Source organism: Salinicola sp. DM10 (assembly GCF_017306975.2).
Taxonomy (GTDB): domain Bacteria; phylum Pseudomonadota; class Gammaproteobacteria; order Pseudomonadales; family Halomonadaceae; genus Salinicola.
The window spans coordinates 56,476-100,479 of record NZ_JAFLEN020000007.1; the positions used below are offsets into that span (position 1 = coordinate 56,476).

General features: G+C 63.3%; 50 protein-coding genes and 4 tRNA genes (1 of these 54 only partly in view). 3 read left to right on the forward strand and 51 right to left on the reverse strand.

Annotated elements, in window-relative coordinates; genetic code table 11:
• On the forward strand, positions 1-399 hold the 3' portion of the coding sequence (fabB, locus tag J0A90_RS17625) for a beta-ketoacyl-ACP synthase I (protein WP_035470410.1). Its footprint begins 819 nt before the window's first position; the window shows 399 of its 1,218 coding nt (coding positions 820-1,218); the start codon falls outside the window, past its left edge; the stop codon is at positions 397-399.
• A gap of 227 nt (positions 400-626) precedes the next feature.
• On the opposite strand, the gene J0A90_RS17630 is transcribed toward fabB, so the two are convergent.
• Together J0A90_RS17630 and J0A90_RS17635 are read right to left on the reverse strand one after the other, a co-directional pair.
• On the reverse strand, positions 627-1,385 hold the full coding sequence (locus J0A90_RS17630; RefSeq protein WP_207037167.1) for a 1-acyl-sn-glycerol-3-phosphate acyltransferase: 759 nt from the start codon (positions 1,383-1,385) through the stop codon (positions 627-629).
• A complete protein-coding gene (locus J0A90_RS17635) occupies positions 1,382-2,260 on the reverse strand; it encodes a sugar nucleotide-binding protein (RefSeq protein ID WP_233076903.1) in 879 nt (292 codons plus the stop codon). Before J0A90_RS17635 ends, J0A90_RS17630 begins: the two co-directional genes overlap by 4 nt.
• A gap of 205 nt (positions 2,261-2,465) precedes the next feature.
• Here J0A90_RS17635 and J0A90_RS17640 point away from each other — a divergent pair, with 205 nt between their 5' ends.
• Positions 2,466-3,338 (forward strand): SMP-30/gluconolactonase/LRE family protein, encoded by an 873-nt coding sequence (locus J0A90_RS17640; RefSeq protein ID WP_207037165.1) that lies wholly within the window; start codon positions 2,466-2,468, stop codon positions 3,336-3,338.
• A 19-nt stretch (positions 3,339-3,357) separates the two neighbouring features.
• Here J0A90_RS17640 and J0A90_RS17645 read toward each other — a convergent pair whose 3' ends face one another.
• The 3 genes from J0A90_RS17645 to J0A90_RS17655 form a co-directional block, all read right to left on the reverse strand.
• Positions 3,358-5,409 carry an OPT family oligopeptide transporter gene (locus J0A90_RS17645; RefSeq protein ID WP_207037164.1) on the reverse strand — a complete coding sequence of 684 codons (2,052 nt, stop codon included), beginning with the start codon at positions 5,407-5,409 and terminating at the stop codon, positions 3,358-3,360.
• Positions 5,410-5,709: 300 nt separating this feature from the next.
• Positions 5,710-6,321 carry a single-stranded DNA-binding protein gene (locus J0A90_RS17650; RefSeq protein ID WP_207037163.1) on the reverse strand — a complete coding sequence of 204 codons (612 nt, stop codon included), beginning with the start codon at positions 6,319-6,321 and terminating at the stop codon, positions 5,710-5,712.
• A gap of 36 nt (positions 6,322-6,357) precedes the next feature.
• Positions 6,358-7,740 carry an MFS transporter gene (locus J0A90_RS17655; protein WP_207037162.1) on the reverse strand — a complete coding sequence of 461 codons (1,383 nt, stop codon included), beginning with the start codon at positions 7,738-7,740 and terminating at the stop codon, positions 6,358-6,360.
• 206 nt (positions 7,741-7,946) lie between these two features.
• Between J0A90_RS17655 and uvrA the strand changes: the two genes are divergently transcribed.
• Positions 7,947-10,808, forward strand: a complete 2,862-nt coding sequence (gene uvrA / locus J0A90_RS17660; protein ID WP_207037161.1) for an excinuclease ABC subunit UvrA — start codon at positions 7,947-7,949, stop codon at positions 10,806-10,808.
• Between the two features lie 278 nt (positions 10,809-11,086).
• Here uvrA and rplQ read toward each other — a convergent pair whose 3' ends face one another.
• From rplQ to J0A90_RS17890, 46 genes are all read right to left on the reverse strand, one after another.
• Positions 11,087-11,473 (reverse strand): 50S ribosomal protein L17, encoded by a 387-nt coding sequence (rplQ, locus tag J0A90_RS17665; RefSeq protein ID WP_207037160.1) that lies wholly within the window; start codon positions 11,471-11,473, stop codon positions 11,087-11,089.
• A 63-nt stretch (positions 11,474-11,536) separates the two neighbouring features.
• Entirely contained in the window at positions 11,537-12,535 is a 999-nt protein-coding gene (rpoA, locus tag J0A90_RS17670) for a DNA-directed RNA polymerase subunit alpha (RefSeq protein WP_035470400.1), read from the reverse strand.
• Between the two features lie 79 nt (positions 12,536-12,614).
• The gene (gene rpsD, locus J0A90_RS17675) at positions 12,615-13,235 is read right to left on the reverse strand and encodes a 30S ribosomal protein S4 (RefSeq protein ID WP_035470399.1); all 621 of its coding nucleotides are present in this window, start codon (positions 13,233-13,235) and stop codon (positions 12,615-12,617) included.
• A 12-nt stretch (positions 13,236-13,247) separates the two neighbouring features.
• Positions 13,248-13,634, reverse strand: a complete 387-nt coding sequence (gene rpsK / locus J0A90_RS17680; RefSeq protein ID WP_009723883.1) for a 30S ribosomal protein S11 — start codon at positions 13,632-13,634, stop codon at positions 13,248-13,250.
• A 36-nt stretch (positions 13,635-13,670) separates the two neighbouring features.
• Positions 13,671-14,027 carry a 30S ribosomal protein S13 gene (gene rpsM, locus J0A90_RS17685; RefSeq protein ID WP_035470398.1) on the reverse strand — a complete coding sequence of 119 codons (357 nt, stop codon included), beginning with the start codon at positions 14,025-14,027 and terminating at the stop codon, positions 13,671-13,673.
• Between the two features lie 123 nt (positions 14,028-14,150).
• Positions 14,151-14,264 (reverse strand): 50S ribosomal protein L36, encoded by a 114-nt coding sequence (gene rpmJ / locus J0A90_RS17690; RefSeq protein WP_031384759.1) that lies wholly within the window; start codon positions 14,262-14,264, stop codon positions 14,151-14,153.
• Positions 14,265-14,294: 30 nt separating this feature from the next.
• Entirely contained in the window at positions 14,295-15,629 is a 1,335-nt protein-coding gene (secY, locus tag J0A90_RS17695; RefSeq protein ID WP_035470397.1) for a preprotein translocase subunit SecY, read from the reverse strand.
• Positions 15,630-16,064: a 50S ribosomal protein L15 gene (rplO, locus tag J0A90_RS17700; RefSeq protein ID WP_035470396.1), complete on the reverse strand. Its 435-nt coding sequence runs from the start codon at positions 16,062-16,064 to the stop codon at positions 15,630-15,632. It lies immediately after the preceding gene.
• Between the two features lie 3 nt (positions 16,065-16,067).
• On the reverse strand, positions 16,068-16,250 hold the full coding sequence (rpmD, locus tag J0A90_RS17705) for a 50S ribosomal protein L30 (protein ID WP_035470395.1): 183 nt from the start codon (positions 16,248-16,250) through the stop codon (positions 16,068-16,070).
• A gap of 6 nt (positions 16,251-16,256) precedes the next feature.
• Positions 16,257-16,757 carry a 30S ribosomal protein S5 gene (gene rpsE, locus J0A90_RS17710; protein WP_035470394.1) on the reverse strand — a complete coding sequence of 167 codons (501 nt, stop codon included), beginning with the start codon at positions 16,755-16,757 and terminating at the stop codon, positions 16,257-16,259.
• An 11-nt stretch (positions 16,758-16,768) separates the two neighbouring features.
• The gene (gene rplR, locus J0A90_RS17715) at positions 16,769-17,119 is read right to left on the reverse strand and encodes a 50S ribosomal protein L18 (RefSeq protein ID WP_035470393.1); all 351 of its coding nucleotides are present in this window, start codon (positions 17,117-17,119) and stop codon (positions 16,769-16,771) included.
• A gap of 9 nt (positions 17,120-17,128) precedes the next feature.
• Positions 17,129-17,659: a 50S ribosomal protein L6 gene (rplF, locus tag J0A90_RS17720; RefSeq protein WP_035470392.1), complete on the reverse strand. Its 531-nt coding sequence runs from the start codon at positions 17,657-17,659 to the stop codon at positions 17,129-17,131.
• Positions 17,660-17,668: 9 nt separating this feature from the next.
• Positions 17,669-18,061 (reverse strand): 30S ribosomal protein S8, encoded by a 393-nt coding sequence (gene rpsH, locus J0A90_RS17725; protein ID WP_035470391.1) that lies wholly within the window; start codon positions 18,059-18,061, stop codon positions 17,669-17,671.
• A gap of 32 nt (positions 18,062-18,093) precedes the next feature.
• The gene (rpsN, locus tag J0A90_RS17730) at positions 18,094-18,399 is read right to left on the reverse strand and encodes a 30S ribosomal protein S14 (protein WP_035470390.1); all 306 of its coding nucleotides are present in this window, start codon (positions 18,397-18,399) and stop codon (positions 18,094-18,096) included.
• Between the two features lie 10 nt (positions 18,400-18,409).
• Complete coding sequence (gene rplE / locus J0A90_RS17735) at positions 18,410-18,949, reverse strand: 50S ribosomal protein L5 (protein WP_035470389.1); 540 nt, start codon at positions 18,947-18,949, stop codon at positions 18,410-18,412.
• 18 nt (positions 18,950-18,967) lie between these two features.
• A complete protein-coding gene (gene rplX, locus J0A90_RS17740) occupies positions 18,968-19,285 on the reverse strand; it encodes a 50S ribosomal protein L24 (protein ID WP_035470388.1) in 318 nt (105 codons plus the stop codon).
• A 14-nt stretch (positions 19,286-19,299) separates the two neighbouring features.
• Positions 19,300-19,671, reverse strand: a complete 372-nt coding sequence (rplN, locus tag J0A90_RS17745) for a 50S ribosomal protein L14 (protein ID WP_035470387.1) — start codon at positions 19,669-19,671, stop codon at positions 19,300-19,302.
• A 53-nt stretch (positions 19,672-19,724) separates the two neighbouring features.
• Positions 19,725-19,985, reverse strand: a complete 261-nt coding sequence (rpsQ, locus tag J0A90_RS17750) for a 30S ribosomal protein S17 (protein WP_035470386.1) — start codon at positions 19,983-19,985, stop codon at positions 19,725-19,727.
• Complete coding sequence (gene rpmC / locus J0A90_RS17755; protein WP_035470384.1) at positions 19,985-20,179, reverse strand: 50S ribosomal protein L29; 195 nt, start codon at positions 20,177-20,179, stop codon at positions 19,985-19,987. Before rpmC ends, rpsQ begins: the two co-directional genes overlap by 1 nt.
• On the reverse strand, positions 20,179-20,592 hold the full coding sequence (gene rplP / locus J0A90_RS17760) for a 50S ribosomal protein L16 (RefSeq protein WP_035470382.1): 414 nt from the start codon (positions 20,590-20,592) through the stop codon (positions 20,179-20,181). The genes rpmC and rplP overlap by 1 nt, the downstream gene beginning before the upstream one ends.
• A 14-nt stretch (positions 20,593-20,606) precedes the next feature.
• Complete coding sequence (gene rpsC, locus J0A90_RS17765) at positions 20,607-21,308, reverse strand: 30S ribosomal protein S3 (protein WP_035470380.1); 702 nt, start codon at positions 21,306-21,308, stop codon at positions 20,607-20,609.
• Between the two features lie 11 nt (positions 21,309-21,319).
• Positions 21,320-21,652, reverse strand: a complete 333-nt coding sequence (rplV, locus tag J0A90_RS17770) for a 50S ribosomal protein L22 (protein WP_035470378.1) — start codon at positions 21,650-21,652, stop codon at positions 21,320-21,322.
• 17 nt (positions 21,653-21,669) lie between these two features.
• The gene (gene rpsS, locus J0A90_RS17775; RefSeq protein ID WP_035470375.1) at positions 21,670-21,945 is read right to left on the reverse strand and encodes a 30S ribosomal protein S19; all 276 of its coding nucleotides are present in this window, start codon (positions 21,943-21,945) and stop codon (positions 21,670-21,672) included.
• Positions 21,946-21,967: 22 nt separating this feature from the next.
• Entirely contained in the window at positions 21,968-22,795 is an 828-nt protein-coding gene (gene rplB / locus J0A90_RS17780) for a 50S ribosomal protein L2 (protein ID WP_035470373.1), read from the reverse strand.
• 16 nt (positions 22,796-22,811) lie between these two features.
• On the reverse strand, positions 22,812-23,108 hold the full coding sequence (gene rplW, locus J0A90_RS17785) for a 50S ribosomal protein L23 (protein ID WP_035470371.1): 297 nt from the start codon (positions 23,106-23,108) through the stop codon (positions 22,812-22,814).
• The gene (gene rplD / locus J0A90_RS17790) at positions 23,105-23,710 is read right to left on the reverse strand and encodes a 50S ribosomal protein L4 (RefSeq protein WP_035470369.1); all 606 of its coding nucleotides are present in this window, start codon (positions 23,708-23,710) and stop codon (positions 23,105-23,107) included. Before rplD ends, rplW begins: the two co-directional genes overlap by 4 nt.
• 14 nt (positions 23,711-23,724) lie before the next feature.
• Positions 23,725-24,363, reverse strand: coding sequence for a 50S ribosomal protein L3 (gene rplC, locus J0A90_RS17795; RefSeq protein WP_207037159.1), 639 nt, complete (start codon positions 24,361-24,363; stop codon positions 23,725-23,727).
• A gap of 135 nt (positions 24,364-24,498) precedes the next feature.
• Positions 24,499-24,810: a 30S ribosomal protein S10 gene (rpsJ, locus tag J0A90_RS17800; protein ID WP_035470365.1), complete on the reverse strand. Its 312-nt coding sequence runs from the start codon at positions 24,808-24,810 to the stop codon at positions 24,499-24,501.
• A 163-nt stretch (positions 24,811-24,973) separates the two neighbouring features.
• Positions 24,974-26,167 carry an elongation factor Tu gene (gene tuf / locus J0A90_RS17805; protein ID WP_035470363.1) on the reverse strand — a complete coding sequence of 398 codons (1,194 nt, stop codon included), beginning with the start codon at positions 26,165-26,167 and terminating at the stop codon, positions 24,974-24,976.
• A 29-nt stretch (positions 26,168-26,196) separates the two neighbouring features.
• Positions 26,197-28,320, reverse strand: a complete 2,124-nt coding sequence (gene fusA / locus J0A90_RS17810) for an elongation factor G (RefSeq protein WP_207037158.1) — start codon at positions 28,318-28,320, stop codon at positions 26,197-26,199.
• A gap of 18 nt (positions 28,321-28,338) precedes the next feature.
• Positions 28,339-28,809: a 30S ribosomal protein S7 gene (gene rpsG / locus J0A90_RS17815; protein ID WP_035470359.1), complete on the reverse strand. Its 471-nt coding sequence runs from the start codon at positions 28,807-28,809 to the stop codon at positions 28,339-28,341.
• A gap of 119 nt (positions 28,810-28,928) precedes the next feature.
• On the reverse strand, positions 28,929-29,303 hold the full coding sequence (gene rpsL / locus J0A90_RS17820) for a 30S ribosomal protein S12 (RefSeq protein ID WP_035470357.1): 375 nt from the start codon (positions 29,301-29,303) through the stop codon (positions 28,929-28,931).
• Positions 29,304-29,451: 148 nt separating this feature from the next.
• Entirely contained in the window at positions 29,452-33,678 is a 4,227-nt protein-coding gene (rpoC, locus tag J0A90_RS17825; protein ID WP_035470355.1) for a DNA-directed RNA polymerase subunit beta', read from the reverse strand.
• 90 nt (positions 33,679-33,768) lie between these two features.
• On the reverse strand, positions 33,769-37,845 hold the full coding sequence (gene rpoB, locus J0A90_RS17830; RefSeq protein ID WP_207037157.1) for a DNA-directed RNA polymerase subunit beta: 4,077 nt from the start codon (positions 37,843-37,845) through the stop codon (positions 33,769-33,771).
• Between the two features lie 262 nt (positions 37,846-38,107).
• Positions 38,108-38,479 carry a 50S ribosomal protein L7/L12 gene (rplL, locus tag J0A90_RS17835; protein WP_035470351.1) on the reverse strand — a complete coding sequence of 124 codons (372 nt, stop codon included), beginning with the start codon at positions 38,477-38,479 and terminating at the stop codon, positions 38,108-38,110.
• A 99-nt stretch (positions 38,480-38,578) separates the two neighbouring features.
• The gene (gene rplJ / locus J0A90_RS17840) at positions 38,579-39,082 is read right to left on the reverse strand and encodes a 50S ribosomal protein L10 (protein WP_035470349.1); all 504 of its coding nucleotides are present in this window, start codon (positions 39,080-39,082) and stop codon (positions 38,579-38,581) included.
• Between the two features lie 267 nt (positions 39,083-39,349).
• On the reverse strand, positions 39,350-40,042 hold the full coding sequence (gene rplA / locus J0A90_RS17845; RefSeq protein ID WP_035470347.1) for a 50S ribosomal protein L1: 693 nt from the start codon (positions 40,040-40,042) through the stop codon (positions 39,350-39,352).
• Between the two features lie 2 nt (positions 40,043-40,044).
• On the reverse strand, positions 40,045-40,476 hold the full coding sequence (gene rplK / locus J0A90_RS17850) for a 50S ribosomal protein L11 (RefSeq protein WP_035470345.1): 432 nt from the start codon (positions 40,474-40,476) through the stop codon (positions 40,045-40,047).
• A gap of 123 nt (positions 40,477-40,599) precedes the next feature.
• Positions 40,600-41,133 (reverse strand): transcription termination/antitermination protein NusG, encoded by a 534-nt coding sequence (gene nusG, locus J0A90_RS17855; protein ID WP_035470343.1) that lies wholly within the window; start codon positions 41,131-41,133, stop codon positions 40,600-40,602.
• Between the two features lie 8 nt (positions 41,134-41,141).
• Positions 41,142-41,510 carry a preprotein translocase subunit SecE gene (gene secE / locus J0A90_RS17860; RefSeq protein ID WP_035470342.1) on the reverse strand — a complete coding sequence of 123 codons (369 nt, stop codon included), beginning with the start codon at positions 41,508-41,510 and terminating at the stop codon, positions 41,142-41,144.
• A gap of 72 nt (positions 41,511-41,582) precedes the next feature.
• A tRNA-Trp gene (locus J0A90_RS17865) sits at positions 41,583-41,658 on the reverse strand.
• Between the two features lie 149 nt (positions 41,659-41,807).
• A tRNA-Thr gene (locus tag J0A90_RS17870) sits at positions 41,808-41,882 on the reverse strand.
• Positions 41,883-41,905: 23 nt separating this feature from the next.
• Positions 41,906-41,979, reverse strand: a tRNA-Gly gene (locus J0A90_RS17875).
• 84 nt (positions 41,980-42,063) lie between these two features.
• Positions 42,064-42,147 (reverse strand) — tRNA-Tyr (locus J0A90_RS17880).
• A 152-nt stretch (positions 42,148-42,299) separates the two neighbouring features.
• Positions 42,300-43,280: a biotin--[acetyl-CoA-carboxylase] ligase gene (locus tag J0A90_RS17885; protein ID WP_207037156.1), complete on the reverse strand. Its 981-nt coding sequence runs from the start codon at positions 43,278-43,280 to the stop codon at positions 42,300-42,302.
• Positions 43,281-43,524: 244 nt separating this feature from the next.
• On the reverse strand, positions 43,525-43,890 hold the full coding sequence (locus J0A90_RS17890) for a hypothetical protein (protein ID WP_233076904.1): 366 nt from the start codon (positions 43,888-43,890) through the stop codon (positions 43,525-43,527).
• Positions 43,891-44,004: the final 114 nt, after the last annotated feature.

A 44,004-nucleotide genomic window follows, 5' to 3' on the forward strand; every position in this document is an offset into this window, starting at 1 on the left:
GGCGCGGCGCGCTGCATGCGCCAGGCGCTCGCCGGCCTCGACGGCAGCGTCGACTACATCAACACCCACGGCACCTCGACGCCGGTGGGCGATGTCGCCGAGCTCAAGGCGATCCGTGACGTGTTCGGCGACACCACGCCGGCGATGAGTTCGACCAAGTCGCTCACCGGCCACTCGCTGGGTGCCACCGGGGTCCAGGAAGCGATCTACTCGCTGCTGATGATGGAAAACCGCTTCCTGTGCGCCTCGGCCAACATCGACAATCTCGATGAGCAGGCCAGCGGTTTCGATATCGTGCGCCAGCGCCGCGACGACGTCGACATCAAGCGCGTGCTCTCCAACAGCTTCGGCTTCGGCGGCACCAATGCTTGCCTGGTGTTCGACCGCTACGACGGCTGAACCCAAGGCCGCTGTGAGCTCGAACGCAAAAAGGCGCCCCGCGGGGCGCCTTTTTCGTGGCCGGTACTCTCATGACAGGCCTCTCTCATGACAGGCCTCTCTCATGACAGGCCTCTCTCATGACAGGCCTCTCTCATGACAGGCCTCTCTCGTAACCGGTCCTCTCCCGTAGCCGCGGCGCTGCCCTGCCCCATCTGCCGTCAGGCTGGCTGGCGTGGGAGACGCGCTCAGGAGGGCAGCTTGGTGGGCGCCTCCTGCACCCCCTGCGGTGGCCGCGGCACCTCGGAGATCTCGCCCAGCCGCGCTTCGATCCACTGCTCCACATCCGCCAGCACGGCATCCGGTGTGCGCCCTTCGGTGGCGATCGGCTCGCCCACCACCACCCGCAGCTCGCCGGGCTGCTTGACCCAGTGACGCCCCCAGCGCTCGCCGGCATTGTGCGCCACCGGCAGCACCGGCACGCCGGCGCGACAGGCGATCACCGCACCGCTCTTGTTGAAGCGCCGCCGCTGCCCCGGTGCCACCCGCGTGCCTTCGGGGAAGATCAGCACCGAAAGCCCCTCGTCCAGCCGCTGCTTGCCGTGGGAGAGCACCTGACGCATGGCGGTGGACGGTTTGGAACGATCCAGCGGGATCGGCTTGAGCAATCGTACCCCCCAGCCGAACAGCGGAATGCTCAGCAGCTCCTTCTTGAGCACCGTACAGATCGGCGTCTTGAGTAGCTGCAGATAAACCGTCTCCCACTCGCTCTGGTGGTTGGCCAGCACCACACAGGGCCCCTCGGGCACGCGTTCGCGCCCTTCGATGCGATAGCGCACGCCACAGGTCAGCGACAGCCAGCGCATGATGAAGCGATTGTGGCAGTTGAACAGGCGAAAGCGGCCACGCAGCGGCAGCATCAGCCCCAGCGGCAGCATCAATAGCCCCGAGACCAGAATCGCCAGAAAATAGCCGGCGTAGAAGAGCAGACTGCGTATCACGTTCATGTCTCGGCCACCGCTTCTTGGCTTCCGTAGTGCTGCTGACACCAGCTATCCAGCATCAGCCCGAGTTCTACCCGCCACGCCTTCTGGTGGATGCCGAACACGTCGAGCAAGCGGCGGCAGTCGAGCACCCGCCGCAGCGGCGTATCGTGGTGCTGATTGAGCGCCTTGAGCTCGCCCAGCGCGGCGGTCTGGCCGACGCCTTCCAGGCGGGTCGCCAGCTGCATCTTGACCACCGAGACGAAGGTATAGCGGCTGATCGGCTCGACCCCGCAGAGGTGATAGGTGCCCCAGGCGCCGGCGCCGCTGTCGAGCTGCAGCAGGATGCCGCACAGCGCCCGCGCCACCGCGCTGACCGAGGTCGGGCAGACGATCAGGTCCTGGGCCGAGCGGATCGTCTCGCCGCCCTGGAGTGCCGCGATCAGCGGGCCGAGCCAGCTATCCTCGCCGTCGAGCCCGAACAGCGGCCCCAGGCGCAGTACCAGGTGGCGCGGATGACGGCGCAGCCGCTCACCGGCGGTGACCAGCCGGCGCAGGGTCTCGTCGCGTGGCGCGGGCATCGCGGTCTCGTCGATCGGGGTGTCGGCGCCATCCTCGAACAGCGTATCCGAGACGCACCAGATCAACGCGATCTGCTGCTGTCGGCACAGATCGATCAGCGCCTCGAGATGATCGCAGTGGGCGTAGACCTCGGCCGGTTCGGCCTGCCCCGGGTCCGACAGCGGCGGCACGATCACCGCCGCCGGCGCCAGCGCGGCGAGCGTGGCCGCATCCGGTAGCCGCTCGAGCGGGGCGAAGGTGATGTCGCTGCGGCTCTCGGCGAGACGCGTCAGCGCCACGCCGAGACAGTGACGGGGGTGGGCGATCAGGCACTTCACGCGGTTACCTCGATGACTAGTGACGCGATGACCGACGAATCGATGGCTGGTGACGCGATGACGTGCGGCCCGATAGTGCCCATCTGGATAGCTTCCACGCTGTTCTCTCCTTGATCTGTGTCGGCTCGCCGCGCGGAAATCCGCGGCGCTCCCAGGGCCGACTCGGGCTATGCTGGAGACCACCGCCCCTCGACAGGAGAACCCCATGTCCCGAGACGCCACCGCGCTGTGGGAAGTCAACGCCCAACTGGGTGAAGGTCCCGTCTGGTCGCCGGCCCACGGCGCGCTGCTGTTCGTCGATATTCTCGGAGCCCGCCTTCACGCCTGGCGCCCGGCGGACGGCACCCGGCGCAGCTGGACGCTGGACGAGGCGTGCTGCTGGCTGCTGCCGCGCGATACCGGCGGCTTCGTCGCCGGGCTGCGCTCCGGCGTGGTCGAGCTCGACTTCGATCTCGAGCAGGGGCCGCGCCCGGGCAAGCGGCTGACGCCGATCGAGTGGCTGCCGGATGGGGATCGCCTCAACGACGCCAAGAGCGACGGCCACGGCAGGCTCTGGTTCGGCTCGATGGACGCGGCCGAAGTCCACGCCGGCGGCTATCTCTATCGCCTCGATGGCCGCGGCGTGGTCGAGATGGACCGCGACTACCACATCACCAACGGCCCGGCGATCTCACCCGACGGGGCCACACTCTATCATAACGACAGCGCCCGCCAGACCGTCTTCGCCTTCGATCTGAGCGACTCGGGCGAGCTCTCGCGCAAGCGTGAGCACATTCGTCTCGCCCCCGGCAGCGGCTACCCCGACGGCATGACCTGCGACCGCGAGGGCGGCCTGTGGCTGGCGCTCTGGGATGGCCGGCGCGTGGCCCGCTATCACCCCGACGGCAGCCTCGACCGCGAGGTCGCGCTGCCGGTATCGCGGCCCACCTCCTGCGCCTTCGGCGGCGAGGCGTTCGAGCGCTTGTTCGTCACCTCGGCGGCGGTGGGCTGTGCCGACGAGCCGCTCGCCGGAGCGCTGTTCGAGATCCCGGTCGAGATCGGCGGTAGCGCGCCGACGCCGCTCTCACTGCCGATATGACCCGCCCCGGGCGCCACCCTCAGGCGCCCAGCGGACGCAGCACGCGGCGATAGAAGCCGAGGCAGACCACGACGAAGACCGCCAAACCCAGCCACTGGGCGGTGCCGTCGAACCCGGCACCGACCAGTGCCAGCGGTGCCGGCGAGCCGCTCAGCCCGATCACCCCGGCCAGCAGGACACCGACCAGACTCTCGCCGACGATCAGCCCCGAGGCGAGCAGCACCGCGCGCCGGCGTGGGCGCTCGGCATAGACCGCCAGCTCGACGCTCTTGGCCCGGGCGCGGGCACGCAGGCGCCGTTCGATCAGCCAGCCGATCACGGCACCGATCACCAGCGGCATGATGATGCTCGGCGGCAGGTAGATGCCGATCCCCACCGCCAGCACCGGTAGCCGTGCGCTGCCGCCGCGCCGGCGCAGCAGCTCGTCGATGCCGATCAGCGCCGCCCCCAGGGCCAGGCCGATGCCGAGCATGCCCCACTCGAGATCGTGATCGAAGACACCGCGCACGATCGCGGTCATCAAGGAGGCCTGCGGCGCCCCCAGCGCCTGGGACGGGTCCATGCCCGGCCGCGGCATGGCGCCGGCGAAGCCGTAGGCGTGGTAGAGCAGCGAGAGCACCGGCGGGATCACCAGCGCACCGACCACGCAGCCGATGATCAGCGCCACCTGCTGGCGCCACGGCGTGGCCCCGACCAGATAGCCGGTCTTGAGATCCTGCAGATTGTCATTGGCGATCGCCGCCACCGCCAGGATCACCGAGGTGACGAACAGCGCCAGCGCCGTCGGCAGGCGCTGGGCGACCGCCGGGTCGAGGCTGGCGAGGGCATCGCTGACGGCGTCGAAGCCCAGCAGCATCAGCGAGACGAGGATCACCGCGACGATGCCGATGCCCGAGATCGGGCTGCTCGACGACCCCACCAAGCCCGCCATGTAGCCGCAGGCGGCGGCGATCAGAAAACCGAACACGCCGGCGAACAGCACGCAGCCCAGCGTCAGCGTCCATAGCGGTGCCGCCCCCAGCGTCGGCGCCGCCTGGTGCAGAAAGTGCGCGAACACCAGCGTCAACAGCACCAGCAGCACGGCGGTCAGCCCCAGCAGCAGGCCGGCGGGCAGGTCGCGCTCGGTGCGCGGCGGACGCGCCTCGCTGCCACCATGCATCGCCCCGAAGGAGGCACGGATGCCCTGGAGCATCGGCTTGAACAGCGTCGCCAGGGTCCACAGCGCGGCGATGCCGATGGTACCGGCGCCGATGAAGCGCACCTTCTCCGACCATAGCGCCATCCCCGCCGCCGCCAGACCCTGCCCCGCCGCCGGCGTGATCGCGGTGAGCCAGGGGACGGCGACGCCCCAGGCGATCAGCGTGCCGATCAGCATCGCAATGCCGCCGACGATCCCCACCAGATAGCCGGCCCCGACCAGCGCCAGCGAGAAGCCGGTGGCGAGCTGGACGGCACTGCGCCCCACCGCGAACCACACGCTGATGCTCTCCGCCAGCAGCCGCAGCCCGCCGCTGGCAAAGGCAAACGCCGCCGCCACACCGGCGCCGAGGGCGATCTCGCCGGCCCCCGTCTTCTCGTGCCGAGTGCTCTCCGACGCCGCTGCGTCACGCTGGGTCGCCTGGCTGCCGACCTCGAGGATTTCGGCCGCGGCGATGCCTTCGGGATAGGGCAGATCGCTCTGCACCACCATCACCCGGCGCAGCGGAATGGTGTAGAGCACTCCCAGAATGCCGCCGATGGCGCAGATCGCCGAGGTCTGCCAGAACGGAAAGCCTTGCCAGTAGCCGATCATCAACAGCCCCGGCAGCACGAAGATGATCGCCGAGAGGGTGCCCGCCGCCGAGGCCTGGGTCTGCACCATGTTGTTCTCGAGCTTGTTGGCGCCGGGCAGGCGGCAGAGCACCGCCATCGAGATCACCGCCGCGGGAATCGCCGAGGCGAAGGTGAGGCCCACCTTGAGCCCTAGATAGACGTTGGAGGCGGTGAACAGCAGGGTGATGGCAGCACCCAGCAGGACGCCACGCAGCGTCAGTTCGGGCAGCCTGACGGCGTCGGGTATCCGGTGTGACATGACAAGAGACTCTCGAGCTGGAAGACCGGGCCCGTCGGGCCCAGCCTGGCGGCGACACGGGCATCGGCACCGGGATGATCATTAGAAGGCTATCGAACCGGCCATTCTAATCCGCCGTCCACGGGGCGTCGAGCCGCGCGAACGGGAAGGTGAGGGTGGCCGCCAGGGACGGCGGCCATCACAAAAACCGCCGGGAGCGGTTTTGCACGTCGCGCAGCGACGGCCCGAAGGGTGGCCGCCAGGGACGGCGGCCATAAAAAACCCCGCCGAGGCGGGGTCATTGCGTGCCGCGCGGGCGAATCAGAACGGGATTTCGTCGTCGAAATCGTCGAAGCTGCCCGGATTCGGCGCGCCGTAGTTGGCATTCTGCTGGTTGGGCTGCGGCGCCGGCTGGTTCTGCGGCGGACGCTGGGGCTGGTTACCGTAGCCGCCCTGCTGAGCCGGTGCCGGCTGCTGCTGGCCATAGCCGCCGCCCTGCTGGGCCGGCGCGGGCTGCTGCTGACCATAACCACCCTGGGGCGGCTGCGGCGCACCGCCATACTGGTTCTGGTTGTAGTCACCACCACCTTGGCCGCTGCGCGAGTCGAGCATCTGCATATCGTTGCCGACGATCTCGGTGGAGTAGCGGTCCTGGCCATCCTGCCCCTGCCACTTACGGGTCTGCAGGCGTCCTTCGATATAGATCCGCGAGCCCTTCTTGACGTACTGCTGGGCGATCTCCGCCAGCTTGTTGAACAGCACCACACTGTGCCACTCGGTACGCTCCTGACGCTGGCCGCTCTGACGGTCGGTCCAGGTATCGGTGGTCGCGATGCGCAGGTTGCACACCGGATTGCCCGACGGCAGGAAGCGGACTTCCGGATCCTGTCCCAGGTTGCCGATCAGGATGACTTTGTTCACACCTCGGGCCATCGTTGTCTCCTTGCCTTACCTGCGTTTACGACGCCCTCAGGCGTCGGTTCGTTGCCATTGATTGCCGGTGATACGGGCCAGCGCCTCGGCGTCCAGGCGCTGGCGATCGACCTTGAGATAAGCGACACGCTCTTCGGGCACGACCATCACGTCCTCGACCCCGGCGACCGAGGCGAAACGCTCGAGCAGTGTATCGAGCATGCCCATGGATTGCGCGTCCAGCGCTACGATTTCGCTCGACAGGTGGCGCGGCGCGGGCATCCTCCATACCACCACCAGCCAGATCGCGCCCACCACGGCGGCGCCGAGGAACACGCTGTGGATCCCCAACCCCTGGGATAGCGCGCCGCCCAGGGTGCCGCCCAGGAAGGCGCCAAGGAACTGACTGGTGGAGTAGACCCCCATGGCGGTGCCCTTGGCCCCGGCCGGCGCCAGCTTGCTGATCATCGAGGGCAGAGTTGCCTCGAGCAGATTGAAGACCACGAAGAAGCCCCACAGTAGCGCCAGCAGCGCGACGCGATCGCCCCCCAGCTCGCTGAAGCCGAGCAGGATCAGGGTCATCGCCGCCACCGCGCCGACGAACACCGGCTTCATCTTGCGATACTTCTCGGCCACGATCACCAGCGGCACCATGGCCACGAAGGCCAGCGCCATCACCGGCAGATAGACCCAGCCGTGGTGTGCCGGGGCGAAGCCCAGGGCTTCGAGCTGGAACGGCAGCGCGACGAAACAGGCGGTCAGGATCAGATGCAGAGCGAAGATCGAGAAATCGAGCCGCAGCAGATCGCCCTGCATCAGGGTGGCACGCAGCTGGCGGCGGTCGAGCCCGACATCGCGGTGGGTCATGCGGCGTGGTGCCTTGGGCACCAGCTTCCACAGGATCAGCAGGCCGCAGGCGGAGAGCGCCGCGGTGAACCAGAACACGCCAGCCAGCCCGCCAACATCGGCGACCAGCGGCCCCACTACCATGGCCACGCCGAAGGCGACACCGATCGACAGACCGATGGTGGCCATCGCCGCGGTGCGAATCTCCTCGCGGGTCTGGTCGGCGAGCAGCGCCATGATGGCGCCGGCGACCGCGCCGCTGCCCTGCAGGCAACGCCCGATGATGACGCCATAGATCGAGGTAGCACTGGCCGCTACCACGCTGCCGAGGATGAACAATAGCAGGCCGCCGGCGATCACCGCCTTGCGCCCGAGCCGGTCGGAGAGCAGGCCGAAGGGAATCTGCAGGATCGCCTGGGTCAGGCCGTAGCCGCCCAGGGCCAGGCCAACGAGAAAGGGGGTGGCGCCATCGAGATGGTCGGCGTAGAGCGCCAGGATCGGCAGGACCATGAACAGCCCCAGCATGCGCGAGGCATAGAGGCTGGCCAGTCCCACGATCGAGCGCCGTTCGGTAACGAGAAAACGAGATGTCATGGCAGTCACGGCTGGTGAACTCGGCAGAAGCGAGGATGAATGAGGGAACCCCTCATTTTACGCCTCGCCCGGGTCGAGTGAAAGCGCCGGGCGGCGCCAGGCGCGGCGTCAGCGCAGACTCACCATTTCCGGGTCGACCGCAGTGACCGGTCGCGCCCGACAGGCTGCTATACTGGTCGTTTCCCGCTTCGCTGCACGAGGTAGTCATGGACAGCATTCTGGTCAGGGGTGCGCGTACCCATAACCTGAAGGATATCGATGTCGAACTGCCACGTGACAAACTGATCGTGGTCACCGGCCTGTCCGGGTCGGGCAAGTCTTCTCTGGCCTTCGACACCCTCTATGCCGAGGGCCAGCGCCGCTATGTGGAGTCGCTCTCCACCTATGCGCGGCAATTCCTGTCGATGATGGAGAAACCCGACGTCGACCATATCGAGGGGCTGTCGCCGGCGATCTCGATCGAGCAGAAGTCGACCTCGCACAACCCGCGCTCCACCGTCGGCACCATTACCGAGATCTACGACTACCTGCGCCTGCTGTTCGCCCGCGCCGGCACCCCGCGCTGCCCTGACCACGGGGAGGAGCTGGAGGCGCAGACGGTCTCGCAGATGGTCGACCAGGTGCTGGCGCTGCCCGAGGGCAGCCGCCTGATGTTGCTGGCGCCGGTGATCAAGGGGCGCAAGGGCGAGCATCAGCAGCTGCTCGGCGAGCTGCGCGCCCAGGGCTTCGTGCGCGCGGTGGTCGACGGCGAGACCGTCGAACTCGACGATCTGCCGACCCTGGACAAGAAGCGCAAGCACGATATCAGCGTGGTGGTCGATCGCATCAAGGTGCGCGCGGATCTGCAGCAGCGCCTGGCGGAGTCTTTCGAAACCGCGCTCAACCTGGCCGACGGTACCGCGATCATCCACTTCATGGATGGCGAGCAGGCGGACCTGGCGTTCTCCTCGCGTTTCGCCTGCCCCATCTGCGGCTACTCGCTGGCCGAGCTCGAGCCGCGGCTGTTCTCGTTCAACAACCCGGCCGGCGCCTGCCCCACCTGCGATGGCCTCGGCGTGCGTCAGTACTTCGATCCGGACAAGCTGATCAGCCATCCGGAGCTGTCGCTGGCCGAAGGAGCGATCAAGGGCTGGGATCGGCGCAGCATCTACTACTTCAGCCAGCTGCAGGCGGTCGCCGAGCACTACCGCTTCACCCTCGACACCCCGTGGGAGGCGCTGGCCCGCCACGAGCGCGAGATCGTGCTTCACGGCAGCGGCAAGGACGACATCGCCTTCAGCTACGTCAACGACCGCGGGCGCAAGGTGACCCGTGAACACCCGTTCGAGGGCGTGCTACCCAATCTGGAGCGGCGCTACCGCGAGACCGAGTCGTCGATGGTCCGCGATGACCTCGCCAAGTACTTGGCGGTACGCCCCTGCCCCAGCTGCGACGGCAGCCGCCTCAAGCGCGAGGCGCGTCACGTCTTCGTCGACGATCACAATCTGCCGCAGATCACCCAGCTACCGGTGGGCGAGGCCTGGAACTACTTCCGCGAGCTGACGCTGCCCGGACGCAAGGGCGAGATCGCGACCAAGATCGTCCACGAGATCCACGCCCGCCTGGAGTTTCTGGTCAATGTCGGCCTCGACTACCTGACCCTGGAGCGCAGCGCCGACACTCTCTCCGGGGGCGAGGCCCAGCGTATCCGCCTGGCGAGCCAGATCGGCGCCGGCCTGGTGGGGGTAATGTACATCCTCGACGAGCCTTCGATCGGCCTGCACCAGCGCGACAACGACCGCCTGCTGCGCACCCTCACCCGGCTGCGCGACCTGGGCAATACGGTGATCGTGGTCGAGCACGACGAGGATGCCATCCGCGCCGCCGACCACGTGCTCGATATCGGCCCAGGCGCCGGCGTACATGGCGGCACCATCGTCGCCCAGGGCACGCCCAAGCAGATCGAGGCCGCTTCGCACTCGCTGACCGGGCAGTATCTCTCGGGCAAGCGCCGGATCGAGGTGCCGCCGCATCGGATTCCGGGCAATCCAGAGAAGCAGCTGCGGCTCACCGGGGCCAGTGGCAACAACCTGCACAATGTCGACCTGACGCTGCCGCTGGGCCTGTTCGTCTGCGTCACCGGAGTCTCCGGCTCGGGCAAGTCGACGCTGATCAACTCGACCCTGATGCCGATCGCGGCGCGCGAGCTCAATCGCGCCACCACGCTATCGCCGGCGCCCTACCGCAGCATCGAGGGGCTCGACCAGCTCGACAAGATCATCGACATCGATCAGAGCCCCATCGGGCGCACGCCGCGCTCCAACCCGGCCACCTATACCGGGATCTTCACCCCCATCCGCGAGCTCTTCTCGGGCACGCAGGAGGCTCGCGCCCGGGGCTACAAGCCGGGACGCTTCAGCTTCAACGTCAAGGGCGGGCGCTGCGAGGCGTGCCAGGGCGAGGGCATGATCAAGGTGGAGATGCACTTTCTGCCGGACATCTACGTGCCCTGCGACGTGTGCAAGGGCAAGCGCTACAACCGCGAGACGCTGGAGATCCAGTACAAGGGCAAGAACATCCACGAAGTGCTGGAGATGACGATCGAGGAGGCGCTGGAGTTCTTCAGCCCGGTACCGGCGATCGCCCGCCGGCTACAGACGCTGATGGACGTGGGGCTCTCCTACGTGCGCCTGGGGCAGAGCGCCACCACCCTCTCCGGGGGCGAGGCGCAGCGGGTCAAGCTGGCTCGCGAGCTGGCCAAGCGCGACACCGGCCAGACGCTCTATATCCTCGACGAGCCCACCACCGGGCTGCACTTCGAGGATATCCGCCAGCTGCTCGGCGTGCTCCACCGCCTGCGCGACCACGGCAACACCGTGGTGGTGATCGAGCACAACCTCGATGTGATCAAGACCGCCGACTGGCTGATCGACCTCGGCCCCGAGGGCGGCTCCGGCGGCGGACGGATCATCGCCGAGGGCACCCCGGAGCAGGTCGCGGCCCAGGCCCACTCCCATACCGGACGCTTCCTGGCGCCGCTGCTGCCCTCACCCAAGGCGGCGAGCAAGGGCAAGGCCAAGCGCGCCTGAGCCCACCGGAGGCGCCTGCGGGCGCCTCCGCCCCCTTCCCGACTATCACTTCCACGGCTGCCCCATGTCACTACGGCTGCGCGTCGGACGACCGGATACCGGAGCGTGAGATCCGCTGCCCTCGGTACCACGCCTGCAGCGCAAGATATCCGGGCAAGCCTACCGCGTCCGACCTCCGAACAAAAAGCGAGGGCAAAAAGAGAGCCCAAAAAGAAAGCCGGCTGCCCGATCACTCGGACAGCCGGCTTTGGTGCCGTTCGGCGGAAACGCGGGGCGACTTACTCGTCGCCAGCAGCTTCCTGAACGGCCGGACGATCGACCAGCTCGATGTAGGCCATCGGCGCGTTGTCGCCAGCGCGGAAACCGCACTTGAGCACACGGACGTAACCGCCCGGGCGATTGGCGTAACGCGGGCCAAGCTCGTTGAAGAGCTTGCCGACGGCTTCCTTGGAGCGAGTGCGGCTGAACGCCAGACGGCGATTCGCCACGCTGTCCTGCTTGGCCAGGGTGATCAGCGGCTCGATATGACGACGCAGCTCCTTGGCCTTGGGCAGGGTAGTCTTGATCACTTCATGCTCGACCAGCGAGATGCACATGTTCTTGAACATGGCGTGCCGATGCGAGCTGGTCCGATTCAGATGACGACCACTCTTACGATGACGCATGATTGCTATTCCTTACCAAACTGGTGATTCGAGTCGGCACTCCGGCACCGCCGAGGGCGCGCCTCAGGCGGAGGCCTTGTCGTCCTTCAGACTCGCCGGCGGCCAGTTTTCCAGCCGCATGCCGAGGGAAAGACCGCGCGAAGCCAACACGTCCTTGATTTCGTTCAAGGACTTCTTGCCAAGGTTCGGCGTCTTGAGCAGCTCGACTTCCGTGCGCTGAATCAAATCGCCAATGTAGTAAATATTCTCGGCCTTCAAGCAGTTGGCGCTACGAACCGTGAGTTCGAGATCGTCCACGGGGCGCAGCAGGATCGGATCGATCTGATCCTCTTCCTCTTCGACTTCCTGCTCTCGGTCAGCTTCGAGATCGACGAAGGCGGCCAGCTGTTCCTGAAGGATGGTCGCACTACGACGAATCGCTTCTTCGGGGTCCAAGGTGCCGTCAGTTTCGAGATCGATGACCAGCTTATCGAGGTCGGTGCGCTGTTCGACACGCGCCGCTTCGACCGCGTAGGACACGCGACGAACCGGGCTGAAGGTCGCATCCAGCTGCAGACGACCGATGGCACGGGATTCGTCCTCGTCGGAGAGCCGCACGTCGGCGGGCTCGTAACCGCGGCCCCGCACGACTTTCAGCTGCATCTTGAGCTCGCTGCCGTCGTTGAGGTGCGCGATCACATGATCCGGGTTGACGATCTCGACGTCGTGATCGACGGCGATATCGCCTGCGGTCATGATGCCCGGGCCCTGCTTGTTCAGGGTGAGGAGCGCCTCGTCGCGGCCGTGCATCTTGATGGCCACGTCCTTGAGATTCAGAAGAATCTCGATGACGTCTTCCTGAACACCTTCGATGGCGCTGTATTCATGCAGCACGCCGTCGATTTCCGCTTCGACCACGGCACAGCCGGGCATCGAAGAGAGCAGGATGCGACGCAGCGCATTCCCCAGGGTATGGCCGAAACCACGCTCGAAGGGTTCCAGCACGATCTTGGCGTGATTCGCACTGACTTCTTCGACCTTGATGTCGCGGGGACGGAGAAACTCTGTCACTGAACGCTGCATATGAACACCTTCTCAGGCTGCCTAACGAATATCGGTACTCCAGCCGGTTCGGACCGCCGTGGCGGTCCGAACTCAGGCCTCACTTGGAGTACAGCTCGACGATCAGGTTTTCGTTGATGTCGGCAGACAGGTCGCCGCGTTCCGGGACAGCCTTGAAAGTGCCTTCCATCTTCTTCGCGTCGACGTCGATCCAGTTCACGTCGCCACGGTTGGCGGCGATGGACAGCGCCTGCTGGATACGGGCCTGGTTCTTGGCCTTCTCACGCACAGACACGACGTCGCCAGGACGCACCTGATAGGAAGCCACGTTGACGGTACGGCCGTTGACCGAGATCGCCTTGTGGCTCACCAGCTGACGCGATTCACTGCGCGTGGAGCCGAAGCCCATGCGGTAAACCACGTTGTCCAGCCGGGATTCCAGCAGCTGCAACAACACTTCACCAGTCGCCCCTTTCTGGCGCGCGGCTTCTTTGTAGTAGTTGCGGAACTGGTTTTCGAGCACGCCGTAGATACGACGCACTTTCTGCTTCTCACGAAGCTGCAAGCCGTAGTCGGAAAGACGCTGACGGCGCTGGCCGTGCACACCCGGGATCTGCTCGGATTTGCACTTCTTCTCGAAGGGGGTGACACCGCTCTTGAGGAAGAGGTCGGTACCCTCACGACGAGACAGTTTGCACTTGGGTCCTAGATAACGAGCCATGAGTCGTTCTCCTTAAACGCGGCGTTTCTTCGGCGGACGGCACCCGTTATGCGGGATGGGCGTCGCGTCAGTAATGCTCTGCACACGGAAGCCGGCGGCATTGAGTGCACGCACGGCAGACTCACGGCCCGGGCCGGGGCCCTTGACCAGCACGTCGACGTTTTTCACACCATACTCGGCTGCAGCGGTCGCTGCACGTTCACTCGCTACTTGAGCTGCGAACGGGGTGCTCTTGCGAGAACCACGAAAACCCGAACCACCGGCAGTCGCCCAAGAAAGCGCGTTGCCCTGGCGGTCTGTGATCGTCACGATCGTATTGTTAAAAGAGGCGTGGATGTGCGCGACGGCGTCCACGACCTGCTTTTTAACCTTTTTACGGTTACTACGCGGGTTAGCCATGTTGATGTTTCCTGATAGTTAACGTCGAAACGTTAATTATTTACGAATCGGTTTACGCGGTCCCTTACGGGTACGCGCATTGGTCTTGGTACGCTGACCACGCAGCGGAAGACCACGACGATGGCGCAGACCACGATAGCAACCCAGATCCATGAGACGCTTGATGTTCAGCGTCACGTCACGGCGAAGGTCGCCTTCTACGGTGTACTTACCGACTTCGGTACGCAGGATGTCGAGCTCTTCGCCAGACAGTTCCTGAATCTTGGTCGTCGGTGCAATACCGGCCGCGGCACAGATCGCCTGTGCGCGAGTGCGGCCAATCCCGAAGATGTAGGTCAGCGAGATCGCCGCATGCTTGTTGTCCGGGATATTGACGCCTGCAATACGGGCCATCAGCTTACTCCGAATGTTGAGCGGCTTGCTCGTTTAGTCGTCCACAAAGGGCGCAATAGCATACCCCTTTGCCTCTCTCGAGGCAAGGGGCATGCCATGGCCCGCTTTCGTGCAGCTAGGGAATCAACCCTGGCGCTGCTTGTGACGCGGTTCCGTGCAGATGACACGGACCGCGCCGTTGCGCCGAATGATCTTGCAGTTACGGCACATTTTCTTTACAGAAGCTCGAACTTTCATCGTTCTCTCCAAATGCTCTCTCGCGGAGGCTCAGCGCATCACGCCGCCGCTACCGTAGCCCTTCAGGTTCGATTTCTTCATCACCGACTCGTACTGGTGCGACATCAGGTGCGATTGAACCTGGGCCATGAAGTCCATGATCACCACGACCACGATCAGCAACGACGTGCCGCCGAAGTAGAACGGCACCTGCCAGGCCACCACCAGGAACTGCGGCATCAGCGAGACCAGAGTGATGTAGAGCGCCCCGAACAGGGTCAGCCGAGTCATCACCTTGTCGACGTAGCGCGCAGTCTGCTCACCCGGACGGATCCCCGGCAGGAAGGCGCCCGACTTCTTGAGGTTGTCGGCGACATCCTTGGGGTTGAACACCAACGCCGTATAGAAGAAGCAGAAGAACAGCACTGCCGCCGCAAACAGGATGATGTACAGAGGCGCGCCCGGGGAGAGCTGCTGCGATGCCACCTGCAGCCACTCGAAACCGTCGCTCTGACCCAGCCACTGACCGATGGAGCCCGGGAACAGCAGGATACTGGACGCGAAGATCGGCGGAATCACACCCGCCATGTTGACCTTCAGCGGCAGATAGCTGCTCTGACCGGCATACATCTTGTTGCCGACCTGACGCCGCGGATAGTTCACCGTGATGCGGCGCTGGCCGCGTTCGATGAACACCACGAACGCTACGGTCGCAATGGCCAGCAGCGACAGCGCGAGCAGCGGCAGCACGTTCCAGGCGCCATCATTGCGCGCCAGCTCGAACGACTGACCGATCGCACTGGGCAGCCCAGCCACGATCCCGGCGAAGATGATCAGCGAGATACCGTTGCCGATCCCCTTTTCGGTGATCTGCTCGCCCAGCCACATCAGGAACACGGCCCCAGCCACGAAGGTGACGACGGCGGTGAAGTAGAAACTGATGCCGCCGGTGTAGGCGACGCCCTGACTGACCAGACCAACTGACATGCCGCTCGCCTGGATCAACGCCAGTAACACCGTGCCGTAGCGGGTGTACTGGTTGATCTTCCGGCGCCCGGCCTCGCCTTCCTTCTTCAGCGCTTCGAGCTGAGGCGATACCGCGGTCAGAAGCTGCATGATGATCGACGCGGAGATGTACGGCATGATCCCCAGCGCGAAGATACTCATGCGCTGCAGCGCACCACCCGAGAACATGTTGAACATGCCGAGGATGGTGCCCTGGTTCTCCCGAAACAGGGCAGCCAGCTGGTCAGGATCGATGCCGGGTACGGGAATGTGGGCACCGATGCGGTACACCACGATCGCGATGAAGACGAAACGCAGGCGCGCCCACAGCTCGCTGAGGCCACTACCCATGTTCGCCGGCACGTTTCCTGACTTAGCCATTTAGTCCTCTACCTTGCCACCGGCCGCTTCGATCGCAGCGCGTGCACCTTTGGTGACCTTGAGGCCACGCACGGTAATCGCCTTGTTCAGCTCGCCGGAGAGGATGACCTTGGCGTACTCGGTTGCGTTCTTGAGCACGTTGGCCTTCTTCAGGCTGGCGAGATCGGCGACATCGCCTTCGACCTTGGCCAGTTCGCCGAGGCGAACTTCTTCGGACACCAACGACTTGGCCGAGGTGAAGCCAAACTTCGGCAGACGGCGCTGCAGCGGCATCTGGCCGCCTTCGAAACCGGGCTTGACCGAGCCGCCGGAACGCGACTTCAGACCTTTGTGGCCACGGCCACCGGTCTTGCCCAGACCGGAGCCGATGCCGCGCCCGACGCGCTTCTCAGCGTGCTTGGAACCCGGAGCCGGGCTTAAGCTGTTGAGTTTCATGGATTACTCTCCCTCGATTCGAACAAGGTAACGAACCTTGTTGATCATGCCGCGAACGGCGGGGGTGTCTTCCAGCTCGACCGAGTGCCCGATGCGACGCAGGCCGAGGCCCGTCATGGTCGCTTTGTGCTTCTTCAGGACACCGATAGTGCTGCGGGTCTGAGTGATTTTGATCGTCTCTGCCATGGTCGCTTACCCCGCCAGTTCTTCGACAGACAGGCCACGCTTGGCGGCGATGTCTTCCGGAGACTGCATGGATGCGAGCCCCTTGATGGTGGCACGCACGACGTTCACCGGATTGGTGGAGCCGTAGCACTTGGCCAGGACGTCATGGACACCGGCCAGCTCGAGGACGGAGCGCATGGCGCCGCCGGCGATGATGCCGGTACCTTCGGAAGCCGGCTGCATGAAGACCTTGGACGCACCGTGACGGGCGCGAACCGGGTACTGCAGCGTGCTGCCGCTGAGGCTGACCTTGACCATGTTGCGACGTGCCTGGTCCATGGCTTTCTGGATCGCGACCGGCACTTCACGCGCCTTGCCACGACCGAAACCGACCCGGCCGTTGCCATCGCCAACGACGGTCAGCGCGGTGAAGCCGAAGATACGACCACCTTTGACCACCTTGGCGACGCGGTTGACCTGCACCAACTTCTCTTGCAGATCACCGCCCTTCTGTTCGTTATTCGCCATCGTAAAACCCTTTAGAATTGCAGACCGCCTTCGCGTGCGGCATCCGCCAACGCCTTGACACGCCCGTGGTATTTGAAACCAGCGCGGTCGAAGGCAACCTGAGAGATGCCGGCATCCTTGGCGCGCTCAGCGATGAGTGCACCCACTTTGGCAGCCGCATCGGCGTTACCGGTCGTACCTTCGCGCAGGCTCTTGTCGAGCGTGGACGCGCTGGCCAGCACTTTGCCGCCGTCCGGCGAGATAATCTGCGCATAGATGTGACGCGGGGTGCGGTTGACGCACAGACGGTTCACACCCAGATCGCGGATCTTGGCGCGCGCGCGGCGGGCACGACGGAGACGAGATTCTTTCTTCGCGTTCATAACCCTGCCTTACTTCTTCTTGGCTTCTTTGCGGCGGACTTGTTCGTCGCTGTACCGAACCCCTTTGCCCTTGTAGGGCTCCGGCGGACGGAAGGCGCGAATTTCCGCAGCCACCTGGCCGAGCTTCTGCTTGTCCGCGCTTTTCAGCACGATGACGGTGTTCTTCGGCGTTTCGGCCGTGACACCTTCAGGCAGCGTGTAGTCGATCGGGTGGGAGAAACCGAGTGTCAGATTCAGCGTCTTGCCACTTGCCTGGGCACGATAGCCGACGCCATTGATTTCCAGCGACCGAGTGAAACCCTCGGAGGCGCCGGTGACCATGTTCTGGACCAGGGCACGAGTCGTGCCGACCATGGCCCAGCTCTTGGCCTGCTCACTGGGAGCAAAGGTCAGTTGACCGTCTTCCTGAGCGATTTTCACGTCGGGATGGACAGTCAGTTCTAGCGTGCCCTGGCCGCCCTTGACGGACAGCTGGTCGCCGTCGAACTTGACCTCGACGCCGCTGGGCAGTTTAACCGGATACTTGGCTACGCGAGACATTTCTCACTCCTAGAATACGGTGCAGATGACTTCACCACCGACACCCGCCTGGCGTGCGGCGCGATCGGTCATGACACCCTGAGAGGTGGTGACGATCGCGATGCCCAGACCGTCTGCGACCTTGGGCATGGCGCTCTTGCCCTTGTAGATCCGCAGCGACGGTTTGGATACACGCTGGAGGTGCTCGATGACCGGCTTGCCCTCGAAGTACTTGAGGGTGACGGTCAGCTCGGGCTTGGCGCCCTCGGAGACCGCGAAGTCGGTAATGTAGCCTTCCTGCTTGAGTACGCGGGCCACTTCCGTCTTGAGCTTGGAAGACGGCATGGTGACCGTCTCCTTGGTGGCCATCTGCGCATTGCGGATACGGGTACACATATCCGCCAGAGTATCTTGCATGCTCATTTACATTGCGCTCCTGAATTCCTCGACGTGGCTTACCAGCTGGACTTCTTCAGTCCAGGGACATCGCCACGCATGGCCGCTTCGCGCAGCTTGTTACGGGCCAGACCGAACTTGTTGTAGTAACCGTGCGGACGACCGGTAATGCGGCAGCGGTTGCGGGCACGGACCTTGCTGGAGTCGCGCGGCAGCTGCTGCAGCTTCAGCTGAGCGTCGAAGCGCTCTTCGTCAGAAGCGTTGACGTCGTAGATCACGCTCTTGAGCGCGGCACGCTTGGCGGCGTATTTGTCGACCAGCTTCGCGCGCTTGAGCTCACGCTCAATCATGCTTTTCTTTGCCATGAATCCACCCTTATTGCTTGAACGGGAAGTTCAGCGCGCTGAGCAGCGCACGACCTTCTTCGTCGGTGTTGGCGCTGGTCGTGATGGTTACGTCCAGACCACGGATCCGGTCGATCTTATCATATTCGATCTCCGGGAAGATGATCTGCTCACGGACGCCCATCGAGTAGTTGCCGCGGCCGTCGAAGGACTTCGGGTTGAGACCACGGAAGTCACGCACGCGGGGGATCGCGATGTTGACCAGGCGATCCAGGAAGTCCCACATCCGCTCGCGGCGCAGGGTCACCTTGACGCCGATCGGCCAGCCTTCGCGGACCTTGAAGCCAGCGATGGACTTGCGCGCTTTGGTCACCATCGGCTTCTGACCGGAGAGCTTCTCCAGGTCGCCGATGGCGTTTTCGATCAGCTTTTTATCGCTGGTCGCTTCGCCGATGCCCATGTTCAGGGTCACTTTGGTGATCCGGGGCACCTGCATCACGTTGGCATAGCTGAACTGCTCCTGCAGTTTAGCCATGACCTCGCTTTGATAACGTTCTTTCAAGTTCGCCATTTTGCTACCCGACTCGCGTTAGGCGTCGATCTGCTTCTGCGTCGACTTGTAGATACGTACCTTGGTACCGTCTTCCTGCACCTGGAAGCCGACGCGATCCGCCTTGCCGGTCTCCGCGTTGAAGATGGCCACGTTGGACGCATGGATCGGAGCCTCACGCTCGACGATACCCCCCGGGTTGCCAGCCATCGGATTGGGCTTGGTGTGGCGCTTGATCATGTTGACGCCCGAGACGACATAACGGTCGTTCTCGAGGACGCGCTTGATCGTGCCACGCTTGCCCTTGTCCTTGCCGGCGATGACGATGACTTCGTCGTCACGTTTGATCTTGTGCATATCCGCCTCGCTCCTTACAGCACTTCGGGCGCCAAGGAAATGATCTTCATGAACTTCTCGTTACGAAGTTCACGAGTAACCGGCCCGAAGATACGGGTACCGATCGGCTGTTCGTTGGTGTTGTTCAACAGAACCGCCGCATTTCCATCGAAGCGAATCAGCGAGCCGTCGTTACGACGAACACCGCTGCGCGTACGCACCACGACGGCCTTGAGGACCTGGCCTTTCTTGACCTTGCCCCGCGGAATCGCTTCCTTGACCGTCACTTTGATGACATCACCCACGCGAGCGTAACGGCGGTGTGAACCGCCAAGCACCTTGATGCACTGCACCCGGCGCGCGCCGCTGTTGTCGGCGACATCCAGCATTGTCTGAGTCTGAATCATTGGTTTTCTCCAAACCTAATCTGACTGCACTGGTTCAGAAGGCGCTGTCGGGCTCAGCCCTTGGCCTGCTCGACCACCTCGACCAACGTCCAGGCTTTCTTCTTGGACAGCGGACGGCATTCCTGAATGGAAACCGTATCGCCAGTCCGTGCCTGATTCGCCTCGTCATGGGCGTGCAGCTTGGTGGAGCGCTTCATGTACTTGCCGTAGATCGGATGACGCTCGCGGCGCTCGATCAATACGACAATCGATTTTTCCATCTTGTCGCTCACGACCTTACCGGTGAGCGTACGGGCTTTATTCGCTTCAGCCATTATTGGTCACCTGCCTTCTGGTTGAGCACAGTCTTGACGCGAGCGATGTCGCGACGAACCTGCTTGAGCAGGTGCGTCTGGCTCAGCTGGCCGGTGGCCTTCTGCATGCGCAGGTTGAACTGCTCCTTGAGCAGTTCGAAGAGCTGCTCCTGCAGCGCATCGACTGATTTTTCACGCATTTCGTTGGCTTTCATCACATCACCGTCCGTTTCACAAAGGTGGTGGAGATGGGCATCTTCTGGGCCGCCAGGGAGAACGCTTCACGCGCCAGCTCCTCGGAGACGCCTTCGATTTCGTAGAGCACCTTGCCCGGCTGGATCTGGGCCACCCAGTACTCGACGGAACCCTTACCTTTACCCATACGAACCTCGAGAGGCTTGTTGGTAATCGGCTTGTCCGGGAATACGCGGATCCAGATCTTGCCACCACGCTTGACGTGACGGGTGATGGCACGACGACCAGCTTCGATCTGACGTGCGGTGATACGACCGCGATCGGTGGCCTTGAGACCGAAGTCTCCGAAGCTCACCTTGCTGCCGCGATGCGCCAGGCCACGGTTACGACCTTTCTGCACCTTGCGGAACTTTGTACGCTTGGGTTGCAACATCGATCAGTCTCCCCTTACCTGGAACCTTTCTTCTTCGGTGCAGGTGCCTGAGCCTGTTGCTTCTGCTTGGCACGCACCTCTTCGATGCCCCCGAGGATCTCGCCCTTGAAGACCCACACCTTGACGCCGATGACGCCGTAGGTGGTGTGTGCTTCATAGGTGGCGTAATCGATGTCGGCACGCAGGGTGTGAAGCGGCACGCGACCTTCGCGGTACCATTCGGTACGTGCGATCTCGGCGCCACCGAGACGACCGGAGAGCTGCACCTTGATACCGCCGGCACCCAGACGCATGGCGTTCTGGACCGAGCGCTTCATGGCACGGCGGAACATCACGCGACGCTCGAGCTGACCGGCGATGTTCTGCGCGACCAGGGCGGCGTCGAGTTCCGGCTTGCGGACTTCTTCGATGTTGACGTGCACCGGCACACCCATCATGCGGGTGACATCCTGGCGCAGACGATCGACGTCCTCACCCTTCTTACCGATCACGATGCCCGGACGGGCAGTGTGAATGGTGATACGGGCGTTGTTGGCCGGACGTTCGATGGTAATGCGGCTCACGGAGGCGTTCTTCAGACGCTCTTCGAGGAAGCGACGCACTTCCAGATCGTTGTTCAGCTTGTCGGCATAGGCACCGCGCTCTGCGTACCAGACCGACGAGTGATCTTTCACGATGCCGAGACGAATCCCGACTGGATTGACTTTCTGACCCATCTGGTCGACTCCTACTTCTCGGCTACCTTGACGGTGATGTGGCAGGTGCGCTTCAGAATGCGATCCGCCCGGCCTTTTGCGCGCGGCTGAATGCGCTTGAGCGTCATGCCCTCATCGACACAGATGGTCGAGACACGCAGCTCGTCGATGTCCATGCCGTTGTTTTCTTCCGCATTGGCAATCGCGGACTGCAGCACCTTCTTGACCAGCTTGGCAGCCTTCTTGGGGGAGAAGGTCAGCACGTCGAGCGCTTCGGCGACCGGCTTACCGCGCACCTGGTCAGCCACCAAACGGGCCTTCTGGGCGGACAAGCTAGCGCCACGCAACTTAGCAGCGACTTCCATCTCTTAATCCTCTTGGCTCAGCGTTTGGCTTTCTTGTCCGCCGCATGCCCGCGATAGGTGCGGGTGGCAGCGAACTCGCCCAACTTGTGGCCGACCATTTCCTCGGAGACATGCACCGGGACGTGCTGGCGACCGTTATGTACCGCGATGGTGAGCCCGACCATGTTCGGCAGGATCATCGAACGACGCGACCAGGTCTTGATCGGTTTGCGATCGTTCTTTTCCGCGGCGACTTCGACCTTCTTCAACAGATGAAGGTCGATAAAGGGACCTTTCTTCAGTGAACGTGGCACAGCCGTTACCTCTTAATGTCTGTTACTTGGACTTGCGGCGACGAACGATGAGCTTGTCGGTACGCTTGTTCTTGCGGGTCTTGTGGCCCTTGGTGGGGATACCCCACGGGCTGACCGGATGACGACCACCGCTGGTGCGGCCTTCACCACCACCGTGCGGGTGATCCACCGGGTTCATCGCGACACCGCGAACGGTCGGGCGCACCCCTCTCCACCGTTTCGCACCGGCCTTGCCCAGTTGACGCAGGCTGTGCTCAGAGTTGCCGACTTCACCCAGCGTGGCGCGGCACTCGGACAGTACACGACGCATCTCGCCGGAGCGCAGACGCAGGGTCGCGTAGTTGCCTTCACGGGCGACCAGCTGAGCGCTGGCGCCGGCGCTGCGTGCAATCTGCGCACCCTTGCCCGGCTTCAGCTCGATGCAGTGCACCGTTGAACCGACCGGGATGTTGCGCAGCGGCAGCGCGTTGCCACGCTTGATGGAAGCGTTGACGCCGGACTCCACCACGTCCCCGGCCACCAGGCCCTTGGGTGCGATGATGTAACGACGCTCGCCGTCCATGTACTTCAGCAGCGCGATGTTGGCGCTACGGTTCGGGTCGTACTCGATGCGCTCGACGACGGCGTTGATGCCATCCTTGGTGCGCTTGAAGTCGACCAGACGATAATGCTGACGATGGCCACCACCGACGTGACGCGTGGTGATGCGGCCATTGTTGTTACGACCACCGGACTTCGACTGCTTCTCGGTCAGCGCCGCGAACGGACGGCCCTTGTAGAGCTCGCCATTGACGACTTTGACGACGTGACGACGACCGGCGGAAGTGGGTTTTGTCTTGACTACTGCCATGATCCGTACTCCTGCCTTACTCGGCGCCAGAGAAGTCTTCGAGCGTTTCGCCCGCAGCCAGAGTCACGTACGCCTTGCGGTAACCCTTGCGCAGACCCGTGCCGAAGCGCGTGCGTTTGGTCTTGCCCTTGACGTTGAGCACGGAAACACCGGCGACTTTCTTGCCGAACAGCGCTTCGACGGCCTTCTTGATCTCGGGCTTGGTCGCGTCCTGGGCCACTTTGAACACGTACTGATTGTTCTCGGCGGCGCGCGCGGCCTTCTCGGTCATGTGAGGTCCGAGCAGAACCTTGTATACGCGTTCCTGGTTCATCCCAGCTTCTCCTCGAATTTACGCAGAGCGGAGACGGTCATCAGCACCTTGTCGAAGGCGATCAGGCTGACCGGATCGGCGGCCGCAGCATCGACGACATCGACGTTGGGGATGTTGCGCGCGGCCAGGTAGAGCTTCTCGTCGAGCTCTTCGGTGACGATCAGCGCTTTCTCCAGATCCAGCTCCTTGAGCTTGCTGGCCAGCTGCTTGGTCTTCGGCGCGTCGACGGCGAACTCGTTGACCAGCACCAGACGCTCCTGACGCACCAGCTCGGACAGGATCGAACGCATTGCCGCACGGTACATCTTGCGGTTGACCTTCTGCGTGTAGTCCTGCGGACGGGCAGCGAAGGTCACACCGCCGCTACGCCACAGCGGCGAGCGGATGGTGCCGGCGCGAGCGCGGCCGGTGCCCTTCTGGCGCCACGGCTTCTTGCCGCCGCCACGCACGTCGGAGCGGTTCTTCTGGGCACGGGTGCCCTGACGGCCCGCCGCCAGATAGGCGGTGACGACCTGGTGCACCAACGCTTCGTTGAATTCTTTGCCAAAGGTCTCTGCGGACACTTCGACGGTGCCAGCGGCACCTGCGAGATTCAGATTCATCGGTCTCAGTCCCCTCAGCGAGCTTTCACGGCGCTGCGCACGACGACATCGCAGCCCGGAGCACCAGGCACGGCGCCTTTGATCAACAGCAGATTGCGCTCGGCATCGACACGCACCACTTCCAGGCTCTGGACGGTGACGCGCTCATTGCCCATCTGGCCGGCCATCTTCTTGCCTTTGAAGACGCGACCCGGGGTCTGGCACTGACCGATGGAACCCGGCGCACGGTGAGACAGCGAGTTACCGTGGCTGTTGTCCTGGGTACGGAAGTTCCAGCGCTTGACAGCGCCCTGGAAGCCCTTGCCCTTGGAGGTACCGGTCACATCGACTTTCTGACCAGCTTCGAAGAGGGATACGGTGAAGGAACCGCCCACTTCCGGTGCTTCGTCGCTCTCGGCGAGACGAAACTCCATCAGGGAACGGCCAGCCTCGACCCCGGCCTTGGCGTATTGACCAGCAATCGCCTTGGTGAGGTGCTTGGCTTTGCGGGAGCCGGTTGTGACCTGCACCGCACGATAGCCGTCGGACTCGATGGTCTTGACAGCAGCGATGCGGTTGGGCTCAACCTCGATCACGGTTACGGGCACGGATGCGCCATCTTCGGTGAAAACACGGGTCATGCCCGCCTTTTTACCGACCAAACCGATAGTCATGTTCAGTCTCCTATAGTGTACGGGGCTATCACCCGCTATGGCTGCCCTTTCCAGAGCATTCCACTAGCACATTGTGTGGCGTCTCACGACGCGGCGGTCGCTGCGAACTCAGCTCCCGCTAGTGTCTAGTGTTGGTTAGTCGAGTTTGATCTGCACGTCCACGCCAGCGGCGAGGTCGAGCTTCATCAGCGCGTCGACGGTCTTCTCCGTCGGCTCGACGATGTCGAGAACGCGCTTGTGCGTGCGAATCTCATACTGGTCGCGCGCGTCCTTGTTGACGTGCGGCGAGATCAGGATGGTGTAACGCTCGCGATTGGTCGGCAGCGGGATCGGACCACGCACCTGAGCGCCAGTGCGCTTGGCAGTGTCCACGATCTCCTGGGCCGACTGATCGATCAGGCGATGGTCAAACGCTTTCAGCCGGATGCGAATCTTTTGGTTCTGCATTGACGTTCTGCTCCAATGGATACTGACGGCGCGAGCCGTCGACCCACGCGTTCAAAGGACGCGCATTATAGGGGAGGCCCATTTTGGTGTCAAACACACCCCCTCCCGACAGCGACAGAAAAAGGGGCGCCGGAGCGCCCCTTTTCTATCCGATCAGCGAGACTTACTCGATGATCTTGGCGACCACGCCGGCGCCGACGGTACGACCGCCTTCGCGGATGGCGAAGCGCAGGCCGTCTTCCATGGCGATCGGAGCGATCAGGGTCACGACCATCTGGACGTTGTCGCCCGGCATGACCATCTCGACGCCTTCCGGCAGTTCACAGGTACCGGTCACGTCAGTGGTACGGAAGTAGAACTGCGGACGGTAGCCCTTGAAGAACGGGGTGTGACGACCACCTTCTTCCTTGGACAGCACGTAGACTTCGGCTTCGAACTTGGTGTGCGGGGTGATGGTGCCCGGCTTGGCCAGGACCTGACCACGCTCGACGTCGTCACGCTTGGTACCACGCAGCAGCGCACCGATGTTCTCGCCAGCACGACCTTCGTCGAGCAGCTTGCGGAACATTTCGACACCGGTAACGGTGGTCTTGGTGGTGTCGTGGATACCGACGATCTCGACTTCTTCGCCGGACTTGACCAGACCACGCTCGACACGACCGGTCACGACGGTACCGCGGCCGGAGATCGAGAACACGTCTTCGATCGGCATCAGGAACGGCTGGTCGATGGCACGCTCCGGCTCCGGGATGTAGTCGTCGAGCGACTTGATCAGGTTGGCAACGGCGGTGGTACCCATGCCGTTGTCGTCCTTGCCTTCCAGTGCCATCAGCGCGGAGCCGATGATGATCGGGGTGTCGTCGCCCGGGAAGTCGTACTCGTTGAGGAGTTCACGCACTTCCATCTCGACCAGCTCGAGCAGTTCTTCGTCGTCGACCATGTCGGCCTTGTTCAGGAACACGACGATGTACGGAACGCCGACCTGACGCGACAGCAGGATGTGCTCGCGAGTCTGCGGCATCGGGCCGTCAGCAGCGGAACAGACCAGGATAGCGCCGTCCATCTGGGCAGCACCGGTGATCATGTTCTTGACGTAGTCAGCGTGTCCCGGGCAGTCGACGTGCGCGTAGTGACGCACTTCGGACTGGTACTCGACGTGAGCGGTCGCGATGGTGATACCGCGCTCGCGCTCTTCCGGAGCGTTGTCGATGGTGTCGAACTGACGCCATTCGCCGCCGAAGACTTCAGCGGAAACACGGGTCAGAGCCGCCGTCAGAGTCGTCTTGCCGTGGTCGACGTGACCGATGGTGCCGACGTTGACGTGCGGTTTGGAGCGTTCAAATTTTTCCTTAGCCACTGCTATAACCTCTTTACGTTAGCTAACGGTTAACCGTTCTGATTGATGACGGCATCAACGACGCTGGAGGGCGCCTCTTCGTAATTCGCAAACTCCATGGTGTAGCTTGCGCGTCCCTGGGTCTGAGAACGCAGATCGGTCGCGTAACCGAACATCTCAGCCAACGGAACCGTGGCGCGAATGACTTTGCCGGAGGAGGAGTCATCCATGCCCTGGACAAGGCCACGGCGGCGGTTAAGGTCGCCCATGACGTCACCCATGAAGTCCTCCGGGGTCACGACCTCGACCTTCATCACCGGCTCGAGCAGCACGGCCTTAGCCTTGCGAGCACCTTCCTTGATCGCCATGGATGAGGCGACCTTGAACGCGGTCTCGTTAGAGTCCACGTCGTGGTAGGAGCCGTCGAACAGCGTCACCTTGACGTCGATCATCGGGTAGCCCGCGATGACACCATTCTTGAGCTGCTCGTAGGCCCCTTTCTCGACGGCCGGCACGTACTCTTTGGGTACGACACCGCCGACGATCTCGGACGCGAACTTGAAGTGGACTTCTTCTTCGTCCTCGCCCTTGTCAGCGTCGGTCAGCGGCTCGATACGCAGCCAAACGTGACCGTACTGACCGCGACCACCCGACTGCCGCACGAACTTGCCTTCCTGCTCGACCGACTGACGAATGGTCTCGCGGTAGGCCACCTGCGGCTTGCCGATGTTGGCCTCGACCTTGAACTCGCGACGCATGCGGTCAACGATGATGTCGAGGTGCAGCTCGCCCATCCCGGAGATGATGGTCTGGCCGGTCTCTTCGTCAGTCTGCACGCGGAAGGAGGGATCCTCCTGCGCCAGCTTGCCGAGGGCGACGCCCATCTTCTCCTGGTCTGCCTTGGACTTCGGCTCCACGGCGACCGAGATGACCGGCTCCGGGAACTCCATGCGCTCGAGGATGATCTTGGCATCCAGGTCGCACAGGGTGTCACCGGTGGTCACGTCCTTGAGGCCGATACAGGCGGCGATGTCGCCGGCGTAGACCTCTTTGATCTCTTCGCGCGAGTTGGCGTGCATCTGAACGATACGGCCGACACGCTCTTTCTTCGACTTGACCGAGTTGAAGACGCTGTCACCCGACTTCAGAACGCCCGAGTAGACGCGCATGAAGGTCAGGGTACCGACGAACGGGTCGGTGGCGATCTTGAACGCCAGCGCCGCGAACGGGGCGTTGTCGTCAGCCTCACGCGTAGCGACGGTGCCGTCCTTGTCGTCGAGCTCACCTTCGATCGCCTTGACCTCGGTCGGCGACGGCAGGTATTCGATGACGCCGTCGAGCACGGCCTGAACGCCCTTGTTCTTGAACGCAGAGCCACAGGTCACGAGCACGATCTCGTTGGCGAGCGTGCGCGCACGCAGACCGGCCTTGATCTCATCGATGGACAGGTCGCCCTCTTCGAGGTACTTGTCCATCAGCTCTTCGTTGGCTTCTGCGGCGGCTTCGACCATCTGCTCACGATAGGTCTCGGCGGTCTCCTGCAGATCGGCCGGGATGTCGACCAACTCGTAGTTCATGCCGAAGTTGTCTTCGTCCCACAGGATCGCCTTCATCTGCAGCAGATCGATGACGCCCTTGAACTCTTCCTCGGCACCCCAGTTGATCTGGATCGGCACGACGTTGGCGCCCAGACGATTCTTGAGCTGATCGACGACCATGAAGAAGTCGGCGCCGGCGCGGTCCATCTTGTTGACGAACACCATGCGCGGGACTTCGTACTTGTTGGCCTGACGCCAGACGGTCTCGGTCTGCGGCTGCACGCCGGAGGAGCCACACAGCACGACGACCGCGCCATCGAGAACACGCAGGGAACGCTCGACTTCGATGGTGAAGTCAACGTGTCCCGGGGTGTCGATGATGTTGATGCGGTGCTCGTCGAACTGCTTGTTCATCCCCTGCCAGAAGCAGGTGGTAGCAGCAGAGGTGATCGTGATGCCACGCTCCTGCTCCTGCTCCATCCAGTCCATGACGGCGGCGCCCTCATGAACTTCACCCACCTTGTGGGACAGACCGGTGTAGAACAGGACACGCTCGGTAGTGGTGGTCTTGCCGGCGTCGACGTGGGCAACGATACCGATATTGCGATAACGCTTGAGTGGTGTCTTGCGTGCCACGATGGAAGTCCCCGTTGGTTAGAAGCGGTAGTGAGAGAAGGCCTTGTTGGCATCTGCCATGCGATGCACGTCTTCACGCTTCTTCACGGCAGCACCCTTGCCTTCGGCGGCGTCGAGCATTTCGCCGGCAAGACGTTGAACCATGGTCTTCTCACCGCGGTTGCGTGCGGCGTCCACCAGCCAGCGCATGGCCAGCGCCTGACGACGGGACGGACGCACTTCGACGGGCACCTGATAGGTGGCACCGCCGACACGACGGGATTTGACCTCGACCATCGGCTGGATCGCTTCCAGCGCCTTGTCGAAGATGTCCAGCGGCGCTTCTTTACCACGCTCGGCAACCCTGTCCAGCGCACCGTAAACGATGCGCTCAGCTACGGACTTCTTGCCGCTGATCATCAGATGGTTCATGAACTTGGCCAGGCGCTCACTTCCGAACTTGGGATCGGGAAGGATCTCGCGCTTAGCGGCAACTCTTCTTCTAGGCATGATAAGCCCTCAATTGAAGGGTCGTTCAGGTAAACCCGGCACGCCGAGACGCTGTGATAGCGGCTCCGGCCGACCTTACTCTTATCTGACCGATAAAAATGTTGGGAGACGTCCGGGCATCAAGCCTTGGGACGCTTGGTGCCGTACTTGGAACGGCCCTGCTTACGGTTCTGGACACCGGAGGTGTCAAGGGCACCGCGCACGGTGTGATAACGCACACCCGGCAAGTCCTTGACGCGGCCGCCACGGATCAGGACCACGGAGTGCTCCTGCAGGTTGTGGCCTTCACCGCCGATATAGGAACTGACTTCGAAACCGTTGGTCAGGCGCACGCGGCACACCTTACGCAGAGCCGAGTTCGGCTTCTTGGGCGTGGTGGTGTAGACGCGGGTGCAGACCCCACGGCGTTGCGGGCAGGCCTGCAGCGCCGGCACGTCGCTAGTCTCGACGGGGCGCTTGCGCGGCTTGCGCACGAGCTGGTTGATCGTTGCCATAGTGTTTTAGCTGACTCCAATGGGTTGCCTTGCCTTACATGCGGGCAGGTTGCACCGCCCCACACATAAAGGCTGCGCATTCTAATCAGTTGTCGCGAGAGCCGTCAAGGCCGCCCGCCCCGTATGGGGCGGGCGGCAGGCTGACGACTTAGAGGTCGTCGTCGTCGGCATCGAGCGCGGTGAGCTGGGCACCCAGCTCCTGCTCGACGTCGAACGCCGACGGTTGCAGCGTGCGCTCGGACTCTTCGCGCTTGCGACGCCGCTCTTCGTGGTGGGCGAGACCGGTCCCGGCCGGGATCAGACGACCGACCACCACGTTTTCCTTCAGGCCGCGCAGGTAGTCGCGCTTGCCGGTGACCGCGGCTTCGGTGAGCACGCGGGTGGTCTCCTGGAACGAGGCCGCGGAGATGAACGACTCGGTGGCCAGCGAGGCCTTGGTGATACCCAGCAGCAGACGCTCGTACTTGGCCGGGAACTTCTCCTCCTGCTCGAGGCGCGCGTTCTCTTCCAGCACCCGCACCAGTTCGACCTGGTCACCCGGGATGAAGGAGGAGTCACCGGCGTCGCTGATCTCGACCTTGCGCAGCATCTGACGCACGATCACTTCGATGTGCTTGTCGTTGATGCTCACGCCCTGCAGGCGGTAGACGTCCTGGATCTCGACCGTGATGTACTTGGCCAACTCCGCCACGCCGAGCAGACGCAGGATGTCGTGCGGGTTGCTCGGGCCGTCGGAGATCACCTCGCCCTTCTCGACCGTCTCCCCTTCGAAGACGCCGATCTGACGCCATTTCGGGATCAGCATCTCGAGCGGATCGCCCTCTTTCGGGGTGATCGTCAGGCGCCGCTTGCCCTTGGTCTCCTTGCCGAACGAGATCGTACCGGTGATCTCGGCCAGGATCGAAGGCTCTTTCGGCTTACGCGCCTCGAACAGGTCGGCGACGCGCGGCAGACCCCCGGTGATGTCCTTGTTACCGGACGCCTCCAGCGGGATACGCGCGATGACTTCACCCACGCCGATCTCGGCACCGTTCTCCACCGACACGATGGCACGGCCCGGCAGCAGATACTGCACCGGGGTGTTGGAGCCCGGCAGGGTGACGTGCTTGCCGGCGTCGTCGGCGAGCATGATCATCGGGCGCTTGTCGCGGCCGGAGGCCGGACGGTTGGCGCTCTCGATCACCTCGATCGAGGACAGACCGGTCATCTCGTCGACATTGCGCGTGATGGTCAGGCCTTCGGTCATGTCGGTGAACTGGGCCTTACCCTTGACCTCGGCCACGACCGGGTGGGTGTGCGGATCCCACTTGGCCACGACCCGGCCACCTTCGACGTGGTCGCCGTCCTTGACCGACAGCTCGGCGCCGTAGGGCAGCTTGTAGTACTCGCGCTCGCGGCCGTGGTCGTCGGCGACGGCCAGGGCGCTGGAGCGGGAGACCACCACCAGCTTGCCGTCTTCGCGCTCGACCGACTTGATGTTGTGCAGACGCACGATACCGCCGTGCTTGACCTGCACGCTGTCGACCGCGGAGGCCCGCGATGCCGCCCCACCGATGTGGAACGTACGCATGGTCAGCTGGGTACCCGGCTCACCGATCGACTGGGCGGCGATGACGCCCACCGCTTCGCCGATGTTGACCTGATGCCCGCGGGCCAGGTCACGGCCGTAGCACGAGGAGCAGACGCCGTGCGCGGTCTCACAGGCGATGGCGCTGCGCACTACGATCTCGTCGACACCCATGGTGTCGAGACGCTCGCACCAGGCTTCGTCGAGCAGGGTGCCGCGCGGGATCAGCACGTCGTCGGTCTGCGGATCGATCACGTCCTGGGCGACCACACGGCCGAGTACACGCTGGGCCAGCGAGACGATGACGTCGCCGCCCTCGATCACCGGATGCAGGGTCAGGCCATGCTCGGTGCCGCAATCGTGCTCGGTGATGACCAGATCCTGGGCCACGTCGACCAGACGCCGGGTCAGATAACCGGAGTTGGCGGTCTTGAGTGCCGTATCCGCCAGACCCTTACGCGCACCGTGGGTCGAGATGAAGTACTGGAGTACGTTCAGACCTTCACGGAAGTTGGCGGTGATCGGGGTCTCGATGATCGAGCCGTCCGGCTTGGCCATCAGGCCACGCATCCCCGCCAGCTGACGGATCTGGGCGGCACTACCACGGGCACCGGAGTCGGCCATGATGAAGACGCTGTTGAACGAGTCCTGCTCGACCTGGTTGCCGTCACGGTCGGTGACGGTTTCCTTCGAGATACCCGCCATCATCGCCTTGGCCACCTTGTCGTTGGCCTTGGACCAGATATCGATGACCTTGTTGTACTTCTCGCCCGCGGTCACCAGACCGGAGGAGAACTGGTCTTCGATCTCCTTGACCTCGTCCTCGGCCGCATCGACGATCGCCTTCTTGTCATCGGGGATGACGAAGTCGTTGACGCCGATCGAGGCACCGGACCAGGTCGCCAGACGGAAGCCGGTGTACATCAACTGGTCGGCGAAGATGACCGCGTCCTTGAGGCCGGCACGCCGGTAGACCTCGTTGATCAGGCCGGAGATCGCCTTCTTCTTCATCGGCTTGTCGACCAGCTCGAACGGCATCCCCTTGGGCAGGATGCGGAACAGCAGCGCACGGCCGACGGTGGTCTCCTTGATCGAGACGGTCTCGGTCAGCTCGGTGATCTCGCCATCCTTCTCGTCGGACAGCCACTCGGTCAGGCGAACCTTGACCCGGGCGTGCAGCGACACGTTCTGGGTCGCGAAGGCGCGGTCCAGCTCGTTGAGGTTGGCGAACGCCTTGCCTTCACCCTTGGCGCCGATACGTTCGCGGGTCATGTAGTAGAGACCCAGCACCACGTCCTGCGACGGCACGATGATCGGCTCGCCGTTGGCCGGCGACAGCACGTTGTTGGTCGACATCATCAGCGCGCGCGCTTCGAGCTGGGACTCTAGCGTCAGCGGCACGTGGACGGCCATCTGGTCACCGTCGAAGTCGGCGTTGTAGGCGGCACACACCAGCGGGTGCAGCTGGATCGCCTTGCCTTCGATCAGCAGCGGCTCGAACGCCTGGATACCCAGACGGTGCAGCGTCGGCGCACGGTTGAGCAGGACCGGGTGCTCGCGGATGACGTCAGCGAGGATGTCCCACACTTCCGGCAGCTCACGCTCGACCATCTTCTTGGCGGCCTTGATCGTGGACGCCTGCCCGCTGCCCTGCAGCTTGGAGTAGATGAACGGCTTGAACAGCTCCAGCGCCATCTTCTTGGGCAGACCGCACTGGTGCAGACGCAGGGTCGGACCCACGGTGATGACCGAACGGCCGGAGTAGTCGACGCGCTTGCCCAGCAGGTTCTGACGGAAACGCCCCTGCTTGCCCTTGATCATGTCGGCCAGGGATTTCAGCGGGCGCTTGTTGGAACCGGTGATGGCACGACCACGACGACCGTTGTCGAGCAGCGCATCCACCGACTCCTGCAGCATGCGCTTCTCGTTGCGCACGATGATGTCCGGCGCATTGAGGTCGAGCAGCCGCTTGAGGCGGTTGTTGCGGTTGATCACACGACGGTAGAGGTCGTTGAGATCGGAGGTGGCGAAGCGGCCACCGTCCAGCGGCACCAGCGGACGCAGGTCCGGCGGCAGCACCGGTAGCACTTCCATGACCATCCACGCCGGCGCGTTGCCGGACTTGTAGAAGGCTTCCAGCAGCTTGAGGCGCTTGGAGAGCTTCTTGATCTTGGTCTCGGAGTTGGTCTGCGGAATCTCCTCACGCAGACGCTCGATCTCCTCTTCCAGATCGATGTCCTTGAGCAGCGCCTGGATCGCCTCGGCGCCCATGCGCGCGTCGAAGTCGTCACCGAACTCTTCCAGTGCTTCGAAGTACTGCTCGTCGTTGAGCAGCTGGCCGCGCTCGAGGGTGGTCATGCCCGGGTCGATCACCACGAACGACTCGAAGTAGAGCACGCGCTCGATGTCACGCAGGGTCATGTCGAGGAACATGCCGATGCGCGACGGCAGCGACTTCAGAAACCAGATGTGAGCGACCGGCGAGGCCAGCTCGATGTGGCCCATGCGCTCGCGGCGCACCGCGGCCTTGGTCACTTCGACGCCGCACTTCTCGCAGATGATGCCGCGATGCTTCATGCGCTTGTACTTGCCGCACAAGCACTCGTAATCCTTGACCGGCCCGAAGATCTTGGCGCAGAACAGACCGTCACGCTCAGGCTTGAACGTACGGTAGTTGATGGTCTCCGGCTTCTTGACCTCGCCGTAAGACCAGGAGCGAATCATCTCCGGCGACGCGAGCGTGATCTTGATCGCGTCGAACTCGTCAGATTGCGCCTGTGACTTTAGGACTTTCACCAAATCTTTCATGGGATCGCTCCGTTGCGGAGTTGTCATGAGCGGGGCCGCGACTCTCTCGCCGGCCCCGCAACCCGTCGCTATCGATCGACTGTGCCGGTCTTAACTTTCCAATTCGATGTCGATACCCAGCGAGCGGATCTCCTTCACCAGCACGTTGAAGGATTCCGGCATACCGGCCTGCATGGTGTGGTCGCCATCCACGATGCTCTTGTACATCTTGGTACGACCCTCGACGTCATCCGACTTGACGGTGAGCATCTCCTGCAGGGTGTAGGCGGCACCGTAGGCCTCGAGTGCCCACACCTCCATCTCACCGAAGCGCTGACCGCCGAACTGCGCCTTGCCGCCCAGCGGCTGCTGGGTGACCAGCGAGTAGGAGCCGGTGGAACGCGCGTGCATCTTGTCGTCGACCAGGTGGTTGAGCTTGAGCATGTACATGTAGCCCACGGTCACCGGACGGTCGAAGGACTCACCGGTACGCCCGTCGTAGAGCGTCATCTGACCGGAGTCCGGCAGATCGGCGAGACGCAGCAGATGCTTGATCTCGTGCTCCTTGGCACCGTCGAACACCGGGGTGGCGATGGGCACGCCGCCGCGCAGGTTCTTGGCCAGGGTGATGATCTCCTCGTCGTTCAACGAGTCGATATCTTCCTGCCGCGTCTCCTGGGTGTTGTAGACCTGCTTGAGGAACTCGCGGATCTCGCCCACCTGCTGCTCGCGGGCGTCACGCAGCATGCGCTCGATCTTGACCCCGAGGCCACGCGCGGCCATACCCAGGTGGGTCTCGAGAATCTGACCCACGTTCATGCGCGAGGGTACGCCCAGAGGATTGAGCACCACGTCGACCGGCTCGCCGTTGTCGTCGAACGGCATATCCTCGATCGGCATGATCGCGGAGATGACACCCTTGTTACCGTGACGACCGGCCATCTTGTCGCCCGGCTGGATGCGACGCTTGACCGCCAGGTAGACCTTGACGATCTTGAGCACGCCCGGGGCCAGATCGTCACCCTGGGTTAGCTTGCGCTTCTTGTCTTCGAAACGCTCGTCCATCTCCTTGCGACGGTTCTCGAGCTGTTCGTCGGCCTGGGCGAGGAGCTCGTTGAGCGCTTCGTCCTGCAGACGCAGCTTGAACCACTGCTGACGCGGCAGCTCGTCGAGGTAGTCGGTGCTGAGGACGTCGCCCTTCTTCAGCTTGGGCCCACCGTTGACCGCCTGACCGTCGAGGGTACGCTTGAGACGCTCGAAGGTGGCGTCCTCGGCGATACGGTAGGTCTCCTGCAGGTCACGCCGCACTTCGTCGAGCTGCATCTGCTCGATGGAGAGGGCACGGGAGTCCTTCTCGACGCCATCGCGGGTGAACACCTGAACGTCGATGACGGTACCGCGCATGCCGGTCGGCGCGCGCAGCGAGGTGTCCTTCACGTCGGACGCCTTCTCACCGAAGATCGCGCGCAGCAGCTTCTCTTCCGGCGTCAGCTGGGTTTCGCCCTTGGGCGTCACCTTGCCGACCAGGATGTCGCCGGCGCCGACTTCGGCACCGATGTAGACCACACCCGCTTCGTCCAGCTTGGCCAGCGCCGACTCACCGACGTTGGGGATGTCCGAGGTGATCTCCTCGGCGCCCAGCTTGGTGTCGCGGGAGACGCAGGTCAGTTCCTGGATGTGGATGGTGGTGAAGCGATCGTCTTCGACCACGCGCTCGGAGACGAGGATGGAATCCTCGAAGTTGTAGCCGTTCCACGGCATGAACGCGAGACGCATGTTCTGCCCCAGGGCCAGGTCACCCATGTCGACGGACGGACCGTCGGCGAGGATGTCGCCGCGCGCGACGATGTCGCCCGGACGCACGATCGGGCGCTGGTTCTGGCAGGTGTTCTGGTTCGAACGCACATACTTGGTCAGGTTGTAGATGTCGACCCCGGCTTCACCGCCGATGATCTCGTCTTCGTTGATCCGGACCACGATACGCTTGGCATCCACCGAGTCGATCACGCCGCCGCGACGGGCCACGGCGCAGACGCCGGAGTCGCGCGCCACGAAGCGCTCCATTCCGGTACCCACCAGCGGCTTGTCGGCGCGCAGGGTCGGCACCGCCTGACGCTGCATGTTCGCCCCCATCAGGGCGCGGTTGGCGTCATCGTGCTCGAGGAACGGGATCAGCGCCGCCGCCACGGAGACGACCTGACGCGGCGACACATCCATCAGGGTCACCTTGTCCGGTGCCATGAAGGTGGTCTCGCCCTTGTGACGCACCTGGACCAGGTCGTCGATCAGCTTGCCCGACTCGTCCACGGTCGCCGAGGCCTGGGCGATGATGAAATCACCCTCCTCGATCGCCGACAGGTGCACCACCTCGTCGGTGACCTGGCTGTCCACGACCTTGCGGTACGGCGTCTCGAGGAAGCCGTAGCTGTTGGTCTTGGAGTAGGTCGCCAGCGAGTTGATCAGACCGATGTTCGGACCTTCCGGGGTCTCGATCGGACACAGGCGGCCGTAGTGCGTGGCGTGAACGTCACGCACCTCGAAGCCGGCACGCTCACGGGTCAGACCGCCCGGGCCGAGTGCGGAGACACGGCGCTTGTGGGTGACCTCGGAGAGCGGGTTGTTCTGGTCCATGAACTGGGACAGCTGCGAGGAGCCGAAGAACTCCTTGACCGCGGCCGCCACCGGCTTGGCATTGATCAGGTCCTGCGGCATCAGGCCTTCGCTCTCCGCCATGGAGAGGCGCTCCTTGACCGCACGCTCGACGCGCACCAGGCCGACGCGGAACTGGTTCTCCGCCATCTCGCCGACGCAGCGGATGCGGCGGTTGCCCAGGTGGTCGATATCGTCGACTTCGCCGAAGCCGTTACGAATGTTGATCAGCTCTTTGAGGACATCGAGGATGTCCTGGTTGTCGAGCACGCCGGAGCCGGTGTCGGACTCGCGACGCAGACGACGGTTGAACTTCATCCGGCCGACGCCCGACAGGTCGTAACGGTCTTCGGTGAAGAACAGGTTGTGGAACAGCGTCTCCGCTGCTTCCTTGGTCGGCGGCTCGCCCGGACGCATCATGCGGTAGATCTCGACCAGCGACTCGAGGGCCGAGCGCGTGGTGTCGATCTTGAGCGTATCGGAGATGAACGAACCGGCGTCCAGATCGTTGGTGTAGAGCGTCTCGAGCTGCGTCACGCCGCCCTGCCCCAGCTTCTCGACCAGCTCGGGGGTCAGTTCGGTGTTGCACTCGCAGATCAGCTCGCCGGTCTTGGCGTCGATCTGATCCTTGGCCAGCGTCTTGCCGAACAGGTAGTCCATCGGCACCTGCAGGCGCTCGAGCCCGGCACTCTCCATCTGACGGATGTGCTTCTGGGTGATGCGACGGCCTTCCTCGACGATGACGTTGCCATCGTTGTCCTTGATGTCGAAGGTCGCGGTGTCACCGCGCAGGCGCGACGGCACCAGTTCCACATAGATGCCATCCGGCTCGATGTGGAAGGTGCTGGTATCGAAGAAGGTCTCGAGGATCTCCTCGGCGCTCATGCCCAGCGCGCGCAGCAGCACGGTCGCCGGCAACTTGCGGCGACGGTCGATACGCACGAAGACGTTGTCCTTCGGGTCGAACTCGAAATCCAGCCAGGAGCCGCGGTAAGGAATGATGCGCGCGGAATAAAGCAGCTTCCCGGAGGAGTGGCTCTTGCCCTTGTCGTGATCGAAGAACACGCCCGGCGAGCGGTGGAGCTGGGAGACGATGACGCGCTCGGTACCGTTGACGACGAAGGTCCCGTTCTCGGTCATCAGGGGGATCTCCCCCATGTAGACTTCCTGCTCCTTGATGTCCTTGATGGCCTTGTTCGAGGACTCTTTGTCGTAGATGATCAGGCGAACCTTGACCCGCAGCGGTGCCGAATAGGTCACGCCGCGCAGCTGGCACTCCTTGACGTCGAACGCCGGGGTGCCGAAGCGGTAGCTTACGTACTCGAGCGCCGCGTTGCCCGAGAAGCTCTCGATCGGAAAGACGGACTGGAAGGCCGCGTGGAGACCGGTGTCGAGACGCTCTTCCGGCGCCCGGTCCTGCTGGAGGAAGTCGTAATAGGAATCAAGCTGGATGGCCAGCAGGTAGGGCACATCCATTACTTGAGGCAGTTTGCCGAAATCCTTGCGGATGCGTTTTTTCTCAGTGTATGAGTAAGCCATCTGTATTCCCCAGCTTGTTCACCATGGGTGACCGGTGCGTGGTCGGCGCTCCCCAACGGGGGTGACCCCGTTAGGCGCTGACGGCAAGCTGCCCGGAGGGAGCTCGCCGTCGGAATTCGTCTAGTGGCTTTAACCCTGATTCGGGGGGATCCCAAGCCAGGTGGTCTAACGCCAGGCTAGCAACAACAGAAAAAGGCCGGCAGCGGGGAGGCCCGCCACCAGCCGTGGCGCTTACGCAGCGCGTGGAGCCGTGAACACAGAGTTACTTGAGCTCCACGGAGGCGCCAGCTTCTTCCAGCTTCTTCTTGGCTTCTTCGGCGTCGTCCTTGGACAGGCCTTCTTTCAGGGTAGCCGGAGCACCGTCGACGGCGCCTTTGGCTTCCTTCAGACCCAGACCGGTGATTTCGCGGACGACCTTGATGACGTTGACTTTCTTGTCACCGGCAGCGGTCAGAACCAGCGCGAACTCGGTCTGCTCTTCTTCAGCAGCGGCATCACCGCCACCAGGACCAGCGACGACGGCTGCAGCGGCAGACACGCCGAACTTCTCTTCCATTGCAGAGACCAGTTCCGCAACTTCCATCACGGACATTTCAGCAACGGCGTTGATGATGTCTTCTTGAGTCAGTGCCATGTTACCTATTCCTAACTTTGCGGAGCGGCGGCCATGTGGCCTGCCCACTCGATGAGATTCAGTTCAACCTGGCGCAGGCGAATCGGGAGAAGTGTCGGCTCAGGCCGCCTCTTCTTCCTTCTTCGCGCGCAGGGCTGCGAGGGTACGAACCAGCTTGCCGGCAGAAGCTTCCTTCATGACGGACATCAGCTTGGCCAGTGCTTCCTCGTAAGTCGGCAGCGTTGCCAGACGGTCGATATCGGCCGCCGGGATCATCTCGCCTTCGTAGGCCAGCGCTTTGACTTCGAACTCCTTCTGCGTCTTGCCGAACTCCTTGAACAGCCGCGCGGCAGCGCCGGGGTGCTCGTAGGAGAAGGCCAGAAGCGTCGGACCTGCGAAAGTCTCGTTCAGGCACTCCCAGGAAGTGCCTGCCAAAGCGCGGCGTGCCAGGGTGTTGCGGACAACACGAATCTGGACGCCATTCTCGCGAGCCTGTTTGCGCAGATCGGTCATTGCGCTAACGGTCACACCGCGAGAATCGGCAACTACGACGGAAAGAGCGTCCTTAGCGGCTTCACTGACCTCGGCAACAATCGCTTTCTTGCCTTCGAGTGCTAGTGGCACAGTGGTTACTCCTTCGTGCCGGGGCGACGATGTCGCGACCCGGTGGTTACCATCTCTTCCGCTTCGACTGCGGCGGAAGTCTTGGATGATGGCTGCACACCTGATTCGGCGAGCCACACCATCTGCGCAGGTTTCCATCCGGCAATGCCGGGTGCGGACATTAAGTCGGCCGCTGGCCGACACCTGCGGTCTTTGACGGTGCCCCGCCCCTTTCCGCCTCTCGCGAGACGGCGCACGGGGACCGCAAAGTTACTGCTCGGTGATCGATCACACGTAAGCGCTGTGATCGACGGTCAGACCCGGCCCCATGGTGCTGGAGAGGGTCAGTTTCTTGAGGTAGATACCCTTGGAGGTGCTCGGCTTCAGACGCTTGAGGTCGTTGACCAGCGCTTCCAGGTTGCCCTTGAGCGCGTCGGCGGAGAAGTCGACCTTACCGATAGAGGCATGGATGATGCCGTTCTTGTCGGTACGGAAACGCACCTGACCCGCCTTGGCGTTCTTGACCGCGGTGGCGACGTCCGGCGTCACGGTGCCGACCTTGGGGTTCGGCATCAGGCCGCGCGGACCGAGGATCTGGCCCAGCTGGCCGACCACACGCATGGCGTCGGGAGCGGCGATGACGACGTCGAAGTTCAGGTTGCCCTTCTTCACGTCCTCGGCCAGATCGTCCATGCCGACGATATCGGCACCGGCTTCCTTGGCGGCGTCAGCGGCGTTGCCCTGGGCGAACACGGCAACGCGCACGTCACGACCGGTACCGTTGGGCAGCACGGTGGCGCCACGCACGACCTGGTCGGATTTACGCGGATCGACGCCCAGATTGATGGCGACTTCCACCGCTTCCTTGAACTTGACGGTCGACAGATCGGACAGCAGGGAGACGGCTTCCTCGAGGGAGTAGACCTTGCCCGGCTCGACCTTCTCGCGAATCATCTGTGCGCGCTTGGAAAGCTTTGCCATGATCAGAGGCCCTCCACGTTGAGGCCCATGCTACGGGCGCTGCCAGCAATGGTACGAACGGCGGCGTCGAGATCGGCAGCCGTCAGATCCGGCTCCTTGGTCTTGGCGATCTCTTCGAGCTGCTCGCGGGTCACGGTGCCGACCTTGGTCTTGTTCGGCACGCCAGAACCGGATTTGATGCCTGCGGCTTTCTTCAGCAGCACGGCAGCCGGCGGCGTCTTGGTGACGAAGGTGAAGCTACGGTCGGAGTAGACCGTGATCACGACCGGCGTCGGCAGGCCCGGCTCGACATCCTGGGTCGCAGCGTTGAACGCCTTGCAGAACTCCATGATGTTGACACCGTGCTGACCCAGCGCGGGACCGACGGGCGGACTCGGGTTGGCCTTGCCAGCTGCGACCTGCAGCTTGATATAGGCCTGGACTTTCTTAGCCATGTGGAACTCCTGTTGGGTATTAGCGCCTTGCGGCTCCCCGGTTTGGCCGGCGCGTCACCGGCAACGACAACGCGACGCTTGAATAGCGCCGCGATGAAAAAACATGTCGACCCAGCCTTCGGCTCAGTCTTTGACCACCTGCACGAACTCGAGCTCGACCGGCGTGGAGCGACCGAAGATCAGCACGCTGACCTGCAGACGGCTCTTCTCGTAATTGACCTCTTCGACCACACCGTTGAAGTCGGCGAACGGGCCATCGACCACACGTACGGTCTCGCCTGGCTCGAACAGCGTCTTGGGGCGCGGCTTGTCGGTGCCGTCCTGCACCCGACGCAGGATCGCCTCGGCTTCCTTCGGCGTGATCGGCGCCGGCTTCTCCGGCGTACCGCCGATGAAGCCCATGACGCGCGGCGTCTCGTTGACCAGGTGCCAGGTCTGCTCGTTCATTTCCATCTCGACCAGCACATAGCCGGGATAGAACTTGCGCTCACTCTTGCGGCGCTTGCCGTCGCGCATCTCGACGACCTCTTCGGTCGGCACCAGGATCTCGCCGAACTGATCCTCGACCTCATACAGCTTCACGCGCTCGATGAGCGAGCGCATGACCTGCTTCTCGAACCCGGAATAAGCGTGAACGACGTACCAACGCTTGGACATGAAAACTCCTAGCCAATGATTCCGGACATCGCCCAGCCGAGGACGGTATCGATGAGCCACAGCAGCAGACCGACCACGAGCACTGCAGCGAGGACGATCAGGGTCGTCTGCACGGTTTCCTGACGGGTCGGCCAGACCACGCGCTGAATCTCGCGCTTGGAGCCCTTGGCCAGATCCATCAGCGCCTGCCCCTTGGCGGTGGTGAGCCCCACGGCAGCGGCGGCAGCACACAGAACAACGACGCCCAGGACACGATAGAGCAGCGCTTGATCGGCGAACCAGGCATTGCCGCCCACCGCGATGGCAAGCAGCAGCACGACAACGGCCCACTTGAGCGTGTCGTAGCGGGAGACTTGCACCTCGGCGTTGTGCTTCATGAAAACTCCTCAACTCAAGGCGCGATAACCGAACATGACAAGGTATCAAATATGAGCCAGCCTGGGGAAGACTGGCAGGCCAGGAGGGAATCGAACCCCCAACCTGCGGTTTTGGAGACCGCTGCTCTGCCAATTGAGCTACTGGCCTGTATCAAAATATCCGAGAAGCACCCGGAAATTTGGAGGGCGCTATGATAGCGAAGAGAGGAGGGCAAAAGCAACCCCTGGGATCTTTTTCTCTCGCCACCAAAAAAGCGAGCCTTCAGCTCGCCTTTCACAGCGTTCGACATCGAGCAATGGAGCTCATGGACGGATTTGAACCGTCGACCTCACCCTTACCAAGGGTGTGCTCTACCCCTGAGCTACATGAGCACTACACCACCACAACCTCGAACTGGAGCGGGTAGCGGGAATCGAACCCGCACCATCAGCTTGGAAGGCTGAGGTTCTACCATTGAACTATACCCGCCTACCCGCTCTAACTCCGATTTGCCGAAGCAGACCGGTTTACTACCACTTCTTGCTGCCAACAACTCAGCGGCACTGCTAAATCTGGTGGAGGGGGAAGGATTCGAACCTTCGAAGCTTTCGCGGCAGATTTACAGTCTGCTCCCTTTGGCCACTCGGGAACCCCTCCTAGCTGGCGACACATTCTAACCTGTCGCTGATCGATGTCAAGCCTCTGTTTTTACTCGACTAACAGAGCCGAAACCCGATCACCTTGTCTCCAAGGCGGGGCGCATTGTGTCAAAGCGATGGGGCGATTGCAAGCGCGGAACGCATTTTTTGTCAGCGCCCGGGGCGAATACTGATCTCGCCCCCCATCAGCGTGTGATCCCCCTCCGCCGTGGTCACGACCAGATTGCCGCTGGCGTCCACTGCCTTGGCCGTTGCGGGATACGTCTCCCGCGCCTGGATCACCTTGATCGGCTGACCGGCAAAGGCATGGCGCTGATTCCAGCCCGCCTGCCAGGCCGCGAAGCCGCGCTGCTCGAACTGCGGCAACAGCAGCAGTAGCGCATCGATGATGGCGGCAGCGAGACGATTGCGCGAAGGCGCCGGCAGCCTGTCGGCCAGCGCACCGGCGGGCTGACCGGCGGCCTCGCGCCCGGCGGCGCTCAGCGATACGTTGAGGCCGATGCCGATCACCACCTCGCACGGCCCCTCCACGTCGCCGGTCACCTCGAGCAGAATGCCGGCGAGCTTGCGCCACTCTCCGTCGACCGCAATCAGGATGTCGTTGGGCCACTTCAGCGCGATCTCCGCCCCTGCCGCCTCGAGCACCTCTGCCACGGCCACACCGACCGCCAGGCTCAACCCCTCGAGCGCCCCCACCCCGGCATCGAAACGCCAGCCCAGGGAGAGAATCAGGCTACGCCCCCAACTGGTACTCCACGCCTTGCCACGCCGTCCCCGCCCCGCCGTCTGACTCTCGGCGAGACACACCTCGCCGTGCCCGGCGCCCTGCCGAAAGCGCTCGCGCAGGTAAGTATTGGTGGAGTCGAGCACGTCCTCGACGAACAGTCGCTTGAGATGACGCCGCGGCTCGGCGCTCAGCTGCGCCACGATCGACTTGCCATCTAGCGACTCGATGGCATCGACCAGCCGGTAGCCACGCCCCTTGACCGCCTCCAGGGGCAGGTCCATCGCCTCCAGCTTCTTCAGCTGCTTCCAGACCGCGGTGCGCGAGACGCCCAAGCGCTCGCCCAGCTGCTGCCCCGAGTGGAAATCACCATCCCCCAGCAGGCGTATCAGTTCACCGATGCTCATACCGATCGTCCAGCGTAAAAGAGAGCATTCTAACGAAATCGCTCGGCCACCGTTAACGGGCCTTGCTGCCGCAGTCTGCCCACCGCCACCCGCCCTACCGCTCCCTTGCACACAAAAAGCCCCGGCGCGGGGGCGGGCCGGGGAAGTGGAGGTGTAGGGCATGGCGCTGGCGTGTGTGGGTATTTTGCGAGAAGCGCCTCTCGAGAGAGGCACGAGCGCGACTCGTGCCGGGGCTCAGCGGTCCTCAGTCGAGGCTGGCGAAGCTCACCTCGACGTCGCCTTGGTGGGCAGCGTTGACGTTCTGCAGCGCCTGGGCGGCAGCTACACTCTGCCCTTGGCCGACCAGGTCGGCGTCACCGGCACGCAGATGGGTGCCGCGCTGGGTCTGTTCGGCGACCTGCACCAGGGCCTGATTGGCCGCGGTGCTGTGACCACCGCTGACCGTATCGACGCTGTAGCGGGTCGGCAGCGCCTGGTAGTCGCTGACCACTTGGGTGTTCAGCGGCTGTTGCAGCGAGGCGAAGGCGGCTTTCTCGGCAGCGCTATTGGCCTGGGCTACGGCCGGCAGAGCGACGATCAGGGCGATGGCGGTAAGAAGACGGGTTTTCATGGTGAACCTCCAATGACTGTCGGGTCTATCGATTCGAGGGTTGGGTCTTGGCCTCAACCGTTGATGACAGTATGGGGGCGCCACTGTTAGCGGGCTAATCGAATACGCTGAAGG

Bases quoted from the DNA above. Each gene is read 5' to 3' on its own strand.
- J0A90_RS17630 (WP_207037167.1), bottom strand. From the start codon at position 1,385: ATGAACGTGATACGCAGTCTGCTCTTCTACGCCGGCTATTTTCTGGCG.
- J0A90_RS17640 (WP_207037165.1), top strand. From the start codon at position 2,466: ATGTCCCGAGACGCCACCGCGCTGTGGGAAGTCAACGCCCAACTGGGT.
- J0A90_RS17645 (WP_207037164.1), bottom strand. From the start codon at position 5,409: ATGTCACACCGGATACCCGACGCCGTCAGGCTGCCCGAACTGACGCTG.
- J0A90_RS17650 (WP_207037163.1), bottom strand. From the start codon at position 6,321: ATGGCCCGAGGTGTGAACAAAGTCATCCTGATCGGCAACCTGGGACAG.
- J0A90_RS17655 (WP_207037162.1), bottom strand. From the start codon at position 7,740: ATGACATCTCGTTTTCTCGTTACCGAACGGCGCTCGATCGTGGGACTG.
- uvrA (WP_207037161.1), top strand. From the start codon at position 7,947: ATGGACAGCATTCTGGTCAGGGGTGCGCGTACCCATAACCTGAAGGAT.
- rplQ (WP_207037160.1), bottom strand. From the start codon at position 11,473: ATGCGTCATCGTAAGAGTGGTCGTCATCTGAATCGGACCAGCTCGCAT.
- rpoA (WP_035470400.1), bottom strand. From the start codon at position 12,535: ATGCAGCGTTCAGTGACAGAGTTTCTCCGTCCCCGCGACATCAAGGTC.
- rpsD (WP_035470399.1), bottom strand. From the start codon at position 13,235: ATGGCTCGTTATCTAGGACCCAAGTGCAAACTGTCTCGTCGTGAGGGT.
- rpsK (WP_009723883.1), bottom strand. From the start codon at position 13,634: ATGGCTAACCCGCGTAGTAACCGTAAAAAGGTTAAAAAGCAGGTCGTG.
- rpsM (WP_035470398.1), bottom strand. From the start codon at position 14,027: ATGGCCCGTATTGCAGGCGTCAATATCCCGGACAACAAGCATGCGGCG.
- rpmJ (WP_031384759.1), bottom strand. From the start codon at position 14,264: ATGAAAGTTCGAGCTTCTGTAAAGAAAATGTGCCGTAACTGCAAGATC.
- secY (WP_035470397.1), bottom strand. From the start codon at position 15,629: ATGGCTAAGTCAGGAAACGTGCCGGCGAACATGGGTAGTGGCCTCAGC.
- rplO (WP_035470396.1), bottom strand. From the start codon at position 16,064: ATGAAACTCAACAGCTTAAGCCCGGCTCCGGGTTCCAAGCACGCTGAG.
- rpmD (WP_035470395.1), bottom strand. From the start codon at position 16,250: ATGGCAGAGACGATCAAAATCACTCAGACCCGCAGCACTATCGGTGTC.
- rpsE (WP_035470394.1), bottom strand. From the start codon at position 16,757: ATGGCGAATAACGAACAGAAGGGCGGTGATCTGCAAGAGAAGTTGGTG.
- rplR (WP_035470393.1), bottom strand. From the start codon at position 17,119: ATGAACGCGAAGAAAGAATCTCGTCTCCGTCGTGCCCGCCGCGCGCGC.
- rplF (WP_035470392.1), bottom strand. From the start codon at position 17,659: ATGTCTCGCGTAGCCAAGTATCCGGTTAAACTGCCCAGCGGCGTCGAG.
- rpsH (WP_035470391.1), bottom strand. From the start codon at position 18,061: ATGAGCATGCAAGATACTCTGGCGGATATGTGTACCCGTATCCGCAAT.
- rpsN (WP_035470390.1), bottom strand. From the start codon at position 18,399: ATGGCAAAGAAAAGCATGATTGAGCGTGAGCTCAAGCGCGCGAAGCTG.
- rplE (WP_035470389.1), bottom strand. From the start codon at position 18,949: ATGGCGAACTTGAAAGAACGTTATCAAAGCGAGGTCATGGCTAAACTG.
- rplX (WP_035470388.1), bottom strand. From the start codon at position 19,285: ATGCACAAGATCAAACGTGACGACGAAGTCATCGTCATCGCCGGCAAG.
- rplN (WP_035470387.1), bottom strand. From the start codon at position 19,671: ATGATTCAGACTCAGACAATGCTGGATGTCGCCGACAACAGCGGCGCG.
- rpsQ (WP_035470386.1), bottom strand. From the start codon at position 19,985: ATGGCTGAAGCGAATAAAGCCCGTACGCTCACCGGTAAGGTCGTGAGC.
- rpmC (WP_035470384.1), bottom strand. From the start codon at position 20,179: ATGAAAGCCAACGAAATGCGTGAAAAATCAGTCGATGCGCTGCAGGAG.
- rplP (WP_035470382.1), bottom strand. From the start codon at position 20,592: ATGTTGCAACCCAAGCGTACAAAGTTCCGCAAGGTGCAGAAAGGTCGT.
- rpsC (WP_035470380.1), bottom strand. From the start codon at position 21,308: ATGGGTCAGAAAGTCAATCCAGTCGGGATTCGTCTCGGCATCGTGAAA.
- rplV (WP_035470378.1), bottom strand. From the start codon at position 21,652: ATGGAAGTCGCTGCTAAGTTGCGTGGCGCTAGCTTGTCCGCCCAGAAG.
- rplB (WP_035470373.1), bottom strand. From the start codon at position 22,795: ATGGCAGTAGTCAAGACAAAACCCACTTCCGCCGGTCGTCGTCACGTC.
- rplW (WP_035470371.1), bottom strand. From the start codon at position 23,108: ATGAACCAGGAACGCGTATACAAGGTTCTGCTCGGACCTCACATGACC.
- rplD (WP_035470369.1), bottom strand. From the start codon at position 23,710: ATGAATCTGAATCTCGCAGGTGCCGCTGGCACCGTCGAAGTGTCCGCA.
- rplC (WP_207037159.1), bottom strand. From the start codon at position 24,363: ATGACTATCGGTTTGGTCGGTAAAAAGGCGGGCATGACCCGTGTTTTC.
- rpsJ (WP_035470365.1), bottom strand. From the start codon at position 24,810: ATGCAGAACCAAAAGATTCGCATCCGGCTGAAAGCGTTTGACCATCGC.
- rpsG (WP_035470359.1), bottom strand. From the start codon at position 28,809: ATGCCTAGAAGAAGAGTTGCCGCTAAGCGCGAGATCCTTCCCGATCCC.
- rpsL (WP_035470357.1), bottom strand. From the start codon at position 29,303: ATGGCAACGATCAACCAGCTCGTGCGCAAGCCGCGCAAGCGCCCCGTC.
- rpoC (WP_035470355.1), bottom strand. From the start codon at position 33,678: ATGAAAGATTTGGTGAAAGTCCTAAAGTCACAGGCGCAATCTGACGAG.
- rpoB (WP_207037157.1), bottom strand. From the start codon at position 37,845: ATGGCTTACTCATACACTGAGAAAAAACGCATCCGCAAGGATTTCGGC.
- rplL (WP_035470351.1), bottom strand. From the start codon at position 38,479: ATGGCACTGACTCAAGAAGACATCATCAACGCCGTTGCTGAAATGTCC.
- rplA (WP_035470347.1), bottom strand. From the start codon at position 40,042: ATGGCAAAGCTTTCCAAGCGCGCACAGATGATTCGCGAGAAGGTCGAG.
- rplK (WP_035470345.1), bottom strand. From the start codon at position 40,476: ATGGCTAAGAAAGTCCAGGCCTATATCAAGCTGCAGGTCGCAGCTGGC.
- nusG (WP_035470343.1), bottom strand. From the start codon at position 41,133: ATGTCCAAGCGTTGGTACGTCGTTCACGCTTATTCCGGGTTCGAGAAG.
- secE (WP_035470342.1), bottom strand. From the start codon at position 41,510: ATGAAGCACAACGCCGAGGTGCAAGTCTCCCGCTACGACACGCTCAAG.
- J0A90_RS17885 (WP_207037156.1), bottom strand. From the start codon at position 43,280: ATGAGCATCGGTGAACTGATACGCCTGCTGGGGGATGGTGATTTCCAC.
- J0A90_RS17890 (WP_233076904.1), bottom strand. From the start codon at position 43,890: ATGAAAACCCGTCTTCTTACCGCCATCGCCCTGATCGTCGCTCTGCCG.